Genomic DNA, 54207 nt, shown 5'->3' on the forward strand with positions numbered 1-54207 from the left:
GCCGGAATGGTTCGACCACTACAACGAGCTTCACCCGCATCGGGCGCTCGGATATCGTTCACCCCGCGAGTTCATCGCGGCCCAAGCAGCACCGTGAGAAATGTCCGGGCTTTTGGGGGCTACAACACCGGCGGCGAACAGCTCCTGCCGTTTCCAGCCGAAGGGCTTCCCTTCCGGTGTCTTCGGGTGGCCGGCTTTGTCGGACCAGGGTGCTGCCCAGTCCTGCCAACGATAGGGCGCGCGCAGGGCGTGGGTGAATTCGACGCCGACGGCATCGGCCTCTTCCTGGTCGCGGGCCTCCTGCGCGTCGAGCAGACGCAGGAACAGGATCCACGTCAGTTCCGGCACATACTGGAGCGCGCTGGCGCAGTTGGACCGCCGCATCACGTCGCAGATGCCCTTCACAAACGTGGAAAGCGACCTCACACCATTGATGTTTCTCTTCTGCGACTTGCTTGCTCTTTTAACTTTCATGATCCTGCCCCGAAGGATGCAGCTACTATTCGGTGCGGCAGATTTTTTATGTCCATCAATTGATGATTTATCGCGGCCTTGATCGAGTTGATTTCTGACTGCGCCACACGAAGCTTCTGAGAGAACTCCTGTTGAACATCGAAATCAGGAATAGGAACTTCAGCCTCCGCCAAGCGATTGAAAAGCATCCGCTCCCTTACCGCCCCGCGCGCTAGAGAAAGCACGCATTCATGTCCAAGAGGTGATCGAAGCCAGTAGTAAAACCAATACGAATCAATGACGCCCTCGTTTCCACGAAACACAACATAGTCGGGACTTGTAATTCCGGGCCTGTCATCCTCAGAGACATATGCAACCGAGCCAATGAGAATACGCATTGGGTTATAGAAAATTGTTCCAGAAGTCACGGGCTTGTATTTTTGAGGGCTCTTGCCTGGCGGCTCCTTTGCAGGAGCCAATCCGTCAACAGTGGCTCCATAAACAGGAAAGTCCGCCCAATTGGAGCCAATCCCACCCTTAACCTCGGTGAGGCCGTCGCCAAGTTTGATCTTCTTGTTCACGTTCTGAACAACCTTCCTTTTGCCTCTCGCACAACATCCGCTGGACTTCCGAGCCCGCGGAGCGCGGCGAGACCGCCTGCCATCCGGATTTCCGGCACATCCCACAGCGCTGGTGTTTCCAGTGCATCGGTGCCGCCCTGTGCGAACTGGGGGCCCAGTTCCTTCAGGACGATGGCGGCCTTCGAGTCCATTCCTTCAAACCAGCCGCGGTTCATGTCGACATATTGCTGGCCGCGCTCCGGCCGCTTCAGTGCGCGGGCGTGATAGCCGTGGTGGCCGAAGAAGTCGTACAGGTCGAAATCGCTCATCTGGTCGATTTCACGGATGACTTCCGGGCTGAAGTTGTCTCCCAGCAGGTGGTCGATCAGGCTGCGGCGCTTCGTCGTCTCGATCCAGAGGTCGCGAAACTCGTTCAGCGTATGAGCCTCGCGCAGGACACGCGCCATCACCTCACGCCGGTAATCGTCGACCGGAATGGGTGTGTCGCGGCCCTCTCGGCTGACCAGAATGAAGCGGCCCTGCGGGTTGACGACAACCTGCTTGCCGCCGATCTCGGCGACTGAGGGGCTGTCGCCTCCCTCACCATCGCCACCTTCTCCGCCACCACCCTTGCCGCCTTCGCCCCGTGGGCGCGGCGGCTTGGTGATGAAGTCAGTGCCGAAGAGATCAGTCACGCCGGTGTAGTCGTACAGCCAAAACTTGTACTTGGCCGTCTCTTCGTGAATCCGGGTGCCTCGGCCTACCATCTGGTAGAACTTGATGGGCGACTGGAGGTAACGGAAGAAAACGACAGCGTTAAGACGTTCGATGTCGACGCCGGCTTCCAGCAGATCGACCGTGCAGGCGATGAAGGCGCGTTCGCCGGAGCCGCGCATCGGCTCGATCATGTCGGCACCGTTGTTTGCCCCGCCCATGCACTTGAAGGCATAGTGGTCTTTCGGCGTCTGCCCCTTCTCGCGGCACCAGCGGACGTAGAGATTGTTCATGTGCTGCACGACCCGGTCGGCGTGGATCTCGCGCGTGCAGAAGACAATGACCTTCTGCTCGGGGCCGCCATTCGCGCAGAGGAGCTGGAAGAGGTCTTCGCACATCTTCGGGGTGCGGAGTTCGATGAACAACTCGTCGTCGAAGTCCTTGCCCGTGTACTGGGGCTTAGGCAGGTCGCCCTCGGTAAGCGGCTGCCCGGTCCGGATGTCGCGGACGCCGGCCTTGAGGATCTCCTCCCGGGTGAACACCATGCTGTCGATGCTGGCCTTGCGCTTCACGATTTCGCAGGCCGCCAGATAACCATCCTCCTGCGCCTCGATCAGCGTGTACTCGTAGACCGGTTCACCGAAGTACTTCCTGTTGTTGGCGGTGATCTCCTGATCCTCGGCGCTCGCCTGCTCGGACTCTTCAAGTCTTCGCGGCGTTGCAGTGAGGCCGATGTGGATGGCGTTCGGGTTGCGGCGGAGCACCTCGGACCACCGGCCCCAGGCAGACCGGTGGCACTCATCGATGATGATGACGCTGAATGCATCCTCTCCGTAGTGCTCGGACAAGAAGCTGGCGAACCCGTCGTCGTCGTCCAGACCGAGCGTCTGGTAGGTAGCGATGTGAATACGGGCGTTCTGCGCGGCGTTGCCGCCACGCTCCGTCTTCACGATGCGGGCGTTGTCACCAAAGGCGGCCTTGAGTTTGGTGTAGGCCTGCTCGCGCAACTCGTCGCGGTCACAGAGGAACAGAGCCGGTTTCGGAAGCTGCCCAGCCTGGGACAGTCGCCAAAGCAGGTTTGTGGCGATGATCGTCTTGCCTGCGCCCGTAGCAAGGGACAGCAGAACCCGCGGAGCCGTGCCGCCTTGGCGATCCAGAATAATCTTCTCGAAGGCCGCACGGATCGCCGCATCCTGATAGTAGCGGCTTTGCGACCATGCCGGACTGTCGGCCTGGAACAGCATCGCGGCATCCGCGGCGTGCAGATTTATTCCACGGTCCTTTGCATACCTTGCTGTCAGGTCAGGATGCGTGGGGAAGTCGGGAAACTGAAATGGCCCAGCCTGCAGGCTCGTGAAGCAGTCATACTCCCCATAGCGATGGCCATTGGTCGAGAAGACGTACTTGACCTCATACCGCTCGCAATCGGCATAAGCCTTGGCTTGCTGCATGCCCTTGAGCGGATCGTCTCCCTCTTTTTTCGCCTCAAGCACGGCGATGGGCATCGACCTTGGCATATCCCCGATCTGGACGCACAGTAGATAGTCCGTACGCCCCGGGCTCTTACGCCTGCGGCCCTTCGGCCCGGTCGGCTCCACCGCGGGGGGAGTGAGAACTGTTTCAAGTGTTACCTGGTCTCGACTCACATAGCCTTTTGCCCGGAGAACCGGGTCGATGAGGTGATAACGAGTGTCGGCCTCGTTCATGCTCATGACCGAAATCCAACAAGCGCAGACAATCGCGGCGATCGCTCGTGACCGCGAGGGATCCGGGCTGTCTTGAAAGATTCGATCGAGGGCGTTTTCAAATCAGACATTGACTGACCATATCTGCTTTCCCAACTGAACCAAATCGGCTTGCCTCTTTGCCAGCAATTCCTTTGTCCAGTGTTCTGCTGCAAGAATCGGTTTTGTCGTATCGAATGAAACGCGATTGTTTCGCTCGGAATAAATCTTCTTCTTTCGCTCGAACGCAAAATATTGGGCCTTGTAATTCTTGATACCCGCGAGCAGTGCGAGATTGCCAAGGCGATGGAGCCAGAGGCGGTGCTCATCATCCGAGAAGCGCTCACGCCAATAGGGCTCCTTCAACGCCTGCGGCAGGACATGTTCGATGGTGATCTTGCCGCCGAAATCCTTCGTGACAGACTCGTCCTGGTCGGCCTCCTCCAGGCGCAACAGCACGGCTTGCGCGAAAGGCCGCCCATACACTTCACCGTCGAGCAGGGTCTGGAACTCGTCATCATTGGCGTTGGCGCGGAAGATCGCACGAATGTCGTCGGCGGTCTTCCCGGCACGAATCGCGGTGATGAGCTGGAAATAGGCTGTGAGGCGCGCAGTGAATGCGAGCCGCCGGATCCAGTTCTGGTATGTGATGCGCTCAAGCAGATCGATGAACTCGCTTTCGGGCAGTCCGGCGACGGGCTTGTTGAGATAAGCGAGCAGCGGCGGAATCCACTCCTCGAAGGCGAGACGCTGGAGGGAACGAATGGCACGGCGAGCGGCTGGCGCTTCGAACGCATTCCGTTGGATCCGCAGATAGTTTCGCGCCGACGTGTTCAACTCGTCGAGGAAGGCGAAAGGCGAGGAAGCAGCCCCGATGAGAGGCTCAAACTCCTCGTGGAGGGACTTTCGCGCCTTGATGGCGATGACCGAACTACGATGGTGGGCGAGGAACTGGTCGAGCCTTTCTATGCCGATCTGCTCTTCGAGTTCGAGCCAGGCGTCATCCAGATCACTGCTACGGGCGGCATTGCCCCCGAGCTGCGCAAAAAGCATGTTCTTGATTAGATCGGCATTCGACAAAGCCATGCCGCGAGCATTCAACACGTTGAAGAGTCGATATGCCGACTGCCAGGAAGCCGTCGTGACGAACACGACGTAGACCTTGCTGAGCAGATAGTTCGCAAAGAGCTTCAGCGTCTTCTGATCATGTTGCGCGATGAATGCGTTGATCGCCTCCAGATTTTCGACAATACGCTGTTTGGGCGCATCCTGTTCCTTGGCGATATCGTCGACCACAGCCTTGGGTATGGCTTCGCCAGCCAGGACGTAGCGCCGAAAGAAACCCTGATCCCGTTGCCGCAAAGTCAGGCGAGGCGTTTCCTCTTCGCCTGTCAGCGCGTTGCGTGGCAGGACGCGCCGCCCCAGCTCTGACTTCGCCGGCTCGTCAACGGCATCTCGTAGCCTAGAGAAGATCAAATTGAGCGTTGTGAGCCGCTGCTGGCCGTCGACGACATCGTACAGGCGACCCTTCTCGCGCTCGATCGTGATGAGCGAGCCGATGAAATACTCGGCGTCATTTGCCTCGTACGCTTCCCATACATCATCAAGCAGCTGTTCGACGTTGCCCTTTTCCCATGAGTATGGGCGCTGATAGGCCGGGATCTCGTAGCGGATCTGCTCAGTCAATATTTGGCTTATTGTACGCTCGGCGGCTTCCATTCCCGTGCCCCAAATTCTGGAATGCAACGGCCCTGCCGAGCGCCCCAGTATTGAGGTGACATTACCGCTGATTCATAATTTCAGATTAGGGCCGAGCATGGTGCTATCGCAAGCTCTGTCGGATCAATCCGCGACAAACTCAACCCTCTGCCGCTCCCACTCCACCGGAAACGGCGCCAGAAGGTCGTCCAACTGCAATTCTACCGGTTGCCGCCCGTCCAGGATCGCCTCGACGATGTCCGGCGCGAGCAGCGTGAGGCGCAGGACACGGGCGATGTAGGACGGGTTGATCTTCTCGGCCTCGGCGAGATCCTGAACGGTTTGGAATCGACCGGTGTCGAGCAGCTTCTTCCAGCGATGGGCGCGGGCCAGCGCCTTGACCATGGTGTTGTCGATGCGGGCGCGGGGAAGCGCCCACGCATCGGCTCCGTTCGGCGCGATGACGAGCTTTCGGCCTCCGCGCTTCCTAAAGGTCATCGGCACGGTGACGGTGAGCGCGCCCGCATCGTGGAGGAGAGCGCCCTTCGCCATCAGGCCGCATCCTTTCGGTCGGGGAAGGCCTGCAGTTCGCCGAGCAGCCTGGTCAGCCCGCCGGTGCGGAGGCGGATCGCGATGCCGTCGACCTTCACGTCGACCCGCTCGACCAGAAGCTGGACGATGCGCGCTTGTTCGGCTGGGAACAACTCGTCCCACATCGGATCGAGACGCTCGAAGGCGTCGCGCACCTCGGCTTCGGTGATGCGCTCGTCGTGCCGGATCGCGGTCATCCATGTCCGCACGATCAGTTCCGGCGCCCGCAGGAAACCGCGAAGCTGCTCGATCACCGCCGTCTCGATCTCGGCGGCGGGAACCCGGCCCACCGGGCAGGTTCCCGGACCGCGTTTGAGGACCGACTGCGCGACATAGTAGCGGTAGAGCCGGTCGCCCTTTCGAGTGTGGCTCGGCGACATGGCGTCGCCATTCGGCGAGAAGATCAGGCCGCGCAGAAGGGACGGCCCCGACAGTCGGGTCTGGTTGGCGCGCATGCGCGGGCTTTCGCCCATGATGGCATGAGCGCGCTGCCAGAGATCGCCGCTGATGATGGCCTCGTGCTCGCCGGGATAGGCCTCGCCCTTGTGGACAGCCTCGCCGATATAGACCCGGTTGTTCAGAAGCTTGTAGAGCGCGCCCTTGTCGAGCAAGTAGCCGCGCCTGCTGCGGATTCCGGCCGCTTGCAGTTCGCGCATCAGCAGCTTGATCGATCCGAGCGTCACGAAGCGCTCAAAGATCAGGCGGACGGATGCCGCCTCTTCCTCGTTGACCAGCAGCTTGCGGCTTTCGACGCGGTAGCCGAGCGGCACATAGCCGCCCATCCACATGCCCTTGCGGCGCGAAGCCGCGACCTTGTCGCGGATACGTTCGCCGATCACCTCGCGCTCGAACTGGGCGAAAGATAGCAGGATGTTGAGCGTCAGCCGCCCCATCGATGTCGTCGTGTTGAAGGACTGCGTAACGCTGACGAAGGTGACGCCGCGCCGCTCGAACACCTCGACGAGCTTGGCGAAGTCCATCAGCGAGCGGGACAGCCGGTCGATCTTGTAGACCACGACCACATCGACCTTGCCGAACTCGATGTCGGCGATGAGCCGCTTCAGCGCCGGACGCTCCAGCGTGCCGCCCGAGATCCCGCCGTCGTCATAGCGGTCGGTGACCGCAACCCACCCTTCCGGTTTCTGGCTCAGGATGTAGGCGGCGCAAGCCTCGCGCTGGGCGTCGAGGCTGTTGAACTCCATGTCGAGCCCTTCCTCGGACGATTTGCGCGTGTAGATCGCGCACCGGACCTTCGGCGTGATTTTCGTCATCGGAGGATGGCCGGTCGCCGCACGCCTCATGTGCCGCTCCCCGCGTTCTTGAGGCCGAAGAAGACCCAGCCGTTCCACTTCACGCCGGTGATGGCCTTCGCGATGGCTGAGAGCGACTTGTAGGGGCGGCCTCGGTACTCGTAACCCTCGACGGTCACCGTCACGATGTGCTCGACGCCCTGAAACTCGCGCAGCAATCGCGTGCCAGCCACCGGCTTGCGATCGGTGCGAATGCGCCGCGTCTTGGGATTGGTGTCCTCGACGCCCCGCGCGAGCGCATCGAGCCGCTTCATCGTCTCGGGCTTGAGGCCCCCATAGGCCAATTCTTGGATGCGATAGGCCAGGCGGCTTTCGAGGAAGCGCCGGTTGTAAGGCGGCGCTTCGGTGCCATGCAGATCACGCCACATCGTCTTCAGGGCAGGCGTGGGCATGGTCTTGATGGCGGCGACGCGCGCCAGCACGGGATCATTCATGGGCGGTCTCCACCGAGTTGCGTGTCCGCATGACGGCGTCGGTCGGCGGAGAAGTCCACCGAACTGTCTCCGCACTCGCGAGATAAAGGTGTGGGTCGTCCCTCCCGCCTCTGCCGAAGCCGGACGACGCCCCGCGCGAGGATTTCGGCGGCTTCATCGAGCCGCTCGGCATCGCTCATCAATTCGGGGCGCAGGGCGTTGGGGCCAGTCATTCGGTCACCGGGTCTCCTCCCCGGTCACCTACCCAGCATGTGGAGAAACCGTCTCAGCGCCTGCAACCTGAATCGACTCACGGCCACGACTGCGATAGAACGTAGCAAGAACATCACCCTTGCTGCCGGACCGCTGCCATGGCCAAAAACGTCAAGAAATTTGTGAATCGCGATTTCGCGAAAACCGTCGACCTCGATCTGCTCAAGCGGCTGATCGATCCCTATGCCGCAACGATCCATCTCGATTGGAATGCACTGCCTGCTGATGAAAAGGAGAGGCGCGAGGCGATCTTCGAGTTCTTCCGCGGAACTGACGAGACGTTTCCGGCCGAACTGCTCGATGCGCTCCACAAGATCATGGTCTTGTCGAACGAGAATGGCGCTCGGCTACTCCACGAGCAGGCCGATCTGGCAGGGGTGGCCATCGTGCCGCCCGATGAGGCCGACGCGAAGATCGTGACGCCGCGCCATCTCGCGCTGCGAGCGTTCCTGGATCATCGCGCGGTCTTCGATCTGACGCTCGACAAGTTCGCCTTCTGGGCGGTGAAGTCGCCGACGGAGTTCAGTGGCGCCAAGGAAGGTGTCGAGTCGCGCCACACGGATGACGCCGCGAAGGAAGCCTTTCGCGCTGCCGCTTCGGGCTATTTTGCCGGACGCTACCTCGGCAAGTACTGCGACGTGCGCTGGTATCCGGAGGATGATGAAATCTGCATCCTCGTGCTGCACGGCAAGAACGCCGTGACCGCCAATGTGGAAGAGAACGGGTCCGAGCGCACATTGACCTATCGCGAGATCGCGCAGGACACGATCCGGTACCACTCCGCGACGGGACGGGTCTGGATCAGCGCCACGGCGGCGGCGGAGCGCAAGAAGTTGGCCGAGCTGTTCGCGGAGCACATGCTCAGAGACAAGGACTTCTTCAAGGGCGCGAATGCCGAACAGATCTACACGCTGGCTCCGATCCAGCGGCAAGGCACCGGCTTTCGCTTCAACCACGCCTGGGATCCCGACACCAACGCCATGCTGGTGAAGGAAATCCAGATCGACGAAGGCGAGCATGAGGTCGAGGGCAAGGTGCGCTATTCGCCCTGGGCGATGACGGTCCGCGACAGCCAGAACGCGATCGTCCGGCTCGTCGAGCTGGCGCCCGACATCGACTTCGACGATCTGCGCATCAATTACGTCAAGCTGGAGTTCCGTTTCGAGAGCGGCGGGCGCGAGCACAAGGTGATCGTGAAGGTGAAACCGCCGAACATCGCAAGCTTCCGCAACCACGCCTTTGAGAAGCAGATCCTGGAGCATCTTGAGCGCAATGGCATCCGCCTCACACGTCAGCCTGTCGCGACTGCTGTTGCAGCGGAGTGATCAGCATCCGATCAGGATCATCGATGGGGCCGATCTTCGCGACCAGCCGCCGGAGATCGTGCGCCAGTTTCTGACGCTCGGATTGCTGGTCGAGCGCGAAGCTCCATCGGATGTCGACGGCTTCGCGATCCAGCACAGCGGCGGTCGAACTATTGCCGTCAACCTCGACGGCGACGGGATCACGACGGAGGTCGATCCGACGTCGATCCGTCAGTTCGACATCGACATGATGGCGCTTTGCCGCCAGTTGCGGCGGGCTTCCAGCGTGCTGGCGGGAAGACCTGTCGAGCCGGTGGGCGTCAGCGCATTCTGGCTCGGCGCGATCGGAACCGGCAGTCGCCGGGTCGAATTCTTCCTGGCACGACGTCTGCGCGCAAAGACTGCGGTCGACATCGCGTTCGCCTTGAAGGCCCATGCCGGGGGCCTCTCCATCGTCGTCCTGACGCCAACCGAACGCGATCTGCCCGGGGCGGTGCAACGGCAACTGGATGGCGCGGACATCACGCTCGCCGCAATCGACGAACTTCTCGACGCCAATGCGTCTGAACCGCTCACGATCAAGATCCCGACGCCGGTCAGCAAGGCTCATCGATCGTCGCATACGCGCCTTGACGTCGATGTGGAGGGCGGCAGCGCGCGCTACGATGGCACGCGGCTGTCGCTTCAGCGCCGAGAGTTCCAAGTGCTTGTCCGACTAGTCAACGAGCGCACGAACGAGGACGGCTGGGTCAGCCGCGATGTCCTCGCGGATGCCTTGAAAGCCGCGACCGGCAGCAACGACCGGAACGACGAGCAGATCGACAAGGTCGTCAGCAACCTCCGGAAGGTGCTGCGGGCTGCCGGAATGACTGACGGCACGAAGGGGACCTATCCCGTCCAGTCCGGTCGCGGTCAGGGCTATCGCCTGCTGATCCCCGCAAACGAGATCCACGTCTTCTGAGCGCCGGCAGGTTCGCGGCAGCTTCACGAGAGCTCCGCGACAGGGTTCGAACCGCTCGAATGGGCACCGTCTCGCCATCGAAACCCGATGACGAGGCTCTGCCCCATGTCCTTCACTCCCTCGCCCGAACAGCTCCATACGCTGTTGCACGAAGCCGATGCCGCTGCCCGCAGCCTGGTGCGGCGGATGCGACTGCCCCGCCATGATCTCGAAGACATTCGCCAGGATCTGATCACGGACGCCTTCGCGCGGCTGGCGGCTTTCGATCCGGCGCGTGGGTCGATCGGTGCGTTCGTCGCGACCGTTATGGCGCACCGCGCCACGCGGATCATGCGGCGTGTGATCGCCGAGCGTCGCATGTTCGGCTTCGAGCCGATGTCCATCGATGCGCCGTTGATGGACGGCGACGCCGAGACGTTTGCCGACACGACGCCTGAGGACGCAGGTCTCGGCACGCTCTGGGGACAGAGCCGCCGCGGTGTCCATGCCGCGATCACGCGCCTCGATGTCGAGCGCTGTCTCGGAGCGATCGATCGGCGCGACGGCGCGCTTTGCGCGGCCCTGACGGGGAAGAGCGTCGATGCGCTCGCCGCCGAGGGTCGCGGCTCGCGCGCCGGCCTCTACCGCCGGATCCAGACGCTGCGCGGGACGCTTCTCGCCCGCGGCCTTGCGGCCGCCTGAGACGGTTTCCGGACCTGGTGAGTAGGAGCCGCTCATGAGCAACACGATCATTCCCTTCTCGACGGCGAGGCTCCGGATCTCGGAGATCGACTTCTGTGGCTGGCTGGGCCAGGCCACGCCCGGCGACTGCCTCGAATACCATCGCGGGTTCCTCGCCCTCGACGGCATGCCGATGGCGACCCGGCTTCCGCCCAAGGACCGCACCGAACTCCTGAAGCTCGGGCGGCGCGCGATGTGGGCGGCCGAACAGGGGCTCGCGCATCTCGTCCAGCGGCGTCACGGACCTGACGACTTCTCCTACCTCGCCGTAGCGCGGCGGAAGCCGAAGTCGTCGCCGGTCTCGCTCTCCGCCCTCCTCGCCGAGGAGGTCGCGTGATGACCGATCCTCACAACAACCTGCCGGCGCTCGACGCGCTTCGCACCATGCCGATCGCGGAGATCACGGCCTTGCCGGCAGAGGTTCTCGCCGTGCTCCAGGACGAAGCTGACGCGGCGCTCAAGAGCGCGAGGTCGCTGAAGGACTGGCTGGACGGCGCCATCGCGCTGAAGTTCGGCGAGCGTGCGCGTGAAGCCCGCGCGGCTCTGGGCAAGGACACCGGCACGGTCCGCTTCACCGACGGCACGGTCACCATCGTCGCCGATCTGCCGAAGAAGACCGAGTGGGATCAGGCCAGGCTCGCCGCTCTCGTCGAGACGATCCGCGCCTCCGGCGACGACCCCAGCCAGTACGTGGAGATCAGCCTCTCGGTCTCCGAGCGCGCCTTTGGCGCCTGGCCCGACGCGATCCGCCGCACCTTCGAGCCGGCCCGTATGCTCAGGACCGGCAAACCGACCTTCCGACTGCTCCGCGACTGAAAGGACCACCTCATGTTCTCGTTCGGCAAATCCACCCCAGATGCGCCCCTGTCGGCGATCAAGGCGCTGCAGAAATCCCACTACAGCCTCGGCTCCTTGCCGGAGACGATCCGTGTCCCGGCAAGCCCTGGTCACGACGCGGTCGATGCAAGGCCCATCACCGAGGCGACGCTCGACGACATCGCCTTCGCGGTGGGGGGCCTCGAAGCCGAGTTCAACGCCATCGGCGACCGGATGCATGCGCTCCGGAAGCTCTCGCAGATCGCGCGTGACGCCGGCGGCGTCGGGGCCGATCGCGCGGTCGAAGCCGCAGCCCGCGCCAAGGCGGAGCGCTGATCATGGCGCTCCCGATCATCACCGCCGATCAGCGCCTTGCCGAAGCTCGTGGCGTCAAGGGCTGCATCTTCGGCAAGTCCGGCATCGGCAAGACAAGCCTGCTCTGGACGCTCGATCCGAAGACGACGCTCTTCCTCGACCTCGAGGCGGGAGACCTCGCCATCGAAGGGTGGACTGGCGACGCGCTGCGTCCGCGCACTTGGGCCGAGTGCCGCGATCTGGCGGTGTTCATCGGCGGGCCGAACCCGGCGCTGCGCTCCGACCAGGCCTATAGCGAGGCGCATTTCGCTGCGATCGCCGAACGCTTCGGGCCTCCAAGCGTACTCGATCGCTACGAGACGATCTTCGTCGATTCCATCACCGTCGCCGGCCGGCTCTGCTTCCAGTGGTGTCGCGGGCAGCCCGAGGCGATGTCCGAGAAGACCGGCAAGCCCGACGTGCGCGGCGCCTACGGTCTCCATGGCCGGGAGATGATCGGCTGGCTCACCCAGCTGCAGCACGCCAGAGCGATGAACGTCTGGCTTGTGGGCATCCTCGACGAGCGGCTCGACGACTTCAATCGACGCGTCTTCTCGCCCCAGATCGACGGCTCCAAGACCGGCCTCGAATTGCCGGGCATCGTCGATGAGGTCCTGACGATGGCGGAGGTGAAGGCCGAGGACGGCACGAACCGCCGCGCCTTCATCTGCCAGACCCTGAACCCGTTCGGCTTTCCCGCGAAGGATCGCAGCGGCCGTCTCGACATGGTCGAGGAGCCGCATCTCGGACGCCTCATGGCGAAGATCCGAGGGCCCTCGCGCCAGCCACTCGACTTCTCCGGCCGCCTGCCGGCCTCGACCCCGTCCCACGCCGCTTCGAACGACCAGACCAAGGAGTGATCCATCATGTCCAACTGGAATGATTTCAACGACGCAAGGTCAACCACCAGCGTCATCCCGAAGGGCGCGATCGCCAAGGTTCGCCTCTCAATCCGTCCTGGCGGCTACGACGATCCGAGCCAGGGGTGGACCGGCGGCTACGCAACGCGCGGCTCCACCGGCGCGGTCTACCTCAACGCCGAGTTCACGGTGCTCGAAGGCCCGTACGCGCGGCGCAAGATCTTTTCGCTGATCGGGCTTTACAGCCCGAAGGGCCCGGACTGGGGCAATATGGGCCGAGCGCTGGTGCGCACGATCCTCAACTCGGCGCGCGGCATTTCCGACAAGGACGTCTCGCCCCAGGCCCAGTCCGCCCGGCGCATCCGCGGGCTCAGTGATCTCGATGGCATCGAGTTCGTCGCCAAGATCGATGTCGGCACCGACACCAATGGCGATCCGAAGAACGAGATCCGGACCGCCGTCACGCCCGACCACAAGGAATACGCCGCTGTCATGGGACCGGTGGCGCAGTCCTTCGGTTTCCACAGCGGCGGCGCTGCGCAGACGGCAGCCCAGCCTGCGGCGGCTCCGGCGGCGGGCATGCGTCCCTCGTGGGCGCAGTGAGGCGACGCCATGCTGCTTCGCCCCCGCCAGAAACTCTTCGTGGAGCGCAGCGTCGCGGCGTTGCGCAGCCACGGCAACACGATCGGCGTGGCGCCCACCGGCGCCGGCAAGACGATCATGCTGTCCGGTGTGGTCGGCGAGATCCTGAAAGAGCGTGACGCCAAGGCCTGCGTTCTCGCGCATCGCGACGAGTTGACTGCGCAGAACCGCGCCAAGTTCGCCCGCGTCAATCCGGGCCTGTCGACCTCCGTGGTCGACGCGAGCGAGAAGTCCTGGCAGGGGCGCGCCACCTTCGCCATGGCGCCAACGCTCACGCGCGAAAGCAATCTCGACCAACTCCCGGCGCTCGATCTTCTCGTCATCGACGAAGCGCATCATGCCGCCGCCGACAGTTACCGGCGCATCATCGACCGGGTCCAGACGCGCAACCCGAAGGCGCTGATCTATGGCGTGACGGCGACGCCGAACCGTGGCGATCGCAAGGGCCTTCGCCCAGTCTTCTCGAATGTCGCCGACCAGATCCGGATCGGCGAGCTCATCGCCTCCGGCCACCTCGTGCCGCCGCGAACCTTCGTGATCGACGTTGGCGTCCAGTCCGATCTCGGCCGGGTCCGCAAGACCGCCGATGATTTCGACATGGACGAGGTCGCCAAGGTGATGAACCGGACGCCCGTGACGGACGCCGTGATCCGCCATTGGCGTGAGAAGGCAGGCGATCGGCAGACGGTCGTGTTCTGCGCCGATGTGGCCCACGCCACCGCCGTGGCGAATGCCTTCCGTGAAGCTGACGTGCCGACGGTGCTGGTCACGGGCGAGATGGCGGAGGCGAGCCGCAAGGCTGCTCTCGCCGACTTCGCCGAGGCCCGAGCACGCGTCATTGTCAACGTGGCGGTCCTGACCGAGGGCTGGGACCACCCGCCGACCTCCTGCGTCGTGCTGCTGCGCCCGAGTTCCTGGCGTTCGACCATGGTCCAGATGGTTGGCCGCGGCTTGCGCACGGTGAACCCGCAGGAACACCCGGGCATCGTCAAGATGGACTGTGTCGTCCTGGATTTCGGAACGTCCACGCTCCTGCACGGCTCTCTGGAGCAAGATGTCGATCTCGACGGCCGCGAGCCGACCGGGGAAGCGCCGACCAAGACGTGCCCGTCTTGCGATGCGATCATCCCGCTCTCGTCGCGGGAGTGCCCGCTCTGCGGCCATGCCTTCACCTGCGACGACGCCTCGGATGCGCCGCAGCCGCTCGGCGACTTCGTGATGAGCGAGATCGATCTCCTGAAGCGGTCGAGCTTCAAATGGTGCGATCTGTTCGGCGACGATGCCGCGCTGGTCGCGACCGGCTTCTCCGCCTGGGCGGGCGTCTTCTTCCTGAACGGGCGCTGGTACGCGGTGGGCGGCCGGCAGGGCCAGCCGACCACACTCGTCGGTACCGGCGAGCGCATGGTCTGTCTGGCTTCGGCCGATGACTGGCTGAATGAGCACGAGAGCGACGAGACCGCGCACAAGACCCGGCGCTGGCTCGCGCAGCCCCCGACTGAAAAGCAGTTGGCTTTGCTGCCAACCGAGTACCGGCAGGACTTCGGTCTGACCCGCTACCAGGCCTCTGCGCTGATCGCCTTCCAGTTCAACAAGTCAGCGATCCGTCGGCTCGTGTTCGGGGCCGATCGCGATGCGCTGGCGAGGGCCGCGTGATGACAGGCGACGCCCATGACACCATCGCCTCAACCGATGTCGGACCGGGAGCGTCTCTGGCACCCGAAGGGCATCCCCTGCGCCGTCTGCTGGAAACCATCACGCGGCTTTGGCTGGCGCGAGCCCTTCCGAACGAGCCGGCCGCGCCCGGAGCGCTGGTTCTGCTCGATCACCTGTCAGGCCTTCTGGTCCTCGTCGGCACGGAGGCGTTCCGTGGTTGATCTGACCGAACAGGAACGCGCCGCCATGCGTGCCGCGCTACGGCCCATCGCCGAACTCATGGAGGAGATCGGCTGGACGACGCCGCTCGCCAGCCTCTCAGAAACGCAGGTGCTGACCCTGATCGAGGCCGCCATCGGCGGCTTTCAGGAAGCGATGGCGGCGAGCGCTCGGCAGGCGAGCACGGAGATCCCGTTCTGATGCTCGACTTCAATTCGCGCACGACCTTTGCCGACCACCTGAACCAGCGAATCGATGCGGCGCTGGCTGGGGAACGCGCTGCCGTCCCTGCGCGCGGCTATCTCGGAGCTTCCCGCCTCGGCGTCGCCTGCGACCGCGCGCTTCAGTTCGAGTTCACGGACACCCTGCGTGATCCCTGCGCGAGCCTCGATGGCCGGACGCTCCGGGTCTTCGAGATCGGCCACGCTCTCGAAGAGGTCGCCATTCGCTGGCTGCGTGCAAGCGGCCTCGATCTCGTCACGCGCACGAGGGACGGCGGGCAAATCGGCTTCTCGGTCGCGGGCGGCCGCATCCGTGGCCATGTCGACGGCGTGGTGTTCGGGGCTCCCGACATGCTGGCCCTTCAGGTTCCGGCGCTGTGGGAATGCAAGACGATGAACGCCAAGGCGTGGCGGGAGACCGTCGCCAAGGGCGTCGTCCTCGCGAAGCCGATCTACGCCGTCCAGATCGCGATCTATCAGGCTTATCTGGAGCTTGCGCTGCCGGGCGTCTCCGATCATCCGGCGCTCTTCACCGCCATCAACAAGGATACCGCCGAGCTTCACCACGAACTCGTGCCGTTCGACGCGGGCCGGGCTCAGGCCGCGAGCGACCGCGCCGTGCGCATCCTGCGCGCGACCGACGCGCACGAGCTGCTGCCGCGCATCGCGCAGGACCCGACTCACTTCGAGTGCCGCTTCTGCCCGTGGGCCGAGCGTTGCTGGAGCCTCGCGCCATGAGTGACCAGCCCAGCGATCCATCGAATCCCGGCGAGGACACACCGATGCGCGACGAAAAGCCGTCAGACGAACCGAAGGAAAACATCCTCCATTTCAACCCGTGGCGCGACTTCAACGATGCCGTGCCGCCGGTCGACGTGTTCGGCGATGAGCCGGACCCCGAGCAGATCGCCCAGTTCGTGGACGTGGTCGTCGGCTATTGCGACGGATTGATCCCGGTCCGCAGCTTCATCGACAAGGGACAGGGTTTCGACGGCCGCCCCCACAACATCTGGATCGAAGCTGACGCTTCCGCATCCGAGAAGCTTTCGACCTTCGCCGCGTGGGCGGCGCGTGAAGGCGCGGCGGTCTATGTGATCCCCGGCACCGTCGCGGAGCCCGGGCAGGCCAAGTCGGCGGATGTTCTGCAGATGCAGACCGTAGTGGTTGATCTCGACACCGGCGACATCGCGGGCAAGCGCGCCCACTTAGAGCGCCATCTTGGCCCGCCAACCATGGTTGTGGAGAGCGGCGGCGTCACGCCGGAGGGACAGCACAAGGCCCATGTCTGGTGGAAGCTGACCGAACCGGCAGAAGGCAGCGATCTTGCCCGGGTGACGCAGTTGCGCGGCGACATTGCCGCCAAGGTCGGCGGCGATATGCATTTCCGGTCGGCGCACCAGCCGATCCGGGTGGCGGGGTCCGTCTACTACAAGAATGGCCTCAAGACGCAGGTGCGGATCGTCGCGTTGAAGGCCGACCGCGAGTGCGACCTAGCCGAGTTCATCGAGGCCGTAGCCGACATGCCCCCGGTGCCGGGCATCACGATGCGACCCGCGTTCGCGCATGTCGAAAAGCCCGCAACGGAGAAGGTGCTGGTCACGCCTGTGCGCGAGGCGGCGCAGGACGAATGGTCCCGTTTCGAGGGAGCCTCCGCCGCCATCGGCTACTTCATCCGCATGGTTCACGATGGCCGGATGACGAGGGACGAAGGCTGGGAGGGTATCTGCGGCTACAACGCCGCGATGCTGCGCCCGCAGTGGCCAGTCGAGAGGCTCAAGCGCGAATCCGAGCGGCTGTGGACGCTCCATGTCGAGAGGTACGGGCCGCCGCTGATCCGGCTGGATGCGGGCGCGCCGGCGCCTTCCGAGATCCCTGTCTTCACGCTGGGCGCGCTGCTGGACGACGTCAGTCCGATGCCCGTCGACATCATTGCGCCGCGGATTCTGACGCCCGGCGGGCTGCTGGTGCTGGGTGGCGCGCCCAAGGTCGGCAAGAGCGACCTGCTGATCTGCTGGCTCGTCCACATGGCCGGCGGCGTGCCGTTCCTTGGTTTCACTCCGCCACGGCCGCTGCGGATTTTCTACCTGCAGGCCGAGATTCAGTACCACTACCTGCGCGAACGGCTGAAGCAGATCGCCCTGTCGCCGGATGTGCTGTCCGCCGCACGCGACAACCTCGTCGCCACGCCGAAGCTGAAGATGCTGCTCGACACCAAGGGCAGCGTCCAGGTGGCGCGGGCGGTCCAGACGGCTTTCCCGGTCGCGCCGCCGGACATCATCTGCATCGACCCGATCCGCAACCTCTTCGACGGCGGGCCTCCAAGCTCAAGTGGTGGCAGCGGCGGCGAGAACGACAACGCCGCCATGATGTTCTTCCTGAAGGAACGGATCGAGGTTCTGCGCGACCACATCGACCCGGACTGCGGCGTGATCCTTGTCCACCACACCAAGAAGCTCTCGAAGCATCAGGTGAAGGAAGACCCGTTCATGGCGCTCTCCGGCGCCAGCGCGCTGCGTGGCTTCTACACCACCGGGCTGATCCTCCATCGCCCCGACGAGGAAAGCCCTGAACGCAAGCTGGAAATCGAGCTCAGGAACGGTCCTGCGCTGCCGGCGAAACTCATCGACAAGCGGCACGGCGCATGGGTCGAGTTGAACCCCATGAACGATCGGCTGGTGCGCAAGGAGGTGGGCGCAAAGCTCGATGCCGAACGGCTGCGTAAGCATGACGTCATCCTCGGCATGCTGCTCGATGAGGCGGCCAGCGAACGCCTCTACACAACGATGCAGTTCGCCGAGAAGTTCGAGAACCAGAACGGGCTCGGCAGCAAGCACACGATCCGCGAGCGCCTGAGCGTGCTGGCGACCAAGGGATTCGTGAAATTCCTGCGTGCCCCCTCGGAGTTCGGCTTCCCCGTAACGCGGTCTCGGTTCGGCTATCTCTGCGTCGAGGGCATGACGTTCGGCGCAGCCGTTGATCGTGTCGATCCCACGACCGGCGAGGTCACGACAACCGCCCGCCCGGTCCTGCCGAGCCACTTCAAGTGCGCTCAGTCCGGGTTCTGCATGGATGTCGAGAACCCCGCCGTCTGGGTCTACCCGGAGGGGTTCGAGGACGACCTAACTCATATGAGTGAGGCCTGACTCATATGACAGCGCCAACCACACACTCAATGAAATCAACGGGTTACGCGAAGATAAGAGTTAGGCCCCGAACTCATGCCCGAAGACTTCATGAAGTCTTGTTCGGCAATGATTTCAGCCACTTGTCTTCCCCGGAACAGTTAGGTGTCAAACCCCCATACTACGTATGGGATGGCCACCCCAGCGGTTGGCCACTCCTCCCATACGTACGGGCCTGTCGCGCGCGCCGCCGTGACGCTCGGTTGCGCTTCCCGATCCGACGACGGCGGCCCCGTACCGCCAAGCACCAGACCGCCGTCGTCTTCCACCACCACAGGCCACCGGCAAAGGAGACCCATCATGGCTCAGCCGACTCTGATCCCGAATTGCGACGGCGCAAGGTTTGAATCGCTGCCGCTCGACACGCCCCGCAACCGATGCATCCTCGCGCTCGACCTCGGCACGACCACCGGCTGGGCGATCCGCAGTCATGACGGCCTGATCACCAGCGGCACCGTCTCGCTGCGGCCCGGCCGCTTCGACGGCGGCGGCATGCGCTACCTGCGCTTCACCAACTGGCTGACCGAGATCAACCAACTGGCCGGACCAGTCGCCGCCATCTGGTTCGAGGAAGTCCGCCGCCATGCCGGCACCGACGCGAGCCACATCTACGGTGGGCTCATGGCCACGCTGACCGCATGGGCCGAGCTGCGCGGCGTGCCCTACGAGGGCGTCCCGGTCGGCACGATCAAGCGCCACGCGACAGCCAAGGGCAACGCCGACAAGGCGGCGATGATTGCCGCGATGCGCGCCCGAGGTTTCAACCCGAAGGACGACAACGAAGCCGACGCCATCGCGCTGCTGCTCTGGGCCATCGAGACCAAGGGAGGCGTGCGATGAGATGGGCGCCACCCGGCTTCGGCGGCAAGCGGCGATCGCCGGAAGAGATCAAGCGCGAAGGCTGGCGCGAGCAGAAGGTCCTCGTGGTCAGCGAGACCGATCCGCGCCTGTCCTGGCCCGAGCGTGAGCTGGTGCGGCAACTCGGGGACAAGCTCTACGGCTACAGAAAGGAGGCGCGGCATGGACGTCTGGACCCGTGATCAGGTGGAAGAACGGCTCACTGAGGCTGCCGATGTCCTTAAGCGCCTGCCTGATGCGAAAGGTCAGGGGTATTTCAGCACCTGGCCGCAGATCGTGTACGAGTTCGCGGATCTCGTCGGCCAAGAGCCCCCACGACTGCGCCGGCCCCCGCCGTCGCCTGCCGCCATCTCCCGGATGGAAAAGACCTTCGACTGGTTCGCCTGGCTGGAGCCGGAAGACGCCAAGCTCGTCTGGGCACGCGCCGAGGGCACGCCGTGGAAGCCCATCTGCTGGCGCTTTGGGCTGTCGCGTGCAACGGCGCACCGCCGCTGGGAGTACGCGCTGAGCGTCATCACTTGGCGGCTCAATGGACGCCGGCCACCCGCGAAACGCTCGCAGCGGTTCGTGGTCGATGCGACGCGGCGTGTGTCAAGCTGAATGCATCGCGTGAGACAATTTTCAGTGAGACATTTCCCGGCGAGACAGAACGGCCCGAATTCGCGTATCCCGGTGGCATGTTCGCGAGAGGCGCATCCCAAGCGGCCCGGCTGACGCGTTTGGTTCCTTCCCGGCGGATACCCTATGCGGGAGGGCGCGGCGCGAAACGTCGCTAGCGGCAGGCCGGATTTCTTGGGAAGCCAGCGAGAGTCCAGCGCCTTTCACGGCCGCTCCGAAGTCCCGACGAACACAAGCTTTTTTGCCTCGGAGCCGCCTGCCATGCCTGGACCCTTCGCGGAGTCCAGCGCGGCATCCGGCATCCAGCGGCCAATCGACGGCGACACGCCCAGCCACCATCGGACATCATGACCCTCAGCTTCGCTCCCGAAGCGATCGAGACCTGGCCGCTCGACCGCCTGCGCCCCTATGCGCGCAACGCCAAGACCCATGGCGCGGACCAGGTCGCCAGGATCGCCGCCAGCATGGCGGAGTTCGGCTGGACCGTCCCGGTGCTGGTGTCGAGCGATGGCGAGGTCATTGCGGGCCATGGGCGCATCATGGCGGCCGCGCAGCTCGGCCTCACCGAAGCGCCGGTCATCGTGCTCGATCATCTGACCGAGGCGCAGCGTCGCGCCTACCGCATCGCCGACAACAAGCTGACCGAACTCGGGGCATGGGACGAAGCGCTGCTTTCGGGCGAACTGCAGGAACTGGTCGCTGACGAATTCGACCTCTCGCTGATCGGCTTCTCCGATGGCGAGCTCGACCGGCTGCTCGCGCTGGAACCGGGCGCCGACGCAACCAACGGCGCGGGCGTCGCGCCCGTCGTGATCCCGGAACCGCCGCGCAATCCGGCATCTCGCCTCGGGGATCTTTGGGTCCTTGGCGATCACCGGCTGCTCTGCGGCGACAGCACGAGCCCCGCCGATGTCCGCCGCCTGATGAATGGCGAGCGGGCCATCCTGTTCGCCACTGACCCGCCCTATCTCGTCGATTACGACGGCTCGAACCATCCGACCCGCAACAAGGACTGGTCGGCATCTTACGGCACCACCTGGGACGACAGTTCACAGGGGGCTGAGCTTTACGACGGGTTCATCGCGGCGGCCGTGGCGGAAGCCATTACCGAGGACGCCGCCTGGTATTGCTGGCACGCCTCGCGCCGCCAGGCGATGCTGGAAGCCTGCTGGGAGAAGGCAGGCGCGTTCGTCCATCAGCAGATCATCTGGGTGAAGGACCGCGGGGTTTTGACCCGGTCGCATTACCTCTGGAAGCACGAGCCCTGCTTCATGGGCTGGATCAAGGGCAAGCGCCCGCCGAAGGTGGCCGAGGAAACGTTGGCATCGACATGGGCGCTGCCGAGTTTCGCCAAGGACGAGCGGCCCGATCACCCGACGCCGAAACCGCTCGACGCATTCGGGATCCCGATGCGCCAACATGTGGCACGCGGTGGGCTTTGCTACGAGCCGTTTTCAGGTTCGGGTTCGCAGATCATGGCGGGCGAAGCCAATGGCCGCCGCGTCTTCGCAATGGAGATCAGCCCGGCCTATGTCGATGTCGCCATCGAGCGCTGGCAGGCCGACACCGGGCGCGAGGCGATCCTCGACGGCGACGGACGGACCTTCGCGCAATTGAAGGCCGAGCGGCTGGGCGACGAAGCGGTCAGTCCGCCCGACACATCCGACAACGGCGCCTCTCCTGAACCCGCGCGAACGCGCAAATCCGCCGCGTGACATGCATGACCTGGCTCTACATCCCTCCGGAGATGCTTCCGGAGCCGGCGACGCGTGCCTTTTCGGCCTCTCGCTCTGCTCCGGCGCTGCTGGAATCGACCTCGGGCTCACCATCGCACTGCCCGGATATCGTGCTGTGGGCCATGTCGAACGGGAAACCTACGCCGCAGCCACTCTCGTGGCGCGGATGGAAGACGCGTCCTTGGATCGCGCGCCTGTCTGGGACGACGTTGCCAGCTTCGACGGCAAACCATGGCGTGGCGCGGTGGATATCCTCTCTGCGGGCTATCCGTGCCAGCCATTCTCCGTCGCGGGCAAGCGCCGGGGCGCGGACGATCCGCGCCATCTCTGGCCTCATGTCGCCCGCATCATCGGCGAAATCGAGCCGCCCTTCGTCTTTCTTGAGAATGTCGCCCATCATCTCCGCCTCGGCTTCCCCGAAGTCGCCGCAGGACTGGTCGGCATGGGCTACCGCCTTGCGGCAGGCCTCTTCACGGCGGCGGAAGTCGGCGCGCCCCACAGGCGCGAGCGGCTGTTCATCCTCGCCATCCGCGAAGGAGACGAACTGGCCAACCCCGCGCGCCTGCTCCGGGACGCGGTCGAGTGGCGGGAACCGGACGGAATTGCTGCGGCTCTGGCCGACGCCGAGGGCAAGCGCCAACGAAAACCGACAGATGAAGCCGACGCCCTCGCAGGAAGCGGGTCAGCACGGGATGAACCTCGCGACGACGGCGGAACTCTGGCCGACGCCGCAGACCGACAGTTTCCGCAGCCGGGGTGGCGAGCGCAAGGACGAGAAGGGTCTGGACCGCATGGCGCGGGACTGGCCGACGCCGATGGCGAACGATGGCTGCAAGCCGAGCGCGGGAAAACGCCGGACGGCCGACCTGACCCATGCGGCGGGTTTGTGGATGACGCCGACGGCGCGCGATCACAAGGACGGGGCGACCAGTCTGGCGAACACGCCGGTGAACGGTCTGCTTGGCCGCCAGGTCCTGACGACACCGATGGCTGGACGCGATACCTCCGACATGCGCCGGACCTTGAACCCGCTGTTCGTCGAGGCGCTGATGGGCTGGCCCACCGGGTGGACCGGCTTCGACTTTGCGGCAACGGCGTGGTGCCACTGGTTGCGGCGCATGCGCTCAGAACTCTCGCGGCTGAATTGCTGGCCGACGGATAAGGCGGTGGCATGAAGCAGTCGCGCGCCATGTCGCTGGTCGAAGCCATCACCAATGTTGTGGTCGGTTATGGCGTCGCGGTGCTCACCCAGTTGCTCGTCTTTCCTCTGTTCGGGCTACACACGACACTTGCGGAGAACCTAATGATCGGGGCGATCTTCACCGTGGTGAGCATCGGCCGGTCATTCGCCCTGCGACGGGTGTTCGAGGCGATCAGGGTCGCCAATCACTGCGACGACCGTGGCGCACGTGAAGCACCTGCACCACCCCGTCGATGACGGCATAGTAGATGCGCCAGCGGGTTGCCCGGCCATAGAGGGCGCGACGGATCGGCAGGTCAAAGGCCTGCGACTCGGGCGCGATCGGATGGGCCTCGGGCATGGCGCCGAGGCCAAGGATCGTGCCCCGGATGCCCGCCAGCCATTCGTCCGCAGCGCGCGGGTTGCGTTCACGCAGCCAGACCCATGCTTCAGTCAGGTCATTTGCCGCGTTCGGCGTGATGATCACGGGCAATGGCGCGGTCATTTCGGGCGCGTCACTTCGATCGGGCAAGCTCATCGAAGAAGCGTCCGGCTTCGACGCCTTCACCGGCGCGGGCCTGCGTGAGACCCTTGCGGATTCCGGCAACGGTCTCCGCATAGTCGAGCTGGTCCTGCATGTCCTGCCATGCGGCGGCGTCCATCACGACGACGGATGGCTTGCCGTTCACGGTCAGGATCTGCGGCCGCCCGGTTTCCTTGATGCGCGCGATCATGCGCGCCGACTCCCGCTTGAACTCGGTCAGCGGGCTGATGTCCTCGGTGATGTTCATGGAAGGCCTCCTGACGCGCATCGAATTCGGTGCGAATATAGCGCCTTTATCGATGCGCGTCGAGCGTTTCGGCTGTCAGGCGATCCGGTAAACCCGCCCGCGGCCCTCGACCTTCTCGGAGGTCACATCGAGCCCGAGCTTCTTCTTGAGCGCACCGGCGATGGCCCCGCGCACCGTGTGGGCCTGCCAGCCGGTGGCTGCGGTGATCTCCTCGATGGTTGCGCCGTCCGGCGCGCGCAGCATGGCGATCAGCGCCGCCTGCTTGGTCCCTGCGCGCGGCGTGCGCGTCGATTGTGCGGCCTCGGCGTCGCCATCCTGAGCGGGATCCTGCGGCGGCGCTTCTGTCCCGCTCGGGCGCGCAGTGTCGGCATCATCCGGCTCGATGCCGATGGCGGCAAGGCCAGCGTCGGTGGCGACCAGCGTCGTGCCGTGGCCGTCGCCGGTTTCGCGCCAGATCGGTTCGCCCCGTCGTGCGTTGACTTCGACCTCCTGCAGCAGGCCCCTCGCGATCATCGTGCTGACGACCTTTGTGGCAGCGCCACCCCGTAGGCTGTCCGGCAGCGGCAAGGCGATGCGTTCGGGTCGCTGAGCAGCAGCGCTTAGAATGATGGCTTGGGTGTCGGAAAGCTGGGTCATCTTGAACCTCCGGTTCGAGAGCGGCGCGACCATCGCGGCGCTTCTACGAGGCCAAGCCCCGCAATCGCGGGGCTGGCGCGGAGACCACCCGGATCATTCGGCGTGTTCGCCTTCTCGGAAGGCGCTGTCGGTGATGCGCTTCAGGAATTCGGCGTAGTGGGCGAGCGTGCCGACGTGGCCCCAATGCACGTCGTCGGGATGAACGTCGAAGTGCTCTTCGCTGAGGGCGGCAAGGCGCGCCAGCATGGCGTCGATTTCGACCTTGCGGGCGATGAAGGCGTCGAGGGCCTGGGCGTTCTTGGCTTGGCGGGTCATCGGAATTCTCCTTGGGTTCTGACCCCATACAGGCTCTGTCCGGCGCGCTTATCAAGGCAATAAGTGCATCAAAACATTATGTTTTCGGAGCGGATATGCAGGGCATGAGCGAGCGCCAGTACGCGTCCCATGTCGGCATGTCGCGGGGCGCGATCCAGAAGGCGAAGACCTCTGGACGGCTCGTCCTGCATGCCGACGGTTCGATCGATGCGCGGGCCAGCGATGCGCGCCGCGCGTCGATGACCGATCCCTCGAAGCAGCGCCGGGATGGCGTCGAGGCCAAGCTGAAGCCCGTCCCCGATGCGGCCTTGTCCGCCGTCGGCGACACCCTTCGCGAGAGCGGAATTGCGCCGTCTCCGGCCGGCGGCGGAACGACGTTCCTGCAGGCCAAGACGGCCAACGAGGTGCTGAAGGCTCAGGAACGGCGTCTGCGTCTGCAGCGCATGAAGGGCGAGGTCATCGATCGTGCGCGGGCGACGGCGCTTGTTTTCCGACTGGCGCGCGAGGAGCGCGATGCGTGGGCGAACTGGCCCGCACGGATCGCGGCACTGATGGCGGCGGAGCTCGGCCTCGAAGCGCACGCGATGCAGAAGGTTCTGGAGACCCATGTCCGAGCGCACCTCGCCGATCTCGCCGAGGTCGCCACAGATTTTCGCTGACGCAGAACGTCGGTCCGAGGAGCTGTTCGCCTTCGAAGGCGTCGATGCGCTCGTCCGGGCCTGGCGCGAAGGGCTCACTCCCGATCCGGCGCTGACCGTCGCGGAATGGGCGGATCGGCACCGGTTTCTGAGCCCGCGCGCTTCGGCCGAGCCGGGGCGCTATCGCACGGACCGCACGCCTTACATGCGCGCCATCATGGATGCTCTGTCGCCGGGCAACGCAGCGCGGCGCATCGTCTTCATGAAGGCGGCGCAGGTCGGCGCGACCGAGGCCGGGAACAACTGGATCGGCTATGTCATCCACCATGCGCCGGGACCCATGCTCGCAGTCCAGCCGACGGTGGAACTGGCCAAGCGCTTCTCGCGCCAGCGCATCGATCCGCTGATCGCGGAAAGCCCGGTTCTGCGCGAGCGCGTCAAGTCGCAGCGCTCGCGCGACGCCGGCAACACGGTTCTGTCGAAGGAGTTCCCGGCGGGGCTTCTGGTCATCACCGGCGCCAATAGCGCGGTCGGCCTGCGCTCCATGCCGGCGCGCTACCTGTTTCTCGACGAGGTCGATGCCTATCCTCCGTCCGCCGACGAGGAAGGCGATCCTGTCGCCTTGGCCGAGGCCCGGACGCGCACGTTCTCCTGGCGCTCGAAGGTCTTTCTCACCTCGACGCCGACGATCCACGGCGTGTCGCGGATCGAGCGCGAGTTCGAGGCGAGCGACCAGCGGCGCTATTTCGTGGCGTGCCCGCATTGCGATCACCGCCAGTGGCTCCGCTTCGAGCGTCTGCGCTGGGAGAAGGGGCAACCGCACACGGCGCACTATGTCTGCGAGTCTTGCGACGGCCAGATCGAGGAGCATCACAAGACCTCTCTGATGATGTCCGGCGAATGGCGCCCGACGCGCGATGGCGTGCACACGGGAACGGTCGGCTACCACCTCTCCGGGCTTTATTCGCCGGTGGGCTGGCTCTCATGGGCCGACATCGCCCGGATGTGGGACGCCGCGCAGACGAGCGACGAGGCGAAGCGCAGCTTCAAGAACGGCGTCCTCGGCGAGACATGGATCGAGACCGGCGAAGCGCCGGACTGGCAGCGGCTCTACGAACGGCGCGAGCCCTGGCGCATCGGCACGGTGCCGAGCGGCGGCCTGTTCCTCACGGCGGGAGCAGACATCCAGAAGGATCGTATCGAAGTCTCGATCTGGGCCTGGGGGCGCGGGCTCGCAAGCTGGCTCGTCGACCATATCGTCATTCCCGGCGGCCCGGACAGCGCCGAGGCTTGGGCGGCTCTGACGGATCTCCTCGGCCAGACATGGCCGCACGCCCATGGCGTTCGCCTGAGCCTGTCGAAACTCGCGATCGACACAGGCTTCGAAGCGCCAGCCGTCTATGCATGGGCGCGGCAACAGGGATTTGCGCAGGTCATTCCCATCAAGGGCGTCGAAGGCTTCAATCGCGCGGCGCCGGTGACCGGCCCGTCCTTTGTCGATGCGACCGAAGGCGGCCGGAAGATCCGCCGCGGCGCGCGGCTCTGGACGATCGCGGTTTCGACCTTCAAGACCGAGACCTATCGTTTTCTGCGGTTGTCGAAGCCCACCGACGAGGACGCGGCGGACGGAGCGCAAGGCCCGGCCGGACTTGTGCACTTGCCCCACGGCGTCGACGCCGAATGGGTGAAGCAGCTCGTCGCCGAGCATCTCGTGAGCGTCACCACCAAGCGCGGCTTCCAGAAGCTCGAATGGCAGAAGGTTCGCGAACGCAACGAGGCTCTGGACTGCCGGGTCTACGCCCGCGCCGCCGTCTGGATCGCCGGAGCCGATCGCTGGTCCGAGGACAAGTGGCGCGATCTCGAAGATCAGGTCGGCCCCCAGCCTGCGGACACCGACGACACGCACTCGAACATCGAAGCCGGGCGTCTCGCCCGTCCAAACCCGCCATCGACCAAGCGGCAGAGCGACTGGCTCGGCCCGCGCGGGAAGTGGTTCTGAGGATATGTCATGGCCTGGACGACCGACGAACTCGATGCGCTGAAGCGCGCCTATGCCAGCGGCACGCTCCGGGTCAGCTATGACGGCAAGACGGTCGAATACGGATCGGCGGACGACCTCTTGAAGCGGATCCGCACCATCGAGACCGAGATCACGGCATCCTCCGGCGCATCACGCCCAATCGCGGGCTATGCCGGGTTCGGACGGGGCGACCGGTGAGCCAGGTCACCTTCCTCGACCGTATGGTGGCGTGGGCCGCGCCCGAGGCCGGTGTGAGGCGCGCGCTCGCGCGGCGCAGCTTCGAAGCGCTGAGCGCCAAGACCCATGGCAATTCCCGTGGCTATGACGGCGCTGCCAAGGGACGGCGCACCGACGGATGGAAGGCGGCAGGAACATCGGCTGATGCGGAGATCGCCGCCGCCAGCGGATTGCTGCGGGACCGCATGCGCGATCTCACCCGCAACAATCCGCACGCGGCGAAAGCTGTGTCCGTGCTGGTCAACAACATCGTTGGCAGCGGAATTATTCCGCGCGCTGCGACGGGTGACGCCAGGCTCGACGAGACAGTGGATCGGCTCTGGACGGAGTGGACCGCCGCCTGCGACGCCGACGGGCAACTCGACATCTTCGGGCTGCAGACTTTGGCTGTAAGGGAAATGATCGAAGCGGGCGAGGTGCTGATCCGCCGCCGCCCGCGACGTCTCAGCGATGGTCTCTCCGTTCCGCTGCAGGTCCAGATCATCGAAGCCGATCTGCTGGACAACACCCGCAACGGCGATCTCGCCGATGGCGGGCGGCTGCTGCAGGGCATCGAGTTCGACCCATTGGGGCGACGCCGCGCCTATTGGCTCCATGCCCAGCATCCGGGCGACGCCGTCGTCACCATGCGCCGGCGTCTCGAAAGTCTCGCCATCCCGGCGAGCGAGGTCCTGCATCTCTACGAGAAGCAGCGCACGCAGGTTCGCGGCGTCCCATGGGGCACGCCGGTGATGCGCAGCTTACGCGATCTCGATGACTGGACGCAGGCCGAGCTGGTCCGCAAGAAGACGGAAGCCTGCGTCGTCGGCATCGTGCTTGGCGCCGACGAAGCCGATTTGGGGCTAGCCCCGTCGGTGGTCGATGCCGACGGCAATCGTGTCGAGCAGTTCGAGCCTGGGCTGATCGCCTATGCGCGGGGCGGAAAAGACATCCGCTTCAATCAACCCGCCACGACGGCGGGTGTGGGCGAGTGGCTGCGCGCGCAGCTTCACATCGTGGCGGCGGGTTTCCGCATGCCCTACGAGCTGCTGACCGGCGACCTCAGTCAGGTCAACTATTCATCGATCCGGGCGGGGCTCGTGGAGTTTCGCCGCCTGATCGACGCCGTCCAATGGCAGATCGTCATCCCTGTTCTCTGCCAGCCCATGTGGGTCTGGTTCTGCCAGGCTGCGTGGGCAGCCGGGAAACTGCCCCGGCCGGACATTGCGGTCGAATGGTCTCCGCCGCGCTTCGAAGCCGTCGATCCACTGAAGGACGCGATGGCCGATCTTCTGGCCTTGCGCTCAGGCACCATGTCGCTGGCGCAGGCCATTGCGCGTCAAGGTCACAACCCCGACGCCGTGCTCGCCGAGATCGCTGCCATGAACGCCAAGATCGACGCCCTCGGGCTCATTCTCGACAGCGATCCGCGGCGCGTGACGAAAACCGGCGTGATGCAGGCCGATCCTGCTGGCCAATTCAACAGTCCCGACACCTGAGCTTTTCGCCATGACCCGAAACATCGACCTGCCACCGCTGACGCGGGCGGCGGACCTGTTGCCTGCGTCGATCGATGCGGCCGAGCGCACCATCGAGGTTGTCTGGTCCACGGGCGCGCGTGTGCGCCGTACTCCGTTCTTCGGCGATCCGTTCGACGAGGAACTGGCGATGGATCCGCGCGCCGTCCGTCTCGATCGCCTGAACGCGGGCGCGCCGCTCCTGAAGGTGCATGATGCTTCCGTGCTCGACAGCGTCATCGGCTCGGTCGTGCCCGGCAGCGCCCGCATCGAGAACGGGCGCGGCATCGCCCGCGTCCGCTTTTCCGACCGGACCGAAGTCGAACCGCTCTGGAAGGACGTCGAGGCTGGGCACATCCGTGCGGTCTCGATCGGCTACCAGGTCCATCGCTTCGAGGTGACCAGGCAGGCGGGCGCACCCGAGCTGTGGCGCGCGGTCGACTGGACGCCCTTCGAGATTTCCGCCGTGCCGATCGGCGCTGATCCGGCAGCGGGTTTCCGCGCCGAGACATCCTCCGAAAGTTCTTTGCCCCTTCACCCCTGCGTCGTCCACCGCGCCGACGCTCCATCCAAGGAGAAAGCAGCCATGGACGACGCTGTGACCGACAACACTGAGACGCAGACGCGCCAGGCCGCGCCTGAACCGCAGGATCGCGTGCCGACCACACCCGTGATCGATGCGGAGACGATCGCCGCCCGCGCGCGCGATTCCGAACGCGAGCGGGTCGGAACTATCTACGATCTTGCCGGCCGCCTCCACCTCGAGCGCAGCTTCGCCGACGATCTCGTCAAGCGCGGCGTGACGCTTGATGCGGCGCGCAGCGAGATCCTCGACAAGGTCGCGACCGACGCCGAGAAGACGCGGGTTTCGCCTCAGGTCAGCATCCCGCTCGGCGGCCGCGATGAGCGCGTCACGCGTCGTGACGCCGTGTCGAACGCTCTTTTGCACCGCTACTCGCCGACGCTCTTCCCCTTGAGCGAACCGGCGCGGGAATATCGCGGCATGACGCTGGTGGAGCACGCCCGCGAGTTCCTCTCAAGCTCGGGCGTCAATGTCCGGGGCATGTCGCGTGATGAGATCGCCACCCGCGCCCTTCACTCCACCTCGGACTTCCCCGAAGTTCTCGCCGCCGTGACGGGCAAGACGCTGCGGCAGGCCTATGATGCCTATCCGCGCACTTACGTTCCCTTCTGCCGGCAGGTTCTCGCGACCGACTTCAAGGCGATGCACCGTGTCCAGCTCGGCGAAGCGCCGCAGCTCGTGAAGGTCAACGAGGGCGGCGAGTTCAAGCGCGGCACTCTTGCCGAAGGGCGCGAGAGCTACCGTGTCGAGACCTACGGACGCGTCGTTGCGGTTACCCGGCAGGTCCTCATCAACGACGATCTCGACGCCTTCACCCGCATTCCGGCGATGTATGGCACGGCAATCGCCACGCTGGAGAGCGACGTGGTCTGGGGCATCATCCTGGCCAACGCCGCAATGAGCGACTCCATCGCGTTGTTCCACCAGAACCACGGCAATCTGGCGAACCCGGCCACCGCGCTCAGCGTCACCGCGATCGGCGCGGCGCGCGCGGCCATGGCCCGACAGACCGGCCTCGACAAGAAGACAATCCTCAATGTCCGGCCCGCCTACCTCATCGTGCCGGCATCGCTCGAACTCGCGGCCGAGCAGCTGGTGGCGCAGAACTTGGTGCCGGCCCAGACCGGCAACGTGGTCCCGTCCTCGATCCGCACCCTGACGCCGATCTCCGAGCCTCGTCTCGACGCCGCGAGCCTTACCGCCTGGTATCTCGCCGCGAACCCCGCCCAGATCGACACCATCGAGTACGCCTATCTCGAAGGCCAGCAAGGCGCCTACATCGAGACGCGCAACGGCTTCGATGTCGACGGCGTCGAGATCAAGTGCCGCCTCGACTTCGGCGCGAAGGCGATCGACTGGCGCGGCCTCTACCGCAATCCCGGCGCGTGATCGCCGCCGGAACTCTTCCCCATCATCTGACACACTCGGAGAACTCCAATGCGCGGCTACGTCCAGCCCGGCAATACCATCACGCTTCCCGCCCCCTATGCCGTCGCCTCCGGCGATGGACTGCTGGTGGGCGCGATCTTCGGCATCGCGACCGGATCGGCGGCCATCAACGCCGAGGTCGAGACCCTCACCGAGGGCGTGGTCGAACTGCGCAAGGCCCCGTCCCAGGCATGGGCCGTCGGCGCGCGCATCTACTGGGACAACGCCGCACGTCTCGCGACGACTGTGGTCGCATCGAACACCCTGATCGGCGCTGCGACCGAACCGGTGGCAGGCGGCGCCAGCGATACGATCGGCCGCGTTCGGCTGAACGGCAGCTTCTGACGTGAACGCGTTCGCGGCAGCGCTCGACACCCTGTTCGCCGATCCGAACCTTGGCGAGCACGCTCTGTGGCAGGCGGGCGGCATCGGCCCCGGTGTCCCCGTCCGCGTCATCCGCCGCCGCCCGGACGCCGTGGTCGAGTTCGGGGCGTCCCGCGCCTTGATGGCGACCGTTCTGCTCGACCTGCGCAGGACCGAAGCTGCGGCAATCGATGAGGGCGATCTCGTCGTGATCGGGACGGAGACCTTTAAGATCATCGGGACGCCCTCATCCGATCCCATGGGGCTCGTCCTCACCTGCGAGGCGGTCAAGGTCTGATCCCATGCGCTTCAACCTTGAACGTCCCGACATGCGCAAGGCGCTGGCGGGCACGCAGCAGGATATCGAACGCGCCGTCACCTCCGGGATGCGAGATGCTTCAGTCGAGCTGAAGGCGCGCTTGCGCGAAGATGTCGTCTCATCCGGCCTTGGCGAACGCCTCTCGCGGACATGGAGGGGCAAGGTATTCCCCGAGGTCGGCGAGAGCGTCGAAGCCGCAGCCTTCGTCTGGTCGAAGGCCCCGAAGCTCATCGACGCTTTCGATCGCGGCGTCACCATTCGCTCGGCGCGAGGCTTCTGGCTGGCGATTCCGACACCCGCCGCCGGGACGCGCGGGCGAGGACCGAACGGGCGTGCGTCACGCATCACGCCCGGCGGCTGGGAACGGCGCACCGGCATGCGGCTGCGCTTCGTCTACCGCAAGCGCGGCCCTTCGCTTCTGGTCGCCGATGCGGCCCGCATCAACACGCGCGGATTGGCGGCAGCGAACAGGCGCAAGACCGGTCATTCAACCGTGATCGTGTTCCTGCTTGTGCCCCAGGTCACGCTCCGCAAGCGGCTCAACATCGATGCGATCGCGAAGCGGCAAGCCGCGCGCGTTCCGACCCTAATCGCGCGGCACTGGCCGCGATCCTGAAGGCTCTTTGTTCATGCCCTCGAAACGCGAAACCGTCCTCGGCGCGGTCAAGGCGCTCGTCGCCGATGCCCTGCCGGGCGCGGAGGTGAAGCGCAATCTCGCCAAGCCGGAGCGCATTCCGCCGGGGGGACTGGTCGTGATCCGCGATGGCGATCCGGGCGAGCCCGACGTCACGCTCTCGCCGGTATCTTACCTCTACACCCATCGCATTCCCGTCGAGATCGCCGCCTTCGAGAGCGCGACGCTCACGCGTGAGCAGGTGCTCGACGGCATGCTTGCCGCCATCGGCGCGGCGATCATCGCCAACCGCAGGCTCGGCGGGCTTGTCGACTGGATCGAGGCGGAGGCCCCGTCCTCCGAGGATATCGAGACCACGGGCAGTCAGGTCGGCCGCTTCGCCGATGTCGTGATCGTCGCCACCTACGCCACCGCCGATCCGCTCAACTAAGTGACGGCCCTTCGACGGCGCTCGGGCATTTGGAACCGATCGACGGTCCTTCGACGGCGCTCGGACCTTCGGCACTGAACAGCGCCGGTCGGGCCCCGCTCAGGCCCCTACACCAAACCAGATGGAGAACAACCCATGCCTCGCGCACGCGGCGTGAACGCGGCTCTCGCCGCCGTGTTCGAAAGCACCTATGGCACACCGCCCGGCACCGGCTTTCGCCGCATGCCATTCGCCTCGGTCAACATCGGCGAGGAACAGGGCCTGATCGCCAGCGAGCTTCTCGGCTTCGGCCGCGAGCCGCTGGCGCCGGTCTATGACGTGATCACCAACACGGGCGATCTCGTCGTTCCCGTGGATACCCGCAACATCGGCGTCTGGCTGCGCGGCCTGATGGGCGCGCCGACGACGGTTGCCGCGAACGCAGCCACCGGAACGATCACGCTGACCGCGAACCTTCTGGTCAACGACACGGTGACGGTCGATGGCACGGTCTATACCGCCGTCGCCTCCGGCGCGACGGGCCAGCAGTTCAACCTCGGCGGCACGGCGGCGCTCACCGCCACTGCGCTCGCCGCGATCATCAATCCGAGCGCGAACGTCGCGGCCGCGGCGGTTGGCACGGTCGTCAACCTGACCGCCAAGGCGCTGGGACCGGGCGGCAATGCGCGGACGCTGGCGACGAACGCGCCAACGCGCGCTAGCCTGTCCGGGGCGACGCTGTCGGGCGGCGCCAACAGCCATACCTGGTTCTCGGGCGCGCAGGCTCTCCCCTCGATGTCGATCGAGGTCCAGCTTCCCGACGTGCCCTTCTTCGGCATGAACTACGGCGCGCGCATCAACAGCTTCCAGGTTCAGGCGCAGCGATCCGGGCTTCTGACCGCCTCGCTCAACATCATGGCGCAGGGCGAGACCATCGCCTCCACGGCGCAGTCCGGCACGCTGTCGGAGTTCGTGCTGGAGCGCTTCGGCCAGTTCCAGGGCGAGGTCCGGCGCAACAACGTAGCGCTCGGCAACGTCATCTCGGCGGAACTCACCTATTCGAACAACCTCGAAGCAGTCGAGGTGATCCGCAGCGACGGGCGCATCGCCGATGCCGATCCGGGCATCATCGCGCTGACCGGCAACATCACCACCCGCTTCGAGGACCGCGTCCTTCTCGATCAGGCCACCAACCGCCTGCCGTGCGAGCTTCAGTTCCGTTGGGCGGCCGGCGCAGCCGCATCGCTGGTCTGGACCGCGCACCGGGTCTTCCTGCCGCGCGGCGACCGTCAGATCCAGGGGCCGGGCGGCGTGCAGGCCCCGTTCGCATTCCAGGCCGCGATCGATCCGGTGCTGAACCGCGCCGCGACCTGCGTGCTCACCAATGACATCGCGTCCTACTGACCCGTTCCGACAGGAGGCTCCCTTGCTCAAGCTCTCGACACCATCCCGCGAGCCCTTCTGGCTCGACATCCTGCCGGGCGTGCGCATCCAGTTCCGGCCGATCTCCGTCGCCGACATGCTCGTCGCCCGCGCCGCCGCCGCCGAGTCTCTCGGCACGAAGGTCGAGGGCGCCATGGCCCTCGACCGGAGCACCACGGTCGCGGCCGGCGCGGCCTTCACGCGCTCTCTCGCGCTGAGCGGCATCGTGGCGTGGGAGGGCATCGGCGATGCCGGCGGCAAGCCGATCGATCCGAACCCGGTCGCTATCAATCAGCTGCTCGAGGTCTGGCCGGCCTTCGACGCCATCGATCGGCTCTATGTCGGCCCGGCCTTGACGAGGCTTGACGAAAAAAACGTCTGATCGCCCTCGCGCGCTGGCACTTCGAGGGCGGCGAGGGCTACTGCGCTGCCTGTCCGTCGCGATGTGGGGCTTGCGCCTATGTCGAGCACGCGCCCGTGACGGCCGAGGGGCTTCTTGCTTGGGAGGTCATCCGCCGCTGCGCGGGACAGGTGCGCGCCGTGATGGGCGGTGTCTACGCCATCGACTTCGGCGCGGTGCTCGCTTTGGCTGAGGCCATGGATGCAGCCTCGCCGCTGCTGGCCGACATCCTCCCCGAGATCGAGCCGATCGTCGTGGCCGCCTACGGCCGCGACGCTGGCCGTCCCAATCGCGATTGAGCAAACCTACCCATGTCCACCACCAATGTCTCGATCCGCCTCGGCGTCGAAGGCAAGGCGGAGGTCAAGCGCGCCTTCGAGGAGGTCGGCCAGGCGGGCACGCAGGCCTTCGGGCAGGTCGATCGGGCGCTTGAGAAGACGGGAGCCGCGACCGATCGCGAAACTGCCCGGTTCAAGCGTCTGGCGGAAGCCGCCCGCATGGCGGCTCAGGCCGAGGCCGCGCAGGGACGGTTCAATCAGGTTCTGGGCGTCGACCGACAGGCGGCGGGTTCGGCGCGCGCGTCGGCGGAAGTCTTCGAACAGGCCGCGAGGGAAGCCGAACGTTACGAGACCCGCGCCCGGGCGCTGCGCGCGACGCTTGATCCGCTCGCCGCCGCGCAGGACCGGCTCAATGCCGAACTCGCCGAGCATGCGGCGCTCGCCAGCCGTGGCGCGATCACGACCGCCGAGCAGGCGGCCGCGAATGCGCTGGCGAAGTCGCGCTTCGATCAGACCGCGCAGGCGATCAAGGGCGTTGGCGCCAACTCGAAGCTCACGACCCAGCAGGTCATGACGCTTCAGTACACGGTGAACGACGTGATCGCGTCGATGTCCACCGGCATGTCGCCGATGACCATCCTGATGCAGCAGGGCGGACAGGTGACGCAGGCCTTCGGCGGCTTGCGCGGCACGATCATGACGCTCGGCTCCGCCATCGGCGTCGTCGGCGGAGTCATTGCCGGCGTTGCCGTCTCGGTTGGCGTGCTCACGGCGGCGTGGTTCGCCAATGACGCCTCGACACGAGCTGTCGCCACGGCGCTCGCCGGTGTCGGCCGCGCGTCCGGCGCGACCGCCGCACAGCTTGAGCAGGTCGCGCAATCCTCCGCCGAGGCCGGCAAGGTCTCGGTGTCGTCGGCGCGTGACATGCAGGTCGCGTTCCTGCGCACAGGCAAGATCGGCGCGGAAGAAATGGGCCGCGCCATCGCGGTCTCGCGCAATCTTGGCGTCACGCTCGGCGTCGAGACCACGCAGGGCGCGGAGGAACTCGCCCGCGCGCTGGCCGATCCGTTGCGCGGTGCGGATGAACTCAACGACCGCATCCGCTTCCTGGATGACCGCACCCGCGCCTATGTCCGCACGCTGGTCGATCAGAACAACCGGGCGGAAGCGCAGCGCGTCATCCTGAACGCGCTTGCGCCCTCGCTGGCCGACGCCGAACAGGCGGTCAATGCGCTCGGGCGGGCCTGGCAGTTCGTCGGGCGCTCGGCCTCGAATGCCTTCGACGCGCTGGGCAAGGCCGTCGACCGGGCGGTGGATGGCCGCACACCCACGGAGGAACTGGACCTGCTGCGCTGGCAGCAGGAGCGGCTCAGGGCGAATGTGCGCGGCAATGTCGTGCCGCTCATGCTGCCTCAGGTCGAGCGGCGGATCGCTGAACTCGAACGGCAGCTCAACGACCAACAGGAGCGTGCGAGGCGGATCGCCGCGGAGGCCCGCGCTAACGAGCAATCGGTGCGCGCTGGCGAGATCGCCCGCGACACCAACCCCGGCGCGCGCGAGATCGAGCGGCTGCGGACGCAGGAAGGCGTGCTCCGCGCCGCGCTCGCCGATCCGCTGGTCCGCTCGAAACTGGCCGATGTGGCGGAGGTCGAAGCGGCCTACCGGCGTGTCATCACGGAACTCGCCCGCTACCGACCCTCGGTCGATGCGGCGACGCAGGCCGTGGTGGAGCAGACCTCCGCCACGGACATCTCGATCCGCGCGACGCTCTCTCTGGCCGAGGCCTATCTCGAAAGCGCCGAGGCCGCCGCGCGCGCGGAAGCACGCCGGCAAGGGCTCGTCGATCAGGCCCGCGAGGGCGTCAACGCCGAAACCCGCGCGCGGCAGGCTCTGCGGGAACGGATCGCCGAACAGGCGGTCGAGGCCGCCCGGCAGGTATCGGAACTGGGCCGCCAGATCGACGGCCAGCGTCGGCTGAACGAAGCGATCGCGTCCGGTGCGCTCTCTTCCCAGCGCGCCCAGCAGATCATGCAGGTCGAGCAGGCGCTGCGCCCGCTGATCACGGCGCAGACGCTGGCCGAAGGCGAGGCCAAGGAGAAGCTCGGTCGCATCATCGACCGCACGCGCGAAGCCTACGAGCAGCTTCACCGCGAGCAGAACCGCACGGACCTTCTTCAAGGCATCGAACGACGCCGCGACGAGATCGCGCTGCGTGAGCGGGAACTGTCGCTGGTCCGGCGTGGCCCGGCCGCGCGTCGCGAGGGCGTCGATCAGCTGCGTTTCGAGCAGGAGCTGAAGCGGCTCGGGATCGACCCGAACGATCCCGAGGCCAGTTACTCCCGCGAGCAGATCAGGCGGCTCAACCAGTTGGGGCGCCAGACGACGGGTCGCGAGGCGGCGTTTGATTACGAGCAGCAGAACACCGGTCTCGCCCGCGAGGTCGAGCTCCTGAAGCAGGGCGTCTCGGCCCGCTCGGAAGCCATCGCCATGATCCGCGCCGAGCAGCAGCTTCGGCGGCAAGGGATCGATCCGGCGGGAGCCGAGGGACAGGCCGCGCTTGCCGCCGCCCGCCGCCAGTTCGCGCTTGAGCGCCAGGCGGAGGCGCAAGTCGCCTTGCAGGATCAGCGCGCCGAGATCGCCCTGATCGAGACCCAGATCGGCCTGATCGGCGCCTCCGCCCAGCAGCGTGAGACGGTGCTGGCGACCATGCGCGCCGAACAGGATCTGCGCCGGCGCGGCATCGACCTCGCGAGCGAGGAAGGCCGCGCCATTGTCGCCAATGCCGTCCGGTTGCAGCAACTGACGACGGAACTGCAGCGGCAGGAAGCGACGCAGCGGGCCTTGCAGGGCGCGATCGGCAACGCGCTCGACCGGTTCGGAACGCTGCTGGCGCAAGGCAAGACCGACTGGAAATCGTGGGCGGATGCCGGCCAGGCGGCGATCAACGACATCATGAACGAGCTCATCAAGCTCGCGGTGATGAATCCGCTCAAGAACTTCCTGTTCGGCGGCAATGCACCGACGTTGGCGACCGGCGGCGGCATCTTCGGAGAACTCGGGAAGATATTCGCCGGTCTGTTCCATGAGGGCGGGCTGGTCGGCGCGGGAGGGCCGGGCCGCAATTTGCCGGCCCTCCTGTTCGCGGGCGCGCCGCGCCTTCATGGCGGCGGCTACATCCGGCCCGGCGAGGTGCCGGCCATCCTGCAAACCGGCGAGCGGGTATTGAACCGCAAGGAAACCGCAGCCTACGACCAGCGGGGCGAGCAGGCCGCGCCGATGATGGTAACGTTCAACATCACGACCCCGGACGCGGGCTCGTTCCGCCGGGCGCAGGGCCAGATCACCGCCGAGATGGCCTCGGCGCTTGAAAGGGCGAGGCGAAACCTTTGAGCTTCCATGACGTGTCCTTCCCTGACGCCATCGCGCGCGGCGCGACCGGCGGCCCAGAATACTCGACCGACGTGGTGATGGTCGCGTCCGGCTTCGAGCAGCGCAACCAGAACTGGTCGGCCTCGCGCGCCCGCTACGACATCTCGACCGGCATCCGCACCCGCGAGCAGATGGCCGAGGTGATCGCCTTCTTCCGCGCCCGCAAGGGCCGCGCCTTCGGTTTCCGCTTCCGGGATTGGGGCGACTTCGAAGCCACCGACCAGCAATGCCAGGCGGTCAGTGCGACGGTGTTCCAGCTGGTGAAGCGCTATCCGTCTGGCCCCGTCGTCGAAATCCGCACCATCACCCGCCCGGTGGTCGGTTCGGTCGTGGTGCGCGTCAACGGTAACGTCGTCACGCCGACCATCGATCACGCGACGGGTCGGCTCACCTTCGGCGCGGCCCCGGCGGCGACGCCGGTCGCGACCTTCCGTTTCGACGTGCCCGTGCGCTTCGACACCGACCACCTTCAGGTGATCAGCCGCGCCTATAACCTGCAGAACGTCCAGTCGATCCCGCTGGTCGAGATCAGGGCTTGACCCATGAAACCCACCACCCCCGCGCTTGCCGCGCATCTCGCCGGCGAGGTGACCACGCTTGCGACCTGCTGGCGGCTCGAACGGGCCGATGGCTGGGTTCGCGGTTTCACCGACCATGACCGCGAGCTGGTCGTCGATGGGCTGACCTATGTCGCGTCGACCGGCTTCCTGCCGTCCGCGATCAAGACCGCCTCCGACCTCTCCGTCGACAATCTCGATGTCGACGGCTTCCTCGACGATGCGGCGCTGCGAGCCGAGGACCTAATCGCCGGGCTGTTCGATGGCGCGCGGATCGAGGTCTTCATCGTCAACTGGGCAGACCTTGGCCAGGGACGGCTCCTGCTGCGCAAGGGCTTTCTCGGCGAGATCAAGCGCGCCGATCAGCGCTTCTCCGCCGAGATCAGGGGCCTGTCGAACCGGCTGCAGCAGACCGCCGGCAAGCTCTATTCGCGCCTGTGCCGCGTCGACCTCGGATCGAGCGAATGCGGCGTGGCGCTCGGCCCGCGCACGGATACCTATGCGGTCACGCAGGTGATCGCCGCCGACACGGTGCGGATCGTCACGGCGCGCGCGACGGGCTTTTTCACCTTCGGCAAGGCGACCTTCACGACCGGCGCCAATGCGGGCGCGGTCAACGAGGTGCTGCTACATGACGGCCAGACCATCCGGCTGTTCGTGCCGATGCCGCGGCCCATCGTGGTCGGCGACCAGATCGTGCTCGTCGCCGGTTGCGACAAGACACCGGAGACCTGCAACGCCAAGTTCGCCAACATCCTGAACTTCCAGGGCGAGCCGCACATTCCGGGGAACGACAAGGTGTTCTCCTATCCGGTGCGCTCATGACCGCCTTCACGCGTGCCGCCCTGATCGCCGAGGCGCGGACGTGGCTCGGCACGCCCTGGCATCACCAGGCGGCGGTGAAGGGCGCGGGCTGCGACTGCATCGGCTTCGTGCGCGGCGCGGCCGAGCCGTTCATTGGCGTGATCACCCAGCCGATGAACTACGCCGCGACCTGGCCGCTTTACCGAGCGGAAGAGCGCCTGCGCGACGAGATGGCGGCGCATGCCACCGAGATCGACATCGCCGATGCCTTGCCCGGCGACATCCTGCTGTTTGGCGTCGGCAAAGGTCCGGCGCACCATTGCGGGTTCCTGAGTGAGGATAACCGCCTGCTGCATTGCTACCGGGAGGCCGGAGCCGTTGTCGAACAGGATCTGACCGGGTTCTGGATCGAGAAGACGCGCGCCGCCTTTCGCCTGCCGGGCATCGCCTGATGGCGCGCATCGTCCTGACCGTCGCGGGCAATGTCATCGGCAACCTGCTGCTGCCCGGCCTTGGCGCTGCCATTGGCGGGGCGATCGGCACCTATGTGGGCGGCGTGGTTGACAGCCAGCTGTTCGGCAACGGCGCGCGCAACAATGTCGTCACCGGCCCGCGCCTGCAGGATCTGCGCGTGCAGTCATCCGGCTATGGCTCGGTGATCCCGCGCGTCTATGGCAAGGCGCGGCTATCCGGCAACGTGATCTGGATGCGCGGCTTCGACGAGGAGACGCGGACCCAGACGCAGACGGTCGGCGGCGGCGGCAAGGGCGGCGGTGGCGGGGGCCGGCAGACCACCACGACGGTCACCTACGTCTACTTCTGCGACGTGGCGGTGGCGCTCTGCGAAGGGCCAATCACCGGCATCGGAAAGATGTTCGCCGACGGTAACGCCATCGGCTCCGAGCACTATGCAGCGCGTCGCGTTTACCTCGGCGACGCCACCCAATCGGCCGATCCGCTGATCGCGGCGACCGAAGGCCTCGCGCCCGCCTATCGCGGCCTCGCCTATGTGGTGCTGGAGCGCTTCGCGATCACGCCCTTCGGCAACCGCCTGCCCAACTTCTCGTTCGAACTCACGGCCTGAAGGTCCGATCCATGGCGCAACTCGTCCTGACCGTCGCCGGCGCATGGGCGGGCAACGCCATTGGCGGCGGGCTCGGCCAGGCGGCGGGCGCGATGCTGGGGTCCTATCTCGGCGCGGCGATCGAGCAGGATTTGTTCGGCCCAGGCCCCGCGGCCGTCAACAGGAGCGAGGGCGCGCGCGTCACCGACCTGCAGGTCTCGGGCTCCGCTTACGGCCAGCCGATCCCAAGGGTGTGGGGACGCGGGCGGATCGCGGCCAACATCATCTGGGTGCGCGGCATCAGGGAGACCGCGATCACCGAAACCGAGACCACGGGTGGCGGCGGCAAGGGTGGCGGCGGCGGTCGTCGCCAGACCACGGTTCACACGCGCTACGAATACTCGGCCGACATCCTGCTCGGCGTCTGCGAAGGCCCGGTCACGGCGGTCTACCGGATCTGGGTCAACAACACGATGCTGGACCCCGAGCATGTCGGCGCGATCCGGGTCGGGTATGGCGAGGACAGCCAGCAGGCCGATCCGCTGGTGGCGGCGGTCGAAGGCGCAGGCCGGACGCCCGCCCATCGCGGCCTCGTCACGGTCATGCTGGAGGACTTCAAGCTCACGCCATTCGGCAACCGCTTTCCGAACTTCGAGGTCGAGATCTACCGGGGCTCGGACGATCCCGGCAATGCGCGCCACCTCGTCGAGGGCGTCTGCCTGATCCCGGCCTCGGGCGAGTTCGTCACCGACACCGAGATCGTGCGCAAGGTCGGTCACGGCTCCGCGACGTCGCAGGCGGCGATCAACGCCAACACCGGCACGAAGCGCTCGGACTTCCTCGTCTCGGTCGACAATCTGAAGCGCGAACTGCCGAACGTCGAATGGATCAACTTCGTCTACGCCTGGTTCGGCACGTCGATCGACGTTGCGACATGCGATCTCGTGCCCAAATGCGAGTACGCGCAAGGCCAATCCGGCGCATTCGGGGCTGAGACCGCGCCGCATATCTGGTCGGTCGCAGGTGGCGGGCGCTCCGTGTGGCCGGTTGTCACCTCCTACACGCTGCCAAACGGGCAGACCGCTCTCTCCTATGGCGGCACGATCAGCGACGGTTCGGTCATCCGGGCGGTTCAGGAACTGAAAGCGCGCGGCTACAAGGTCCTCTTCTATCCCTTCATCATGATGGACATCCCGCCGCCCGATCCGGCGCCGTTCCCCTGGCGCGGCAGGATCACCGGCGCTGCGGCGGATGTGGCCGGGTTCTTCATCCGTCCTGCGGGCTATCTCCGCTTCATCCGCCACTGCATGACGCTCTGCGAGCAGGCGGGTGGCGTCGATGCCTTCGCCATCGGTTCGGAAATGGTCGGCCTCAACCGCATCCGGGATGGAAGCGGAGCCTATCCCGCCGTGCCGTTCTGGCAACAGATCGCGGCGGACACCAAGACCAGGCTCGGTGCGAACTGCACCGTGACCTACGCCGCCGACTGGTCGGAATACCGCTACCATGATCGCGGCGGCGCGAACGTGGACTTCCCGCTCGACGCGCTCTGGGCCGACAGCAACATCGATGCGGTCGGCATCGACGCCTACTTCCCCATCACTGACGCCGACCGTTCGCTCACCGACCCGGCGGCGATCGGCGCGGGCTGGGGCTCGGGCGAACTGATCAGCTATTTCTATGCGAGCGAGGCCGACCGGGACTTGGCCGGGCGCGGCGCCAACCGTGTCCAGTCGCCGATCAGCGAGCCGTTCTGGGCGCTCAAGGACCTGCGCTGGTGGTGGGACAACGCCCACACGCCGCGCGTGGCAGGCGTGCCGACGGGAGGGCCAACCGCCTGGACGCCGAAGATGAAGCCGATCTGGCTCACCGAATACGGCTTCCCGTCGGTGCACTGCTCGCCGAACCGCCCGAACGTCTTCGTCGATCCGAAGTCGGCGGAGAGCTTCTACCCCTGGTACTCGAACCGATCAGTGGACCGCGTGGTCCAGCGCGTCGCGATCAAGGGCACCGAGGATTGGTGGCGGGACCCTGCCAACAATCCGCTCGACGGCCAGGGGCGGCGGATGATCGGGCCGCGCTTCCTCTGGTGCTGGGACGCGCGGCCTTACCCGTTTTTCCCGTCGCTGAAACGGGTCTGGCAGGACGGCGACAATTACCGCCTCGGCCATTGGGTTCAGGGAAAGATCGGCAACATGCAGCTCTCCGAGATCGTGCGCGATCTGTGCCTTCGCGCCGGGCTTTCCAATGCCGACATCGATGTGACGAGCCTCACCGATGAGGTCTCGGGTTATGTCGTCTCGGAGCGCAAGTCGCTGCGCGAGATGATCTCGGTCCTGCAGACCGCGTTCTTCTTCGATGCGGTCGAGAGCGGCGGGGTGCTGCGCTTCGTCAAGCGCGGCGGCGGAACCATCGTCGGCATCGACGCCAATGATCTTGGCGCGGCGGAAGGCGATGGGGACCGGGCGCGCATCCGCATCGAGCGCGCGCAGGATGTCGAACTGCCGATCTCGATCGACGTGGTGCATCTCGATGAGGCCCGCGATTACCAGAGTTCGACCGTCACGGGCCGCAGGCAGCTCGGCACGTCGCGCAGCGTGACCACCTTCTCGCTGCCGCTGATCCTCTCGGTCGAGGAAGCTCAGACCATCGCTCAGCGTGCGCTCCGGGAAATCTGGCAGGGCCGCGTCACGCTCGAAGCCAAGCTGCCGACGCGCGCGATCCGCATCGATCCGACCGACGTGATCGAGGTGCCGGTCGATGGCGCAATCCGCCGCTTCCGGGTGACGTCCGTGACCTATGGCAAGCCGGGGCTCGTGCTGGTGCGCGGCGTCGCCACCGACGGCGACCTGCCGCAGTTCGTCACCGTGCCGACCGGATCGGGTGACCTCCAGCCGAACGTGCCGGACACCGCCGCGCCGACGCGGGTCGAACTGATGGACCTGCCGTTGCTGACGGAAGCCGAGGCAGGCGAAGCGACCTCGTTCTATATGGCCGCATGCTCGCTCGGCGGCGCGCCGTTCCGGGGCGTCTCGCTGTTCCGGCCGACAGCGGACGGGCTCGACTACACCGTCTCCGGCGTCGCCGACGTCGCCTCGGTGATCGGCGACACGCTGACCGCGCTGGCGCCGGGACCGGCGCATGTCTGGGACAACGGCAATTCGGTCGAGGTTCAACTCGCCTTCGGCTCGCTCGAAAGCCTGCCCGATACCCGCATCCTCGATGGCGCGAACGGCGCGCTGATCAATGGCGAGATCATCCAGTTCGCCAACGCGGTGCTGATCGGGCCGGGACGGTATCGGCTCTCGCGCCTGCTGCGCGGGCGGCTCGGGACCGAGCACCGGATCGCGACGCACGCCATCGGCTCGCGCTTCGTGCTGCTCGATCCGGGCCGGCTTGAACGCCCGACCTTCTCGGCCTCCAGCATCGGCCTCGCCATCGCCTGGCGCTTCGCGCCGGCGCCACAGGGGCCGACCGGGGACCAGTCCGGGCAAATCACCTTCGCGAATGGCGGCGAGGCCCTGAAGCCATGGTCGCCGGCGCATGTGCGGGGCACGCGCAATGGCGCGGGCGATTTGTCGATCAGCTGGATCCGCCGCACCCGCCATGGCGGCTGGTGGCGCGATCTGACGGATGTTCCCCTCAATGAAGAGACCGAGCGCTACGAGGTCGATGTGATGAACGGCGCGACGGTGGTCCGGACCATCACCGCTTCCGCGCCTACCGCGATCTACACCGCCGCCCAGCAGGTCGCCGATTTCGGGTCGGCGCAGGCGAGCGTCACCGTCCGCGTCGTCCAGCTCTCGACCGCGATCGGGCGCGGCACGTCGACAATCGCGACACTCTAAGGGATTACATCCATGCACATCTTCACCGGCAACGGCGTCTCCGACGCCGTCGCGAGCGATTCCGCCGTGGCGCATGTCGCGCTGCGCGGGGCGTTCGGCGGCGGACTCGTGACCGCCGAAACGATCGCTCCGGATCTTCCGGACGGCGAGACCTCGAACTGGATTCCGATCCCCTCGGTCGCCGCGTCCGCTCCGACCTTGATCGCAATCCCCATCCCGGCGGGATGGCGCTGGCGGCTGCGGCTCTCCGGCGCGACGGCGCCGAACCTCGCCGTTGCGCGCATCGCCTTTCCCGCGACGGACGCCGGCTGGAACGCTCCGCTCGCCGGGCTCTTGCGGTCGGCTGGCGCCGCCGGCGGGCCGATCAGCATCGCCAACTTCCCAGCCGCGCAGGCGGTCACCGGCCCACTCACCGACGCGCAGCTCCGGGCAGCGCTCGTGCCGGTGCTTGCGCGGCCCGCGGACGGGCTTCTCGTCACCGGCTCTGCGACATCGGCAGCGACTCTGTTCACCCAGGATTGCGCGCCTCCGGACGCTCCCGCCTTCAATTCTGTCGCGGTGCAGATCACCAATCCGGGCACCGGATGCACTGTTGCTTACGAGGTCTCGAACGACGGCTTGACCTGGTCGGCGGTCACCGGCTCTACGCCCCTCTGGACGGCCGCTTCTGCCGGCAACAATCCCTCGACTTCCACAACCGCGGCCATGCTCGTCTTCCCGGTGTTCGCGCGCTTCTTCCGAGCGCGCGTCTCTACCTACGGCTCGGGCACCGTCGCGGCCGTCGCTGTCTTTCGACAGGACGCCCGGCCGATCACTACGATGAACGTCGGCCTCATCGCGACGACGGCGGCGATCGGCGACGTCGGCCTGCAGTTGCGTGCGACCGCCACCGGCGCAGCGACGATCCATCACGTGATCGCTGCGGCCACGACCAACGCTGCAGTCGTGAAGGCCGCTGCCGGCCGGCTCGTCGGCTGGTGCCTCGGCAATGCGGCGGCCGCTTGGCGCTACGTGAAGTTGCACAACATCGCCAGCGCGCCGACCGCCGGGACCGGCGTCGTCCTCACCATCGCGATCCCGCCCAACGGCCTCGCCCAGCACGACATACCGGCCGGAATCGGATTCTCGACCGGCATCGGCCGCACGATCGTCTCGGGCTTCGCGGACGCTGACGCCACGGCGGTCACGGCCGGTGACGTCGTGGGCGACATGTTCTTCGCTTGAACCGTCCCAATCTCCCGGAGCATCCGCCATGACGACGCCGAACCTCGGCCTGCCCTTCATCGTCCAGGGGCAGGCGCAGAAGGAGGTCACGCACAACGAGGCGCTGATCCGGCTTGACGCGCTCGTGCACGGCAGCGTGCGCAGCAGGTCGCTCGCCACGCCGCCCGGGTCACCCGCGAATGGCGAGCGCTGGATCGTGCCTTCCGGCGCGACCGGCGCATGGGCAGGACAAGCGGGCCGGATCGCGCACTGGAACGTCAATGCCTGGGCGTTCTACGTGCCCGTCACCGGCTGGCGCTATCATGTCGAGGACGAGCGGCTCACGGTCGTCTGGGCGGATGGCGATTGGCGCGATCGCATCGTCGGCACGCCCAATGGCGGCGCGATCCGGCTCGTGGCGCTTGAACAGGAACTGACGCTCACCGGCGCGTTCGTCGACACGACCACCGCCGTGATCGCCGACCGCATGATCGTATTGGCCGTCGCCTCGCGAACCACGCAGGCGATCACTGGCGCGACCTCCTACGGCGTCGGCGTCGCTGGCAACGCCAGCCAGTTCGGCGGCTCACTCGGCATCGCGGTTGGTTCGAACAATATCGGCGTGATCGGTCCGACCGCCTTCTACGCCAATACGCCGATCCGGGTGACGGCGGCTGGCGGCAACTTCACCGCGGGCCGCGTGCGCGTCGTCCTCTACGCGCTCGCCTTCACCGCCCCGACCGCGTGATCTGAAGTCCAACATCCAGGAGACTATGATGAAGAAGGATCTGCTCTGGCCGAGCGCGCCAGGCGGCGGCGCTGACGTGCCCGGCGGCATCGCGGGCCATGTGCGCGGCGCTGCCCTTCAGGACCAGGATGGCCGCGTCGCGCCGATGGTCAGCATTCTCGGCGCGCCGACCAAGTTCCGCGACGCCTTCGAGGCGTTCGACACGACCAGGCGCTGGAACGCCGTCCAGATCGCGCCCGGCGACATCGTGCAGGTCGACGGCAATGTCGCGGGCGCGAGCTATCTCGTGATCTCGAAGGATCCGCTCAGCGAGGCGACCGAAACCATCATCGAGACGCTCGACAGCTTCACCATGCCCGTGCGCGTCGCCGCCGGCATCTCGCTGTCGCAGCGGATCAACGGGCAGGAGTTCTCGCTGGAGCTCGTCTCGACCGATGACTGGCCGGGCGTCGTGCCGCTCATTCCGGCAGGCCCGGTCGCCATTGCCTCGATCTCCCAGGCGACCACGACGCTCAGTGTCACGACCGCCGCGCCGCATGGCCTCAGGATCGGCGAGCGGGTCTCGGTCTTCGGCGTCCCCGACAGCCGGCTCAACTATCCCTGTCTCACCATCGCGACAACGCCGACGCCCACGAGCTTCACCGCCACGGCCGGGCCGCAAGGCGCCATCCCCTCGGTGACGGCCGGGCCATTCAGCAGCGGCTCGATCATCAAGGCCGATCCCTTGGGCTATGCTCGCAATGGATCGAGCCTCGTTTTCGAGGGCACGACCGCGACGAACGAGAGCTACTATGTCCGCTCGGAGGGCGGCGACGCGCTGCCGTCGGGCACGATCGCAGGCAACCATGCCGCGGCCTTCTCGGTATCGACCGTCGCCACTCAGCTGGTCGCGGCGGCGGGGGCCTATGCGTTTGCACCTGCCGCCCTGTTCGAGATCCTGCCTCAACTCGAAAAGGTCACCTTCAGCGGCTCGCCCATCGACAGCGCCGGCGCGATCTCGGCCATGTTCAAGCGCACGCAGGTCGTTCCCAATCCGGCTCGCGACTACAAGCTTCGGCTGCGTGCGAAAAACCACCGGTCTCTGTCGCGCCCCGTCGGCAGGATCGTCTCGGCGGCCAAGGCGGGGTCGGCGACGGTGACCATCACGTTCGACCAGCCGCACGGATTGACGGTCGCCGATCTTGTCGTGGTCTTCGGCATCCGCGATCAGGTGAACTTCGCCAATCTGGCGACCCCAACCGCCGTCGCGAGCGTGCCCAGCGCCACGACGATCACGATTCCCATCGGCGCGTCGGCGACCGCGACGTCATTTGGCGGCGTGGTCATCCGGGTGAATGGCGGCGTCTTCGGCGCTCCCATCGGCCAGGTCGCGCAATCCGTTGCCCGCGCCGCCAATGTGCTGACGGTCACCGGCTCAGCCGCCTGGTCGGGACTGCAGATCGGCCAGTACGTCAATCTGCATGGCGTTCGTGACGCCGTGTCCGGAGCCGATCTCGGGCTCGACGGACCCTGGCGCGTGCGCGACCTCGCAACGACCGCGCTCGTTCTCGAACCCATCGGAACAGCCCCGACTGGCGCGGATATCGTCACGACGAACTGCGGCGGCGCGGTACTCCCGCGCACCGACTTCCGGGTTCACTTCATCCGCATGATGGAGTTCACGCGCCTCATCACCGAATCCATCGGCGGCTTCGGGCGGGCCGACCAGATGGATGCCGCCCCGGTCCTGGTCACCAACGCCGTATCGGCGGTCACCGTCACCGGCGGCGTGGCGCAGGACGCTGTCGCGGGCAATCCGGTCGGGATCGGTGCGCGCGCCGCCAACGTCAACCAGGCCGCGATGTCGGCGACCGGCGATCTCGTGCACCTCATGGCGACGATGATCGGCGCGCTCGTCAACAAGCCGTTCTCGATCCCTGAAGCCGATTGGAGCTATGCGCCTGCCGGCGTGATCGCCAGCACGGCGGACGTGTTGATCGCCGCCGCGGCCGGTGCTGGCATCCGCCGCTATGTCACCGCGATCCAGGTGATCAACACCAACGCGGTCGCAACCGAGTTCGTGATCAAGGACGGCGCCACGGTGATCTGGCGGATCTGGCTCCCCGCCAGCATGACGACGCCCTGGGACATCGACTTCCCCACGCCGCTGCGTTCCAGCGCCAATGCCGCGCTCAACGCCGCCGCCATCACCAGCGGCGCCAGCATCTATCTCGACGCGCAAGGCTACACCGCGCCCTGACGCTGGCTTTCGCCACAGGCGCGCACAGGGCGCGATAGTCCCACGCCCGCATGTCTGGCGCAGCCGCATTCGCATTGGCGACACAGCGCGCCCTGTGCGCCACCACGGGCCAACCCCAAACCAGAGGAAGAAACCATGCCCGCAACAGCTGCGGCGGCGGTCACCGTCGCCCCGGAAACCCTGACGATCACCTGGATGGTGGCAGGCGGGATCATCGCCCAGCTCCTGATCCTGATCGTCTTCCTCGTCCGGGTGGCCTGGTGGCTGTCACACCGCTTCACGCTGATCGACGCGACGCTGGCCGGTAACGCCAAGGAGATCAGCGCGATCAAGGCCGACGTTTCCAACGACATCGCCGGGCGAAAGGTCGTCGCCGAGGCCCGCACCGACATCGCCCAGATCAAGGCGACGTTGAGCGAGTTTCGGGAACGAATCGACCGGATCGAAGCCAATGAGGATGGGCGCAAGCACGCCTGATCCGCCGCTCTCAACCCCAATCGCAACCCGACGCAAAGTCCGCCCTCCGGCGGGCTTCGTCGTTTCAGGAGGTCGCCATGCTGCCTGCCCAATACCGATGGCTCGAAGCCGAGCCCGGCCCGCGCATGATCGCCGAGGCACTGAAGCAATACGGCACGCTCGAAGCGCCGGGCGATGCCGACAATCTGAAGATCATCGGCTGGCAAGACGAACTCGAAGCCGCCGGTCTCGGCCGCGTATATGCCGGGGTCTACCGCCACGACGCGATCCCGTGGTGCGGGCTGTTCATGGCCATCGTCACCCATCGCGCCAACATCGAACGCCGCCCCGAGCGCAATCCACCGCGCCTCTATCTCTCTGCGCTCGAATGGGTGTCCTTCGGCGTCTCGGTTCCGAAGGGCGCGGCGGCGCTTGGCGACGTGCTCGTCTTCAAGCGCAAGGGCGGCGGGCATGTCGGCCTCTATGTCGGCCACGACGCCTCGGCCTTCCACGTTCTCGGCGGCAATCAACAGAACCGCGTCTCGATCACCCGGCTGTCGCGCAACCGGATCGAGGAGATCGCGCAGGTCACGCTGGCTGATCATCACGATTACCAGTTGCTGCGGCGGATTCCGGGAATCGGGCCGATCAACGCTCTGACAATCCTCGCCGAGGCCGGAGACCTGAGACGGTTCGGCCACCACCGCCAGTTCCTGAAGTTCTGCGGCCTCGACCTCGCTACCTGCCAATCCGGCACATTCCGCGGTCGGACTAAGCTGTCGAAGTACGGCAATGCCCGCCTGCGCCGAACGTTCTGGATGGCGGCGCAGGTCGCCGCGCGCCAATGTGACAACAGCTTCCGCGACAAGCTCGGCCGCTATGTTGCCGGCCACGCGGACGATGCCGATCGCCGTCGCAAGGCGATGACCGCGCTCACCGCCAAGATGGCGCGGGTGGCGCATGCCGTCGTCAAGACGGGGACAGAATACCGGCCGTTCCTGGAGCGACCGGGTGCCAGGTGGAAGGACCCCTCTCTGCAAGGGCCGTGAGGGCGCCAAAGGCGACCCTGTAGATAATGTTCGGGCCTTCCACCTGGGTGCGTATCTCGTCTTGAGGACGGTGAGGACCACGGCCGTGTCAATGCCGCTGGATCCTGTGTTTGCTATGGCTGGGAGCGATCCCGTTGGCGGTGGAAACCATCTGGATCAGCTTACTGCCGACGTCGGCGATCTGCCGGCGCTATGAGACCTGTTGGCCAAAGCCCAAAGCTGCTTCCCGACATCGGGCGTTATCTGAGCGAACATGTTCCGGCACACCGCGCAGGATAAACAGGTCCGAGAGCACGTCGATGACATCGATCGCCTTCAACCTTCGATCGATGCGGATCGCCAGGCATTCATGCGTGAACTCGTCGATGATGTTGAGCATGCGATATTTTCTCCCATCATGAGTGCGGTCCTCGACAAAGTCGTAGGACCACACGTGATTGGGCCGCTCGGCACGCAGGCGGATGCAGGGTCCGTCCGCAAGCCAAAGACGGCCGCGCTTGGATTGTCGGGCTGGAACTTTCAGCCCCTCACGTCGCCAGATGCGCTCAACCCGCTTGCCATTGACGACCCAGCCTGCCGTCGAGCGTAGCAGCGCGGCGATCTTGCGATAACCGTAGCGGCCATAGCGGCGGACCAGTTCGACGATGTCGGCGATGAGTTGCTCCTCATCGTCGCGTCCGCGCGGGATCTGGCGCTGGGTCGAGCGATGCTGCCCGAGCACACGGCAGACCCGCCGCTCCGACACCTTCAGGGCGAGCCGGATATGCTCGATGCAGGCACGGCGACGCGCGGGGCTTACCAGTTTCCCGAAGCCGCCTCCTTCAGGATCAGCTTGTCGAGCGTCAGGTCCGCGACGGCGCGACGGAGCCGGGCGTTCTCGGCCTCAAGCTCCTTCATCTGCTTCACCTGATCTGACTTCAGTCCGCCGAACTCACGACGCCAGCGGTAGTAACTGACCTCCGTCACGCCGATCGAGCGGATCGCATCGGCAACGGATTGGCCCTGCGAGACCAGCACATCGACCTGGCGCAGCTTCGCGACGATCTCTTCAGGCTTGTGGCGCTTCTTCGGCATGGCGGTCCTCCTGTCTGCCAAAAGACATACTTCAGGGTGGACCAATTCAACGGGGGGGGGGGGATCAATGGCGCCGGAAGCCCCGAGGGCGGGCACGACCGAGTCGGGGTTGGCCAGGGCATGGGCGAGCCCCGCGGCCACGCCGCAGAAGAGATAGAACAGCGCGAACCGCGCCGGCCCGAGCCGGTCCTCCACGGCCGGGCCGACGATCCAGAGCGTCCACATGTTGAGGATGACGTGAAGCCAGCCCCCATGAAGGAAGATGTTGGTCAGAAACGGCGCCCAGTCGGACGGCGCGATCAGGCGGAGCTGACCGAAGAAGCGCGACGGAACCAGCGCGAAGTCGAACAGGAACCGGTCGAGCACGCGCGGCGGCAGGCCTACCTGATAGAGGAACGCGAGGACGCTGATCCCGACGACCGTCCAGACGACGATCGGCGGGTATCTGCGCGCGACGGGGGCAGCCCAGGGGAACATGCCACGCCCTCCGCGCTCCTGCGCCCGCCCGTCGTCACGGTTTTTTCCCTGCGACTGTCACACCCGTCCAGGCCGGGGGATCCGAAGCCGGGAAGGATTCGAGCGAGGCTTCGAGGACCGGATCGAACGTCTCGCGGTCGCTGGCGGACAGGTCGGTCGCGCCTTCCTGCGCGACAGCGCGCGAGACGCGGAGATCGGCGCTGCCGCGATCGGTGCGGAACGGGATGCGGAAGGCGCCCGGGGCATCGGCGCCCCTGTACAGCCGATGGTGCGCTTCTCCCGTCCATCGGTTCGCCATCCGTGACGGCGCGGCTTCCTCGCGCACGACGTATCGCCAGTCCTGCCGCTCAGCGAAGTCCACAGCGCTGTCACGATCGGGGAACTTCAGCCGGATCGGGCGATAGGGATCGTCGCTTGCAGTCCATCCCATCAGCGGCTCGATCTGCGGCGGACGCGACGGCTCGAATTCGAGAACCCAGTAGTTGGGCCGAGGCGCCGATGTCATCGCGGAACGGGCCGGACGGTAGATGATCGCCGTCGGCATGTCCCAGGTTGGCAGATCGGTTCCGGGAATTTTCGGCGGAAACGGTGGGCGGTTATGGCCGCGCATTTTCACGATCCTTATGTGGTCTGTGCTTGTCTCTACGCTGCGTATGATCCCTGTCCCGCAAGAAGATCGGCGTCGGTCCGCTGCCGAAGGGATTGAAGCCGGCCCCCAGGCAACGCTCGAAGATCGTTTCGTCCCATCGGGTGAAATCGTCCTCCTCGCCGGCAAGTCGCCCGTCATCCACCACAGGGCACCTCACGCCTTTGCCGATGGGGGAGCGTCATCGAAGGCCGCACCGTCCGAACGATCCGCCTTGCGAAGCCGTAGCCCGAGGAGGATCATCATCACCCCGAAGACCGCGGCGTAGAAGCCGATCAGCCAGCCGAGCGCGAGGAAGCTTTCGACCGGGCGCGTCAGCAGCATCCAGGTCACGACGACACCGAGAACGACCGAGAGAAGGCCGCTCAGGATCAGCCAGATTTCGCCGTTGATTTCCTTTCGCAGGCGGATCGCTGCCGCGATCTCGAGGGCACCCGAGAACACGGACCAGAATGCGATGCTGGCCCAGAGGAATGTCGCAAGCACAAGCGTCGCGACAAAAGGCGAGACAACCACGACGACGCCCGTGGCGATGCCCAGAATGCCGCTGAACATCAGCCAGCCCCAGCGTTTGCCCTTGCGGATGTTACGTATCGCGGCGACGAGGCCGAACACGCCGTCGGCAAAGGCGAACGCGCCGAAGACCAGCGTGAGCGCCAGAAGCGCTTCCGCAGGCATGACGAAGGCTAGCACTGCGATGATCAATGCGAGCACGCCGCGTAACACGAATGCCCACCAATTCCGGGACAGGCTGCACAGCATGTCCTGCATCTTATCAGTCGGGTTTTCAGAGGCTATGGTCATTGGTCGATCTCCTATTCAGTTCCATGTCAGGTGTCGGAGCCGGCCTCCTCGCCGGTTAGGGCGGCGGCCACGCGGCGGCGATCCTCGATCGGCTGAGGCAGACGCCGCGTGTGAGCGATTTCCCGTTCGATGGGCGCGCGGCCTGATGGATCTCTGACCAACCCGGCTTCGGCAAGCCTCGCGCGTAGTGTCGCGCCCGCATTTTCTGCGATCTCGGCGACCACTGTCTCGGTCAGGCCGAAAAGGTCTGCCGTCTCCGCGATCGTAGCGTTGTCGAGGTGGAGCCGATAGAGAACGCGGCGTTCGACCGACGGAAGATCGGCGATTGCCCGGTGCAGCACCATGGCGATCTTATGCCGATCCGCTTGGCTCTCGGGGTCTGTGCCGCCGTCGTCGGCGAGGAGGTCCTCCAGCATCAGCACTTCGTCGGGCTGGTAGAACTCGAACATCGCCTGATCCGCCTCGGTCGGATCCTCCGCCGGGGCCTCGGGTTCCGCCTCGATGGAGGCGGCATCCTCAGGCACGGCGCGGCGGGCGGCGCGGGATTCTTCCTCGATGGTCTCAAAAGCCAGCCGTTTCAGCCAGTCGCCGACGGAAAACTCCGAAGGCCGATCCTCGAAGCGGGCCAGCCCCTTGAGGATCGTCGCATCGAAGAGAGCTGGCTCGGGAAATCTGGACAGCGGGGATAAGTGGAAATTCTGCCTGAGATCGGCATGATGCCGTGAACAGGAGAGACCATGACGAGACGACCGCGCCGGAACCATAGCCCGGCTTTCAAGGC

At 66.0% G+C, this 54207-nt stretch carries 54 protein-coding genes and 6 pseudogenes; 44 read left to right on the forward strand and 16 right to left on the reverse strand.

Features of this window, described 5'->3' with window-relative positions; all coding sequences use genetic code 11:
- On the forward strand, nucleotides 1-97 hold a 97-nt coding region (locus FWJ24_RS14060), incomplete at its 5' end, for an integrase core domain-containing protein (protein ID WP_150287971.1).
- A gap of 122 nt (nucleotides 98-219) precedes the next feature.
- On the opposite strand, the pseudogene FWJ24_RS14925 reads toward FWJ24_RS14060, so the two are convergent.
- From FWJ24_RS14925 to FWJ24_RS14095, 7 genes and pseudogenes are all read right to left on the reverse strand, one after another.
- A pseudogene (locus tag FWJ24_RS14925) lies at nucleotides 220-474 on the reverse strand (type I restriction-modification system subunit M N-terminal domain-containing protein); the annotation flags it as partial.
- Nucleotides 471-1034 (reverse strand): restriction endonuclease subunit S domain-containing protein, encoded by a 564-nt coding sequence (locus FWJ24_RS14070; RefSeq protein WP_150288469.1) that lies wholly within the window; start codon nucleotides 1032-1034, stop codon nucleotides 471-473. The gene FWJ24_RS14070 and the pseudogene FWJ24_RS14925, both read right to left, overlap by 4 nt.
- On the reverse strand, nucleotides 1031-3439 hold the full coding sequence (locus FWJ24_RS14075; protein WP_150288470.1) for a DEAD/DEAH box helicase family protein: 2409 nt from the start codon (nucleotides 3437-3439) through the stop codon (nucleotides 1031-1033). Before FWJ24_RS14075 ends, FWJ24_RS14070 begins: the two co-directional genes overlap by 4 nt.
- Nucleotides 3440-3535: 96 nt before the next feature.
- Nucleotides 3536-5170 (reverse strand): DUF262 domain-containing protein, encoded by a 1635-nt coding sequence (locus FWJ24_RS14080; RefSeq protein ID WP_150288471.1) that lies wholly within the window; start codon nucleotides 5168-5170, stop codon nucleotides 3536-3538.
- Nucleotides 5171-5293: 123 nt separating this feature from the next.
- Entirely contained in the window at nucleotides 5294-5701 is a 408-nt protein-coding gene (locus FWJ24_RS14085) for a hypothetical protein (protein ID WP_150288472.1), read from the reverse strand.
- Nucleotides 5701-7041: a recombinase family protein gene (locus FWJ24_RS14090; RefSeq protein ID WP_246155699.1), complete on the reverse strand. Its 1341-nt coding sequence runs from the start codon at nucleotides 7039-7041 to the stop codon at nucleotides 5701-5703. The genes FWJ24_RS14085 and FWJ24_RS14090 overlap by 1 nt, the downstream gene beginning before the upstream one ends.
- A complete protein-coding gene (locus FWJ24_RS14095; RefSeq protein WP_150288474.1) occupies nucleotides 7038-7484 on the reverse strand; it encodes a DUF2924 domain-containing protein in 447 nt (148 codons plus the stop codon). Before FWJ24_RS14095 ends, FWJ24_RS14090 begins: the two co-directional genes overlap by 4 nt.
- A gap of 350 nt (nucleotides 7485-7834) precedes the next feature.
- On the opposite strand from FWJ24_RS14095, the gene FWJ24_RS14105 reads away from it, so the two are divergent.
- From FWJ24_RS14105 to FWJ24_RS14195, 20 genes and pseudogenes are all read left to right on the forward strand, one after another.
- Nucleotides 7835-9061 (forward strand): hypothetical protein, encoded by a 1227-nt coding sequence (locus tag FWJ24_RS14105; RefSeq protein ID WP_150288477.1) that lies wholly within the window; start codon nucleotides 7835-7837, stop codon nucleotides 9059-9061.
- Nucleotides 9009-10001, forward strand: coding sequence for a winged helix-turn-helix domain-containing protein (locus FWJ24_RS14110; RefSeq protein ID WP_150288478.1), 993 nt, complete (start codon nucleotides 9009-9011; stop codon nucleotides 9999-10001). Before FWJ24_RS14105 ends, FWJ24_RS14110 begins: the two co-directional genes overlap by 53 nt.
- A 105-nt stretch (nucleotides 10002-10106) precedes the next feature.
- Nucleotides 10107-10682 carry a sigma factor gene (locus FWJ24_RS14115; RefSeq protein ID WP_150288479.1) on the forward strand — a complete coding sequence of 192 codons (576 nt, stop codon included), beginning with the start codon at nucleotides 10107-10109 and terminating at the stop codon, nucleotides 10680-10682.
- A 34-nt stretch (nucleotides 10683-10716) separates the two neighbouring features.
- Nucleotides 10717-11058, forward strand: a complete 342-nt coding sequence (locus FWJ24_RS14120; RefSeq protein ID WP_150288480.1) for a hypothetical protein — start codon at nucleotides 10717-10719, stop codon at nucleotides 11056-11058.
- Nucleotides 11058-11537, forward strand: coding sequence for a hypothetical protein (locus FWJ24_RS14125; RefSeq protein ID WP_150288481.1), 480 nt, complete (start codon nucleotides 11058-11060; stop codon nucleotides 11535-11537). The genes FWJ24_RS14120 and FWJ24_RS14125 overlap by 1 nt, the downstream gene beginning before the upstream one ends.
- A gap of 12 nt (nucleotides 11538-11549) precedes the next feature.
- Nucleotides 11550-11873 (forward strand): hypothetical protein, encoded by a 324-nt coding sequence (locus FWJ24_RS14130; protein WP_150288482.1) that lies wholly within the window; start codon nucleotides 11550-11552, stop codon nucleotides 11871-11873.
- Nucleotides 11874-11875: 2 nt separating this feature from the next.
- Nucleotides 11876-12751, forward strand: coding sequence for an ATP-binding protein (locus FWJ24_RS14135; protein ID WP_150288483.1), 876 nt, complete (start codon nucleotides 11876-11878; stop codon nucleotides 12749-12751).
- A gap of 6 nt (nucleotides 12752-12757) precedes the next feature.
- Nucleotides 12758-13354, forward strand: coding sequence for a hypothetical protein (locus FWJ24_RS14140; protein ID WP_150288484.1), 597 nt, complete (start codon nucleotides 12758-12760; stop codon nucleotides 13352-13354).
- 9 nt (nucleotides 13355-13363) lie between these two features.
- Nucleotides 13364-15046 carry a DEAD/DEAH box helicase gene (locus FWJ24_RS14145; protein ID WP_150288485.1) on the forward strand — a complete coding sequence of 561 codons (1683 nt, stop codon included), beginning with the start codon at nucleotides 13364-13366 and terminating at the stop codon, nucleotides 15044-15046.
- On the forward strand, nucleotides 15046-15267 hold the full coding sequence (locus tag FWJ24_RS14150; RefSeq protein ID WP_150288486.1) for a hypothetical protein: 222 nt from the start codon (nucleotides 15046-15048) through the stop codon (nucleotides 15265-15267). Before FWJ24_RS14145 ends, FWJ24_RS14150 begins: the two co-directional genes overlap by 1 nt.
- Entirely contained in the window at nucleotides 15260-15466 is a 207-nt protein-coding gene (locus FWJ24_RS14155) for a DUF6511 domain-containing protein (protein ID WP_150288487.1), read from the forward strand. The genes FWJ24_RS14150 and FWJ24_RS14155 overlap by 8 nt, the downstream gene beginning before the upstream one ends.
- Nucleotides 15466-16224 carry a hypothetical protein gene (locus tag FWJ24_RS14160; protein ID WP_150288488.1) on the forward strand — a complete coding sequence of 253 codons (759 nt, stop codon included), beginning with the start codon at nucleotides 15466-15468 and terminating at the stop codon, nucleotides 16222-16224. The genes FWJ24_RS14155 and FWJ24_RS14160 overlap by 1 nt, the downstream gene beginning before the upstream one ends.
- Complete coding sequence (locus FWJ24_RS14165; protein ID WP_150288489.1) at nucleotides 16221-18629, forward strand: AAA family ATPase; 2409 nt, start codon at nucleotides 16221-16223, stop codon at nucleotides 18627-18629. Before FWJ24_RS14160 ends, FWJ24_RS14165 begins: the two co-directional genes overlap by 4 nt.
- Nucleotides 18630-18968: 339 nt before the next feature.
- Nucleotides 18969-19508, forward strand: coding sequence for a hypothetical protein (locus tag FWJ24_RS14170; protein ID WP_246155700.1), 540 nt, complete (start codon nucleotides 18969-18971; stop codon nucleotides 19506-19508).
- The gene (locus FWJ24_RS14175) at nucleotides 19505-19708 is read left to right on the forward strand and encodes a hypothetical protein (protein ID WP_150288490.1); all 204 of its coding nucleotides are present in this window, start codon (nucleotides 19505-19507) and stop codon (nucleotides 19706-19708) included. Before FWJ24_RS14170 ends, FWJ24_RS14175 begins: the two co-directional genes overlap by 4 nt.
- A complete protein-coding gene (locus FWJ24_RS14180) occupies nucleotides 19689-20126 on the forward strand; it encodes a DUF6362 family protein (RefSeq protein WP_150288491.1) in 438 nt (145 codons plus the stop codon). The genes FWJ24_RS14175 and FWJ24_RS14180 overlap by 20 nt, the downstream gene beginning before the upstream one ends.
- 365 nt (nucleotides 20127-20491) lie before the next feature.
- Nucleotides 20492-21859, forward strand: coding sequence for a site-specific DNA-methyltransferase (locus FWJ24_RS14185; protein ID WP_150288492.1), 1368 nt, complete (start codon nucleotides 20492-20494; stop codon nucleotides 21857-21859).
- Between the two features lies 1 nt (nucleotide 21860).
- Nucleotides 21861-22370: pseudogene (locus FWJ24_RS14865) on the forward strand (DNA cytosine methyltransferase); the annotation flags it as partial.
- 163 nt (nucleotides 22371-22533) lie between these two features.
- Nucleotides 22534-23055, forward strand: a complete 522-nt coding sequence (locus FWJ24_RS14870; RefSeq protein ID WP_246155704.1) for a hypothetical protein — start codon at nucleotides 22534-22536, stop codon at nucleotides 23053-23055.
- A complete protein-coding gene (locus FWJ24_RS14195; RefSeq protein WP_150288494.1) occupies nucleotides 23052-23318 on the forward strand; it encodes a DUF7220 family protein in 267 nt (88 codons plus the stop codon). Before FWJ24_RS14870 ends, FWJ24_RS14195 begins: the two co-directional genes overlap by 4 nt.
- Here FWJ24_RS14195 and FWJ24_RS14200 read toward each other — a convergent pair.
- The 4 genes from FWJ24_RS14200 to FWJ24_RS14215 all read right to left on the reverse strand — a co-directional run bounded on the left by FWJ24_RS14200 (nucleotide 23254) and on the right by FWJ24_RS14215 (nucleotide 24802).
- A complete protein-coding gene (locus tag FWJ24_RS14200; protein ID WP_206110864.1) occupies nucleotides 23254-23598 on the reverse strand; it encodes a type II toxin-antitoxin system RelE/ParE family toxin in 345 nt (114 codons plus the stop codon). The two genes, FWJ24_RS14195 and FWJ24_RS14200, sit on opposite strands and share 65 nt — an antisense overlap.
- Nucleotides 23576-23851, reverse strand: a complete 276-nt coding sequence (locus FWJ24_RS14205; RefSeq protein ID WP_150288495.1) for a type II toxin-antitoxin system Phd/YefM family antitoxin — start codon at nucleotides 23849-23851, stop codon at nucleotides 23576-23578. Before FWJ24_RS14205 ends, FWJ24_RS14200 begins: the two co-directional genes overlap by 23 nt.
- A gap of 75 nt (nucleotides 23852-23926) precedes the next feature.
- Nucleotides 23927-24487 (reverse strand): DUF3489 domain-containing protein, encoded by a 561-nt coding sequence (locus FWJ24_RS14210; protein ID WP_150288496.1) that lies wholly within the window; start codon nucleotides 24485-24487, stop codon nucleotides 23927-23929.
- A 93-nt stretch (nucleotides 24488-24580) separates the two neighbouring features.
- Nucleotides 24581-24802, reverse strand: a complete 222-nt coding sequence (locus FWJ24_RS14215; RefSeq protein WP_150288497.1) for a hypothetical protein — start codon at nucleotides 24800-24802, stop codon at nucleotides 24581-24583.
- 104 nt (nucleotides 24803-24906) lie between these two features.
- On the opposite strand from FWJ24_RS14215, the gene FWJ24_RS14220 reads away from it, so the two are divergent.
- The 23 genes and pseudogenes from FWJ24_RS14220 to FWJ24_RS14930 all read left to right on the forward strand — a co-directional run bounded on the left by FWJ24_RS14220 (nucleotide 24907) and on the right by FWJ24_RS14930 (nucleotide 50448).
- Nucleotides 24907-25461: a hypothetical protein gene (locus FWJ24_RS14220; protein WP_246155701.1), complete on the forward strand. Its 555-nt coding sequence runs from the start codon at nucleotides 24907-24909 to the stop codon at nucleotides 25459-25461.
- The gene (locus FWJ24_RS14225; RefSeq protein WP_150288499.1) at nucleotides 25409-27439 is read left to right on the forward strand and encodes a phage terminase large subunit family protein; all 2031 of its coding nucleotides are present in this window, start codon (nucleotides 25409-25411) and stop codon (nucleotides 27437-27439) included. The genes FWJ24_RS14220 and FWJ24_RS14225 overlap by 53 nt, the downstream gene beginning before the upstream one ends.
- Before the next feature lie 9 nt (nucleotides 27440-27448).
- Complete coding sequence (locus FWJ24_RS14230) at nucleotides 27449-27658, forward strand: phage head-tail joining protein (RefSeq protein ID WP_150288500.1); 210 nt, start codon at nucleotides 27449-27451, stop codon at nucleotides 27656-27658.
- Nucleotides 27655-29175: a phage portal protein gene (locus FWJ24_RS14235; protein WP_246155702.1), complete on the forward strand. Its 1521-nt coding sequence runs from the start codon at nucleotides 27655-27657 to the stop codon at nucleotides 29173-29175. Before FWJ24_RS14230 ends, FWJ24_RS14235 begins: the two co-directional genes overlap by 4 nt.
- Before the next feature lie 10 nt (nucleotides 29176-29185).
- Nucleotides 29186-31165, forward strand: coding sequence for a prohead protease/major capsid protein fusion protein (locus FWJ24_RS14240; protein WP_150288501.1), 1980 nt, complete (start codon nucleotides 29186-29188; stop codon nucleotides 31163-31165).
- Nucleotides 31166-31213: 48 nt separating this feature from the next.
- Entirely contained in the window at nucleotides 31214-31549 is a 336-nt protein-coding gene (locus FWJ24_RS14245; RefSeq protein WP_150288502.1) for a DUF2190 family protein, read from the forward strand.
- A gap of 1 nt (nucleotide 31550) precedes the next feature.
- Complete coding sequence (locus FWJ24_RS14250) at nucleotides 31551-31865, forward strand: head-tail joining protein (protein ID WP_150288503.1); 315 nt, start codon at nucleotides 31551-31553, stop codon at nucleotides 31863-31865.
- Between the two features lie 4 nt (nucleotides 31866-31869).
- Nucleotides 31870-32502 carry a DUF6441 family protein gene (locus FWJ24_RS14255; protein WP_150288504.1) on the forward strand — a complete coding sequence of 211 codons (633 nt, stop codon included), beginning with the start codon at nucleotides 31870-31872 and terminating at the stop codon, nucleotides 32500-32502.
- Nucleotides 32503-32515: 13 nt separating this feature from the next.
- Nucleotides 32516-32950, forward strand: coding sequence for a hypothetical protein (locus FWJ24_RS14260; protein ID WP_150288505.1), 435 nt, complete (start codon nucleotides 32516-32518; stop codon nucleotides 32948-32950).
- Between the two features lie 135 nt (nucleotides 32951-33085).
- Nucleotides 33086-34333: a phage tail tube protein gene (locus FWJ24_RS14265; RefSeq protein WP_150288506.1), complete on the forward strand. Its 1248-nt coding sequence runs from the start codon at nucleotides 33086-33088 to the stop codon at nucleotides 34331-34333.
- A gap of 22 nt (nucleotides 34334-34355) precedes the next feature.
- Nucleotides 34356-34733 (forward strand): hypothetical protein, encoded by a 378-nt coding sequence (locus FWJ24_RS14270; protein ID WP_150288507.1) that lies wholly within the window; start codon nucleotides 34356-34358, stop codon nucleotides 34731-34733.
- 95 nt (nucleotides 34734-34828) lie between these two features.
- On the forward strand, nucleotides 34829-35050 hold the full coding sequence (locus FWJ24_RS14275) for a DUF7697 family protein (RefSeq protein ID WP_150288508.1): 222 nt from the start codon (nucleotides 34829-34831) through the stop codon (nucleotides 35048-35050).
- A 12-nt stretch (nucleotides 35051-35062) separates the two neighbouring features.
- A complete protein-coding gene (locus FWJ24_RS14280; protein ID WP_150288509.1) occupies nucleotides 35063-38419 on the forward strand; it encodes a phage tail length tape measure family protein in 3357 nt (1118 codons plus the stop codon).
- A gap of 11 nt (nucleotides 38420-38430) precedes the next feature.
- Nucleotides 38431-38997: a DUF2460 domain-containing protein gene (locus FWJ24_RS14285; protein ID WP_246155703.1), complete on the forward strand. Its 567-nt coding sequence runs from the start codon at nucleotides 38431-38433 to the stop codon at nucleotides 38995-38997.
- A gap of 3 nt (nucleotides 38998-39000) precedes the next feature.
- Entirely contained in the window at nucleotides 39001-39840 is an 840-nt protein-coding gene (locus tag FWJ24_RS14290) for a DUF2163 domain-containing protein (RefSeq protein ID WP_150288511.1), read from the forward strand.
- Nucleotides 39837-40271 carry an NlpC/P60 family protein gene (locus FWJ24_RS14295; RefSeq protein WP_150288512.1) on the forward strand — a complete coding sequence of 145 codons (435 nt, stop codon included), beginning with the start codon at nucleotides 39837-39839 and terminating at the stop codon, nucleotides 40269-40271. The genes FWJ24_RS14290 and FWJ24_RS14295 overlap by 4 nt, the downstream gene beginning before the upstream one ends.
- Nucleotides 40271-40903, forward strand: coding sequence for a hypothetical protein (locus FWJ24_RS14300; protein ID WP_150288513.1), 633 nt, complete (start codon nucleotides 40271-40273; stop codon nucleotides 40901-40903). Before FWJ24_RS14295 ends, FWJ24_RS14300 begins: the two co-directional genes overlap by 1 nt.
- 11 nt (nucleotides 40904-40914) lie before the next feature.
- On the forward strand, nucleotides 40915-44730 hold the full coding sequence (locus tag FWJ24_RS14305; protein WP_150288514.1) for a baseplate multidomain protein megatron: 3816 nt from the start codon (nucleotides 40915-40917) through the stop codon (nucleotides 44728-44730).
- A 12-nt stretch (nucleotides 44731-44742) separates the two neighbouring features.
- Complete coding sequence (locus FWJ24_RS14310) at nucleotides 44743-45954, forward strand: hypothetical protein (protein ID WP_150288515.1); 1212 nt, start codon at nucleotides 44743-44745, stop codon at nucleotides 45952-45954.
- A 28-nt stretch (nucleotides 45955-45982) separates the two neighbouring features.
- A complete protein-coding gene (locus FWJ24_RS14315) occupies nucleotides 45983-46681 on the forward strand; it encodes a DUF2793 domain-containing protein (protein ID WP_150288516.1) in 699 nt (232 codons plus the stop codon).
- Nucleotides 46682-46709: 28 nt separating this feature from the next.
- Complete coding sequence (locus FWJ24_RS14320) at nucleotides 46710-48920, forward strand: hypothetical protein (protein ID WP_150288517.1); 2211 nt, start codon at nucleotides 46710-46712, stop codon at nucleotides 48918-48920.
- Nucleotides 48921-49055: 135 nt separating this feature from the next.
- Nucleotides 49056-49397: a hypothetical protein gene (locus tag FWJ24_RS14325; RefSeq protein WP_150288518.1), complete on the forward strand. Its 342-nt coding sequence runs from the start codon at nucleotides 49056-49058 to the stop codon at nucleotides 49395-49397.
- Between the two features lie 125 nt (nucleotides 49398-49522).
- A pseudogene (locus tag FWJ24_RS14930) lies at nucleotides 49523-50448 on the forward strand (TIGR02594 family protein).
- A gap of 215 nt (nucleotides 50449-50663) precedes the next feature.
- Here FWJ24_RS14930 and FWJ24_RS14335 read toward each other — a convergent pair.
- From FWJ24_RS14335 to FWJ24_RS14360, 5 genes and pseudogenes are all read right to left on the reverse strand, one after another.
- Nucleotides 50664-51499 (reverse strand): annotated as a pseudogene (locus tag FWJ24_RS14335) (IS3 family transposase); the annotation flags it as partial.
- A gap of 78 nt (nucleotides 51500-51577) precedes the next feature.
- Nucleotides 51578-51976, reverse strand: a pseudogene (locus FWJ24_RS14340) (rhomboid family intramembrane serine protease); the annotation flags it as partial.
- Between the two features lie 34 nt (nucleotides 51977-52010).
- The gene (locus FWJ24_RS14345; protein ID WP_067253560.1) at nucleotides 52011-52586 is read right to left on the reverse strand and encodes an NADH dehydrogenase ubiquinone Fe-S protein 4; all 576 of its coding nucleotides are present in this window, start codon (nucleotides 52584-52586) and stop codon (nucleotides 52011-52013) included.
- Nucleotides 52587-52778: 192 nt separating this feature from the next.
- Complete coding sequence (locus FWJ24_RS14355; protein ID WP_274611475.1) at nucleotides 52779-53393, reverse strand: HdeD family acid-resistance protein; 615 nt, start codon at nucleotides 53391-53393, stop codon at nucleotides 52779-52781.
- Between the two features lie 59 nt (nucleotides 53394-53452).
- A pseudogene (locus tag FWJ24_RS14360) lies at nucleotides 53453-54207 on the reverse strand (hypothetical protein); the annotation flags it as partial.

It is taken from the genome of Rhabdaerophilum calidifontis (genome assembly GCF_008641065.1).
Lineage (GTDB): Bacteria > Pseudomonadota > Alphaproteobacteria > Rhizobiales > Beijerinckiaceae > Rhabdaerophilum > Rhabdaerophilum calidifontis.

Coding starts and splice junctions, on each gene's coding strand:
- FWJ24_RS14075 (WP_150288470.1), bottom strand. CDS start 3,439: ATGAGCATGAACGAGGCCGACACTCGTTATCACCTCATCGACCCGGTT.
- FWJ24_RS14080 (WP_150288471.1), bottom strand. CDS start 5,170: ATGGAAGCCGCCGAGCGTACAATAAGCCAAATATTGACTGAGCAGATC.
- FWJ24_RS14085 (WP_150288472.1), bottom strand. CDS start 5,701: ATGGCGAAGGGCGCTCTCCTCCACGATGCGGGCGCGCTCACCGTCACC.
- FWJ24_RS14090 (WP_246155699.1), bottom strand. CDS start 7,041: ATGAGGCGTGCGGCGACCGGCCATCCTCCGATGACGAAAATCACGCCG.
- FWJ24_RS14095 (WP_150288474.1), bottom strand. CDS start 7,484: ATGAATGATCCCGTGCTGGCGCGCGTCGCCGCCATCAAGACCATGCCC.
- FWJ24_RS14105 (WP_150288477.1), top strand. CDS start 7,835: ATGGCCAAAAACGTCAAGAAATTTGTGAATCGCGATTTCGCGAAAACC.
- FWJ24_RS14110 (WP_150288478.1), top strand. CDS start 9,009: ATGGCATCCGCCTCACACGTCAGCCTGTCGCGACTGCTGTTGCAGCGG.
- FWJ24_RS14115 (WP_150288479.1), top strand. CDS start 10,107: ATGTCCTTCACTCCCTCGCCCGAACAGCTCCATACGCTGTTGCACGAA.
- FWJ24_RS14120 (WP_150288480.1), top strand. CDS start 10,717: ATGAGCAACACGATCATTCCCTTCTCGACGGCGAGGCTCCGGATCTCG.
- FWJ24_RS14125 (WP_150288481.1), top strand. CDS start 11,058: ATGACCGATCCTCACAACAACCTGCCGGCGCTCGACGCGCTTCGCACC.
- FWJ24_RS14130 (WP_150288482.1), top strand. CDS start 11,550: ATGTTCTCGTTCGGCAAATCCACCCCAGATGCGCCCCTGTCGGCGATC.
- FWJ24_RS14135 (WP_150288483.1), top strand. CDS start 11,876: ATGGCGCTCCCGATCATCACCGCCGATCAGCGCCTTGCCGAAGCTCGT.
- FWJ24_RS14140 (WP_150288484.1), top strand. CDS start 12,758: ATGTCCAACTGGAATGATTTCAACGACGCAAGGTCAACCACCAGCGTC.
- FWJ24_RS14145 (WP_150288485.1), top strand. CDS start 13,364: ATGCTGCTTCGCCCCCGCCAGAAACTCTTCGTGGAGCGCAGCGTCGCG.
- FWJ24_RS14150 (WP_150288486.1), top strand. CDS start 15,046: ATGACAGGCGACGCCCATGACACCATCGCCTCAACCGATGTCGGACCG.
- FWJ24_RS14160 (WP_150288488.1), top strand. CDS start 15,466: ATGCTCGACTTCAATTCGCGCACGACCTTTGCCGACCACCTGAACCAG.
- FWJ24_RS14165 (WP_150288489.1), top strand. CDS start 16,221: ATGAGTGACCAGCCCAGCGATCCATCGAATCCCGGCGAGGACACACCG.
- FWJ24_RS14170 (WP_246155700.1), top strand. CDS start 18,969: ATGGCTCAGCCGACTCTGATCCCGAATTGCGACGGCGCAAGGTTTGAA.
- FWJ24_RS14175 (WP_150288490.1), top strand. CDS start 19,505: ATGAGATGGGCGCCACCCGGCTTCGGCGGCAAGCGGCGATCGCCGGAA.
- FWJ24_RS14180 (WP_150288491.1), top strand. CDS start 19,689: ATGGACGTCTGGACCCGTGATCAGGTGGAAGAACGGCTCACTGAGGCT.
- FWJ24_RS14185 (WP_150288492.1), top strand. CDS start 20,492: ATGACCCTCAGCTTCGCTCCCGAAGCGATCGAGACCTGGCCGCTCGAC.
- FWJ24_RS14870 (WP_246155704.1), top strand. CDS start 22,534: ATGAAGCCGACGCCCTCGCAGGAAGCGGGTCAGCACGGGATGAACCTC.
- FWJ24_RS14195 (WP_150288494.1), top strand. CDS start 23,052: ATGAAGCAGTCGCGCGCCATGTCGCTGGTCGAAGCCATCACCAATGTT.
- FWJ24_RS14200 (WP_206110864.1), bottom strand. CDS start 23,598: ATGAGCTTGCCCGATCGAAGTGACGCGCCCGAAATGACCGCGCCATTG.
- FWJ24_RS14205 (WP_150288495.1), bottom strand. CDS start 23,851: ATGAACATCACCGAGGACATCAGCCCGCTGACCGAGTTCAAGCGGGAG.
- FWJ24_RS14210 (WP_150288496.1), bottom strand. CDS start 24,487: ATGACCCAGCTTTCCGACACCCAAGCCATCATTCTAAGCGCTGCTGCT.
- FWJ24_RS14215 (WP_150288497.1), bottom strand. CDS start 24,802: ATGACCCGCCAAGCCAAGAACGCCCAGGCCCTCGACGCCTTCATCGCC.
- FWJ24_RS14220 (WP_246155701.1), top strand. CDS start 24,907: ATGAGCGAGCGCCAGTACGCGTCCCATGTCGGCATGTCGCGGGGCGCG.
- FWJ24_RS14225 (WP_150288499.1), top strand. CDS start 25,409: ATGTCCGAGCGCACCTCGCCGATCTCGCCGAGGTCGCCACAGATTTTC.
- FWJ24_RS14230 (WP_150288500.1), top strand. CDS start 27,449: ATGGCCTGGACGACCGACGAACTCGATGCGCTGAAGCGCGCCTATGCC.
- FWJ24_RS14240 (WP_150288501.1), top strand. CDS start 29,186: ATGACCCGAAACATCGACCTGCCACCGCTGACGCGGGCGGCGGACCTG.
- FWJ24_RS14245 (WP_150288502.1), top strand. CDS start 31,214: ATGCGCGGCTACGTCCAGCCCGGCAATACCATCACGCTTCCCGCCCCC.
- FWJ24_RS14255 (WP_150288504.1), top strand. CDS start 31,870: ATGCGCTTCAACCTTGAACGTCCCGACATGCGCAAGGCGCTGGCGGGC.
- FWJ24_RS14260 (WP_150288505.1), top strand. CDS start 32,516: ATGCCCTCGAAACGCGAAACCGTCCTCGGCGCGGTCAAGGCGCTCGTC.
- FWJ24_RS14265 (WP_150288506.1), top strand. CDS start 33,086: ATGCCTCGCGCACGCGGCGTGAACGCGGCTCTCGCCGCCGTGTTCGAA.
- FWJ24_RS14280 (WP_150288509.1), top strand. CDS start 35,063: ATGTCCACCACCAATGTCTCGATCCGCCTCGGCGTCGAAGGCAAGGCG.
- FWJ24_RS14290 (WP_150288511.1), top strand. CDS start 39,001: ATGAAACCCACCACCCCCGCGCTTGCCGCGCATCTCGCCGGCGAGGTG.
- FWJ24_RS14295 (WP_150288512.1), top strand. CDS start 39,837: ATGACCGCCTTCACGCGTGCCGCCCTGATCGCCGAGGCGCGGACGTGG.
- FWJ24_RS14300 (WP_150288513.1), top strand. CDS start 40,271: ATGGCGCGCATCGTCCTGACCGTCGCGGGCAATGTCATCGGCAACCTG.
- FWJ24_RS14305 (WP_150288514.1), top strand. CDS start 40,915: ATGGCGCAACTCGTCCTGACCGTCGCCGGCGCATGGGCGGGCAACGCC.
- FWJ24_RS14310 (WP_150288515.1), top strand. CDS start 44,743: ATGCACATCTTCACCGGCAACGGCGTCTCCGACGCCGTCGCGAGCGAT.
- FWJ24_RS14315 (WP_150288516.1), top strand. CDS start 45,983: ATGACGACGCCGAACCTCGGCCTGCCCTTCATCGTCCAGGGGCAGGCG.
- FWJ24_RS14320 (WP_150288517.1), top strand. CDS start 46,710: ATGAAGAAGGATCTGCTCTGGCCGAGCGCGCCAGGCGGCGGCGCTGAC.
- FWJ24_RS14325 (WP_150288518.1), top strand. CDS start 49,056: ATGCCCGCAACAGCTGCGGCGGCGGTCACCGTCGCCCCGGAAACCCTG.
- FWJ24_RS14345 (WP_067253560.1), bottom strand. CDS start 52,586: ATGCGCGGCCATAACCGCCCACCGTTTCCGCCGAAAATTCCCGGAACC.
- FWJ24_RS14355 (WP_274611475.1), bottom strand. CDS start 53,393: ATGCAGGACATGCTGTGCAGCCTGTCCCGGAATTGGTGGGCATTCGTG.